Source organism: Kitasatospora sp. NPDC001261 (assembly GCF_042896795.1).
GTDB lineage: Bacteria > Actinomycetota > Actinomycetes > Streptomycetales > Streptomycetaceae > Kitasatospora.
The window spans coordinates 1-55,331 of the sequence record NZ_JBIAXP010000035.1 but is presented as its reverse complement, the minus strand read 5'-3'; the positions used below and the strand labels follow the sequence as shown (position 1 = coordinate 55,331).

Below are 55,331 nucleotides of genomic sequence, written 5' to 3'. Positions count from 1 at the left end.
AGATGTTCACGACCTTCCAGCACACGGCCTTCCGGCTGGAGACCCGCCGCCGCTACCGGTCGGACGAGGAGTCCGAGACCTACCGGCAGTTCGTGGCCGGACAGGCCCCCGCGTGGGACCTGGACCACCCCTGGTGCCGCACGCGCCGCGAGCAGACGGACCTGGGCAAGCGGTTCGAGCGGGTGCGCATCATGGACAACCCGCCCACCGTCGGGCAGCGGTACCTGCTCAACAACTCCGAGCGGAACGGCCTGGTCGGCGAGGACATCCGCTACCTCTGGCGCGCCGACGCCGAGCGGCTCGGCCTCCCGGCGGAGGACGCCTGGCTGTTCGACTCTCGCTACCTCGCCCTGCTGCACTTCGACGCCGAGGACGACATCACCGAGATCGAGGTGATCACCGACCCGGTGAAGGTGGCCCGCGCCTGCCAGGAGCGGGACGCCGCCTGGCACTACGCCACCCCGCACCGCGAGTTCGCCGCTGGGGTACCGTCCGGCATGTGAGCACCGACTTCCAGCACGCCAGAACCGCCCTCGGCCTGCGGCTCCGTGAGCTGCGCGCCGAGGGCGGTCTCACTGGTCGGCAACTGGCCGACCGGCTGGGCTGGACGCAGTCCAAGGTCAGCAAGCTGGAGACCGGCCGGCAGACGGCCACCCACGACGACCTCAAGGCGTGGGCCGAAGGCGTCGGGCAGCCCCGGGCGGCGGCCGAGCTGTCGGCGAGGCTGCGCGCCTTCGAGTCAGGAACCCGCTCCTGGCGGCGGCAGTTGGCCGCCGGGCACAAGCCGGTGCAGGACACGCTGACCGCCGAGCACGACCGCTCGACGGTCATGCGCGCATGGCAGAACTCCACGATCGTCGGCCTGCTCCAGACACCCGACTACGCCCGGCACGTCTTCAGCGCCTTCGTCGACCTCCACCGGTCACCGCGCGACGTCGAGGAAGCCGTACGCGCCCGCGTCCAGAGGCAGGAGAGCCTGTACCGGCCGGGCCGGAAGTACCACATCGTCATGTGGGAATCCGCGCTGCGCGGTCTGATCTGCCCCCCGGCCGTGATGGCCGCCCAACTCGACCGGCTCAGCGGCGTGATCGGGCTGGACACCGTCTCCCTGGGCATCGTCCCGTTCGAGGCCTCGCTCACCTTGCCGCCGGCCAACGGCTTCTGGATCCACGACGACCGGCTCGTCATCGTCGAGGACTGGCACGCCGAACTCTGGCTCGACCAGCCGGACAACGTGGCGCTGTACCGGCGCGTCTGGGACACGCTGGCCGGCTCCGCCGTCTACGGCGCCGACGCCCACCGGGTCATCGCGCGGTGCCGCCGGGCTCTCGGGGACGGGTGAGGAATCCCCGCGAACTCCGCTCCCAGCGGCTCGAATACCCGAGAATCACGCGCCCGCCCTCGCATCGGACACGCCTAACGTGCTCACTGACACCCGTGAGCGGCACGGGAGTCGACCGACAGCAAAAAGGGGAAGCGCATGCCCGAGTTCGACGGTGGCAAGCACGGTGGCGGCCAGGGCAACGGCCAGGGCGGCGGTCAGCAGGACGACTCCAGCAGCGGCAACAAGCACGGTGGCGGCGGCAGCGACGAGGGCGGGAACACCTCGGACGGCAGCGGCCCGACGTCCGGGCACTGACGCGTGAGCGACCGGCACGAAGCGGAGGCCGGCCGGGCCAGGCTGGCCTCCGCGCTCATCGCGAACGGGTCCCTCGCCCCCGACTGGCTGGCGTCGTACCACGCCGTTCCGCGCCACTGGTTCGTCCCTGACCTGATCTGGCCGGGCCGGGCGGACGGGGTGCGCCAGGGCGAGTCCGTGCACCGCTTCGCCGATCCGGACGGGTGGTTGGGCGCCGTCTACTCCGACGCGCCGCTCACCACGCAGTGGGACGACGGCGAGCACAGCGGGTTCGACCGGGGCACCGTGCCCACCTCGTCCAGTTCCATGCCGACCATGGTGTTCTCCATGCTCGCCGCCCTGGGCTTGGCGGACGGCGACCGGGTGCTGGAGATCGGCACCGGCACCGGGTGGAACGCCGCTCTGCTCTCCCACCGCGCGGGGGCCGGGAACGTCGTCTCGGTCGAGGTGGACGAGGACAGCGCGGCCGCCGCACGGCACCGGCTCGCCCGCGCCGGGTACCGGCCCCGGCTCGTGGTGGGCGACGGCTCGGAGGGCTTCGCCGACGGCCCGCCGTTCGACCGGGTGATCGCCACCTGTTCGGTCCACCGGATTCCGTACGCCTGGATCGAGCAGTCCCGGCCCGGCGCCGTGATCGTCGCCCCGTGGGCGCCCGAGTACGGCGGGGAGGCCGTCGTCCGGCTCACGGTCGGCGACGACGGCACGGCGAGCGGCCGGTTCGTCAGGTCGTCCGCCTTCATGCGGCTGCGCCGGCAGCGGACCGTTCGGCCCGGCAGCCTGGAGTACCTGTCCGGGCCGTGGCCGGCCGACGGGGCGGTCTCGTCGACGGCCCTCTCCCCCGACGCCGTCGGCGGGTGGCCGGCGATGTTCGCCATCGGCGTGCAGGTGCCCGGCGCGTTCCCGCTGACCGAGCGGTACGCCGACGGCACGTACACGCTGTGGCTCCACGACACGGCCGTCACGTCCTGGGCCACCGCCGACTGGGAGCCCGGCCGGACCGCCTACGAGGTGGTGCAGTCCGGACCCCGCGGCCTGTGGGACGAGGTGGAGGCGGCCTGGCGCTGGTGGCGTCGCCGGGGGCAGCCCGGCTTCGAGCGGTTCGGGCTCACCGCCACGCCCGAGGGGCAGACGGTGTGGCTGGACAGGCCGGACAACCCCGTGCCGGCGCCGCACTGACCGGAGTGGGAAGTCGGCCCGGCCGACTTCCCACTCCGCGCCCCCGCCCTCCCCCGGGCGGGGGGCGCGACCGGGCGGGGGCGCGACCGGGCGTACGTCTACACCGCTCCGCCGAGCCGCTGGTAGAGGACCTGCCGGGACTGCCGGGTGCGGCTCACGAGGCCGGCCCGGTGGAGGATCTGCAGGTGGTACGAGGCCGTGGCCGGGCTCAGGTACAGCCGCTGCGCGAGCTCCGTCGTGGAGCGCGGCTGGCTCAGCTCCGCCAGCAGCCTGCGCCGCATCGCGCCGATCAGCGGGTGGTCCCGCTCCGGTGCCAGGCAGTCCACCGGCCCGGCCGGGTAGACGATCAGCGGGGTGCGCGGGGCCGGCACGCCGGGCGGCTCGCCCGCGCAGAACAGCGCCCAGTCGACGAAGACGCTCGGCGTCAGGATCACCCCGTCCGCGTCCACCGTCAGCCGGTGGATGCTGCCCGTCCGCAGGTGCACGATCAGCTCGCCCTCGCGCCACTCCAGGTTCGGCGCCAGGTGGTTGAGCGCCTCGGCGAGCCCGGACCGGGCGATCTCCGACGCCCGCGCGGTGACGTCGGCCTCCAGCCTGGCCCGGATCCCCGGCCACGACGTCGCCAGTGCCCCGTGCCAGAACCGCGCCATCTCGTCGGCGAGGCGGCGCGCGACGTACTCCTCCCCCCGCTCCAGGGCCCGCAGCAGCTGCCGCGGCGGCGGGTGGCCTGAACCCCGGTCCCACGCGTGCCCGTTGACGGCCCCCGCCAGTTCGTAGTGGACCCGTTCCCGCGGGGTCGTCGCGATCTGGTGCAGCGCCGTGTCGATGTCGGTCAGGAACGCCGGGGGCTCCGGCCGGATGAAGTCCGGCGCGTACCCGAGCGGACCGCCGCCGCCGACCACGGCCAGCAGCCCCAGCCGGTTGCGGGACAGCGCCTCCGTCGCCCTGGCCCGCCACTGCGGGGTGAGTGTGCCCGGGCTGAAGCCGACGAGGCGCAGCAGGTCCTTCGCCGCGCCCACCGGTGAGACCGCGAACCTGACGCCCCCCAACCCCCGGGCCCCCAGGCGGATCCGGATCACGAGCGCTCCCCCTTCGCCAGCCCCTTCGAAAGAAATCGAATCATTCGATCGGTCGATCGGCTTGGCGTTTGCTGGATTCACCGCACAGTCCAGCCCCGAGAGGAACAGGACCCGTGATCGTTCACAAGAAGCTGGCCGCCGTCGCCGTCGCCACGGCGGCCCTCGTCGTCGGCGCCACGGGCGCGGCGTCCGCCCAGGGCGCCGGGTCCGCCGGTGGTACCGGTGGTGCCGGTCACGTGGCCTGGAGCCAGGGCCAGGCGCCCGGCACCCAGGCCGGCACCCAGGCGGGCACCCAGGCCGGCGCGCTCACCGCCGGCCTCTACGTCCGGATCTACAGCCTGTACCGGGGGACCACCGGCCAGTGCCTGGACGCCGACGCCACCAACGGCGGCAACGGCACCCGGGTGCAGGTGTGGGGGTGCAACGGCACCGCCCAGCAGGAGTGGTTCCTGTCCACCGACGGCAGCCTGGAGAACGTGCGGTTCCCGGGCATGTGCCTGGACGCCGACACCAACGGCGGCGGCGGCAACGGCACCCGGGTGCAGCTGTGGCAGTGCAACGGCACCACCCAGCAGAAGTGGTACCACCCGTCCGGGGACCTGGCCATCTACAACGTCCGCTACAACAACGGCAACAACACCGTGCTGGACCGCGACATCAACGTCGCCGGCAACGGCGCCCAGACCCAGCTGTGGGTCAAGAACTTCCAGTCCCAGCAGTGGTGGGACATCCGCACCGCGTGACGCCGACCCGGAGGAGACCACCCATGCCAACCAGTGGCCACAGCACAGCGGCCCGCCCCCGGACGAGGCTCGGCACGGGGACCCTCGGGCTCCTCGCCGCGCTCGCGTTCGCCGTCGGGGCGACGCCGGCCTCGGCGTCGGCGCCGACCACGACGGGGCAGGGCGGCGCGGCCTCGTCCCCCTCGGTCAGGGACGGGGAGATCGTGGAGCTCTGGAACTACAACAGCCAGCACTGCCTGTCGGTCGGGGCCGGGAGCACGGCGGGCGGGGCCGGGATCATCCAGTGGTCCTGCTACGGCGGCGCCGAGCAGTACTGGGGCCTCTACCCGATGCCGAACTCCGGTGGCGGCTACGAGATCGTGAACAAGAACAGCGGCAAGTGCCTGGCCGATCCGGCGAGTTCACCGAACGCCGGCGTCCAGCTGATCCAGTACGGCTGCGACAAGGGGCCGGAGCAGACCTGGTACTTCGGCTCGAACCCGGACACGGGCTTCGCGCAGATCAGCAACCGGGCGAGCGGCCTGTGCGCCGCGGTCGGCGGTTCGAGCACGACGCCGGGCGCCCCGGTCGTCCAGTGGCCCTGCACCGGCGGCTCCGAGCAGCGGTGGACGACGTCCGGTTGACGGCCGGACGACCGGACGGCCGCCGGTGACCGGGTCTCGCGGCTTCTCCCCCACGAAGCCGCGAGACCCTGCCCGACGCGGCCCGGACGGCCACCCGTCCGTTCGCCGTCAGAGGCGGTCGGCGTCCAGGACGGCCCGGGCGAAGGCCTCGGGTGCCTCCTGGGGGACGTTGTGGCCGGCCTCGGGCAGGGTGCGGTGGAGGTACGGCCCGGTGAAGAGGTCGCGGTAGGAGGCGCCGTCGCCGGGGGCGGTGAAGGGGTCGCGGCCGGGGTCGAGGGTGACGGTGGGTACGGCGATCCGGGGGCGGGCGGCGAGCCGGTGCTCCAGCTCGTCGTAGCGGCGCTCGCCGTCGGCCAGGCCCAGGCGCCAGCGGTAGTTGTGGATGACGACCGCCGCGTAGTCGGGGTTGTCGAAGGCGGCGGCGGTGCGCTCGAAGACGGCGTCGTCGAAGGCCCAGGTCGGCGAGACCTGCCGCCACACCAGGCGGCACAGCTCGCGGCGCCTGTCCCGGTCCTCCATGGCGAGGCGCCCGCGTTCGGTGGCGAAGTAGAACTGGTACCACCAGGTGTGCTCGGCGGCGGGTGCCAGCGGCTCCTTCTGCGCCTCGACGTCGGTGATCAGGTAGCCGCCGACCGAGACCAGGGCCCTGACCCGCTCGGGCCACAGCGCGGCGATGATGTCGGCGGTGCGCGAGCCCCAGTCGAAGCCGGCCAGCACGGCCCGCCGGATGCCCAGCGCGTCCATCAGGGCGAGCACGTCGAGGGCGACGGCGGACTGCTGGGCGTTGCGCACCGTGCGGTCGGACAGGAAGCGGGTGCTGCCGTGGCCGCGCAGGTAGGGGACGATCACGCGGTGGCCCCGGGCGGCGAGCAGCGGGGCGACGTCGATGTAGGGCCTGTCTTCAAACTCCCGTCGTTCGCCCGGAGGGCGGGCGGGGCGGCGATGGGGTGCGTGCATCGCAAGGCGGAGGAGGGAGCCACTGCGGAGCATTGGCGACCGACGACAACGCGGCGAGGTGCGTGCCCCGGCGTCGCCCCGCAGACGCGAGTTTGAAGACAGGCCCTAACTGTGGATGTCGTACGGCCAGCCGTGCAGGCAGATCACGGCGGGGCCGTCGGCCGGCCCGTCCTCGGCGTAGCCGACATCGAGCACGCCTGCCCGGACCCGGGCCAGGCGGGAGAAGCCGGTCCGGCCGGGCACGGGGGACCCGGCCGGACCAGCGGGGGCGGCAACCCCGGCGGCCCCGGCGGCCGGTGGCAGGGCGGCCAGGGACAGCGCGGTGGTGCCCGCGCCGAGTCCGACGGCCCTGGTGAAGGTGCGCCTGTCGATCATTCCGGTTCCTCCGCCTTTGCGAACATGCCGTCCGGGACCATGAACTGACGGTTCGCCAACGTACCGGACCGCCGCCGGGTGCCGTGGGCGGCGCCCGGGACGGCCGGGGCACGGGTGGCGCCCGGGGCCCCGCCGGAGCGGGCCGGACGGGACCGGGTGGGGGTGAGGGGGCCTGGGTTGCGGGTGGGGGCCGGGGTGGGAGGCAGGCGGCGGCGACGGCGCCCCGGCGGCGAGCCCCGGGCGCGGCCACGGCATGATGTGCCCATGGCCTTCGCACCCCTCCTCGGCGAGCGCCGCGCACGTGAACCCGCCGGACGGCCGTGAGCCGGCCGGTCGAGCCGGGATCGCCCGGCGCCGGATTCGCGTTCGTGGGACGTCAACCTGAACTGGACCGTCTCACCGACTCCATGCTCCGCCCGCCCGCCGTCGTCCTGATCGAGGGCGAGGCCGGCCTGGGCAAGTCCCGCCTGGTGGCCGAGGCCGCGGCCCGGGCCGCCGCCGCGGGCCGCCGGGTGCTGACCGGCTTCTGCCACCCGCTGCGCGAGCCGCTGCCCTTCGGCCCGGTGGTGGACGCGCTGCGCGGCGTCGGCCCGTTCCTGCCGCCTGCGGACCGCATCCCGGCCAGTGCCGGGGCGCTGCGCCCGCTGCTGCCGGACCTCGCCGACCGGCTCCCGCCCCCTCCCCCGGGCGCCCCCGGCGAGGGCCCGCCGGGGCTGCGGCTGCTGGTCCAGGCGGTGCGGGCGCTGCTGGGCGCGCTCGGCGAGACCGTCCTGGTCGTCGAGGACCTGCACTGGGTGGACGACGCGACCCGCGAGCTGCTCCTGCTGCTGGCCCGGGACGTGCCGCCCGGCCTGGCCCTGGTGCTCACCTACCGGGCCGAGGACCTTCCGCCGGACACCCCCGTGCTCGGCGCCGCCTACCGGCGCCCGGCCGGGGTGGGCGGCGCGCTGCTGCGGCTGTCCCCGCTCGCCGAGGCCGAGGTGCACGAACTGGCGCGGGCCGCGCTCGGCCCGCGCGCGACCGCGGCCCTCACCCGGGTGCTGTTCGAGCGCAGCGAGGGCCTGCCGCTGGTCGCCGAGGAGGACCTGATCACGCTGGGCGAGCGGCGCGGCGCCGACGCGCTGACCACCGCCGCGGACCTGGCCGCCGACCTGGAGCAGTCCGAGGTGCCGCGCGGCCTGCGCGACGCCGTCACCGAGCGGCTGGCCGTGCTGTCCCCGGACGCGGCCGCGATCGCCTGCGCGGCCGCGGTGCTCGGCGTGCCGGCCGGGGAGGAGCTGCTCGCCGCCGTGGCCGGCCTCGACGCACAGGCCGCGGCGGACGGCCTGACCGAGGCGCTGCGGGCGGCGGTGCTCAACGAGAAGCCGCTGGCCCGGTACGGCTTCCGGCACGTCCTGGCGCAGCAGGTGGCCTACCGGCGGCTGCCGGGGCCGCGGCGCGGCGCCCTGCACCGGCGCGCGGTGGCGGCGCTGGGCGCGCGCGAGCCGAGGCCGCTGGTGCAGATCGCCCATCACACCCTGGCGCTGGGCGATCGGGCGGCCTGGCAGGAGGTGGCGGAGGCCGCCGCCGACCAGGCGGTGGCGCTCGGGGACAGCGGCAGTGCCGGGCCTCTGCTGCGCCGGCTGCTGGACGAGCCGGACCTGGACCCGCGCCGGCGCGGGCGGGCGGCGCTGGCGCTGGCGCGGATCGCCGCCGACGGGGTGGACTCGCTGGCGAGCGCCGCGACGCTGACCGCGATCATCGCCGATCCGCGGCTGCCTGTGCCCGACCGGGGCGAGATCCGGCTGTCGCTGGGCTTCCTGATGGCCGTGCACGGCGGGGACCGGGCCGGTTTCGACCGGATCGAGGAGTCCCTGGAGGAGCTGGAGCAGCGCCCGGACCGGGCGGCCCGGGCGATGGTGGCGCTGGCCATGAACGAGCGCGACGGCGCCGGCGAGCGCGCCTGGCAGTGGCTGGAGCGGGCCGAGCGGGTCCTGGCGGCGAGCCCGGACGAGGAGGTGGCGGCGGCCGTACGGGCCACCCGGCTGACCTTCCTGGCCCGCGAGGGCGACCCGTCGGTGTGGGAGCGGCTGGAGGCGCTGCCGCGCAGCTCGGAGCGGCCGGAGATCGTCCGGCAGACCACCCGGGCGCTGTACAACGTGGGCGAGATCGCCGTCGAGCTGGGCCATGACCGGCGGGCCGCGCGGCTGTTGGAGGAGAGCCGGCGGCTGGCCCGGCAGGCGGCGATCCCGTACCTGGAGTGCTACAGCCGGATCGCGCTGGCGCGGCTGGACGGGCTGGCCGGGCGGTGGGAGGGGCTGGAGGAGCGGCTGGCGGCGCTGGGCGCCGAGTTCCCGGACCTCGCGATGGCCGGCATCGAGCAGGCGCTGCTGCTGGGCCGGCTGGCGGCGGCGCGCGGGCAGCTCGCGGTGGCGTACGCCCGGTTCGCGGAGGCGGAGCCGTACGGGGAGCGGGAGTCGCAGGTGACCGGGGCGCTGCGGGTGGCGGCCGGGCCGGCGGCGCTGCTGCTGGCGGAGGGCGACGTCGCGCGGGCGGCGGCGGTGGTCGCGCCGGCGCTGGACACCCTGCGCGCGGCGGGGGCCTGGCCGCGGGCGGCGGAGCTGCTGCCGGTGGCGGTGGAGGTGCTGCTGGCCGGGGGCGACCGGGCGGGCGCGGCGGAGCTGGCCGGGCAGGCGGGGGCGGGCCTGGAGGGCCGGGACGCGCCGGCCCCCCTGGCGGCGCTGGCCTTCGCCCGGGGCCTGCTGCTGGCCGACGGGGGCGACCCGGCGGGCGCGGGCGCGGAGTTCGTCCGCTGCGCCGGGCTGTGGCGGGAGATCGGGCGCCCGTACGAGGCGGCGCGGGCCCAGGAGCGGGCCGCCGCGGTGTCGGCGGGGGTCGACCGGGTGGCGGCCGGGGAGCTGATCGGCGCCGCCGAGCGGGCCTACCTGGCGCTGGGCGCGGCCTGGGACGCGGCCCGCTGCCAGCGGCTGCGGCGCGAGCTGGGCCTGGGGCGGGCGGCCTCGCCGGGGCGGCGCGGCTACGGCGAGCGGCTGTCGCCGCGCGAGCGGCAGGTCGCGGCGCTGGCGGCGCAGGGCGCGGCGAACCAGGACATCGCCCGGGCGCTGTTCCTGTCGACCCGTACGGTCGAGCACCACGTGGCGAGCGCGCTGCGCAAGCTGGGGGTGGGCCGGGCGGGGCTGGGCGAGGCGCTGGCCGCGGAGGACGGGGCCTCCTGAGGAAAAAGGGGGTCCCGCCCGCTCCCTCAAGAGGCGGGACCCTGTCCGTGGTGTCGGCCGTGCCGGTGGGTGGGTGGACGGTCGGCCGTGCCGGTGGTGGGTGGGTGGCCGGTCAGCCGTGCCGGTGGTGGCCGGCGCGCTCGACGAGTCGGGAGAGCCGGGCCAGGCGGGCCAGGCCCGGGCGGCGCAGGCCGCTGCCGCTGCGGCGGGCGGGCAGGACCAGTCCGGGGTCCGGGGCGGTGAAGTGCGCGTCGGCGTAGAGCCGCAGGCGTTCGCGACGGGTCATGGGGGCGACCTCCGGGGGGTGAGGGGTCGTCGGCTTGGGCGGGTTCCAGGAAACCGGCTGGGCCGGGGCGGGAACAATGCGTACCGCTACCCAATCCCCCGTACCGAATCCTGGGTACCCACCGCTCCCCCGGACCGGCGGACGGCACACCCCGGGCCGTCCGGCCACCGGTGCTGACCCGGGCGGGTGAAGAAACCACCCGTCAGGCTTCGATTCCCGCCGGCGCAGGTACGAGGTTCTGCTGTCCGTGTCGCCTCCCGACAGCGAGGTTCCCGTGTCACCTGTCCGACGGCTGCGGCCGCGTCCACCGCACGTCCTGTCCGCGCTGCTGGCGGTGGTGCTCGGTGCGGGCGCCGCGGCCCTGGCGCCGCCGCTCGCCGCGGGGGCGCCGCACACCGGGCACGCCCGGGCGGCCGCGAAACCGGCGGTCAAGGCCGCCGCGCCGAAGCCGCGCGGGGCCGGGACGCAGCGTCCGATCGGCCCGGACCCGGTGGTCGACCTGCTGGCGCACGGCAACCTCACGATGGCCTCCAACTCGGTGCTGACCTGCGACGACAGCGACGGCACGGTCTGCTCGGACACCGAGGGCTCGAACAACGGCCGGACCAAGTTCATCAAGGTCGACCCGAACGCCCCGGGCCCCAACGCCGCCTCCGCGCAGCTGCTGCTGCCGGCCGGGGCGAACGTGCTGTCCGCCCGGCTGTACTGGCAGTTCAACCCGACCAACACCAGCACCGCGGGCGGCACCTCCGGGGACATCAACAAGGGCAACCAGGTGTCCTGGAAGGTCCCGGGCGCGAGCGGCTACCAGCAGGTCACCGCGGACACCTACGACTGGTTCGACCAGAAGGTCGGCGGGAACCCGCCGGAGCCCCTGCTGGCCGGCGGGGCGGTCAAGGACGTGACGGCCGAGGTCCGGGCCGCCGGCCCGGGCAGCTACACCGTCGCCGACATCCAGGCGTGCGCCGGCCGCTCCTCCGCGCAGAACTACGGCGGCAACAACGTCGGCTGCTGGGGCGGCTGGTCGCTGGTCGTCGCGTACGAGGACCAGGCCGAGCCGCTGCGCTACCTCCAGGTCTGGGACGGCTACCAGCTGCTGCGCGACCCCGACAACTCGACCACGCTGACGCTCGGCGGCATCCGCACCCCCGCCACCACGGCCCCGCGGGCCACCATGGGGATCACCGTGGGCGACGGCGACGCGCCGATCGCCGGGGACACCCTGGCGGTCGGCTCCACGCCGGAGAACCTGACCCTCCTGCCGATGCCCGGCCCCAACGGGGTCGGCACCGACAACGCGTTCACCAGCCGGATCGACCACGTCGCCGCGGACGGCACCGGCACCAACATCACCACCCGCGACCCCGACCCGGTCAACAACTACGGCTACGACGCCCGGATGATCGACGTCACCGGCAAGATCCCGGCCGGCAGCGAGCAGGCCCTGGTCCGGATCAGCGGCGCCGGCGACGCCCTGGAGCCGCAGGCCGCCTGGCTCGCCCTCGACGCCCTCGAACCCGACCTGCGGATCACCAAGGCCAACACCCCGCCCGGCAGCCCCGACGACAACCCGCCCGGCCTGGTCGGCCCCGGCGAGACCATCACCTACACCTTCTCGGTGGCCAACCGCCGCCAGGACGGCAGCAGCACGGACCTCGACACCGCGACCGGCGTCACCCTGACCGACACGATCCCGGCGGGCACCACCTTCGTCCCCGCCTCCAACCCGGCCTGCCAGGCCAGTGGGCAGACCGTCACCTGCACCGTCCCCGACCTGCCCCCGGGCGCCGAGGCCAACGTCGCCTTCCAGGTGACCGTCGACGCCTCGACCGCCGTCGGCACCCACCTCGACGACACCGCCACCCTGCGCTTCGAGGGCAGCCAGACCCGGCGGGCCCAGGAGCGCACCAGCAACACCGTGCGCAACACCGTGGCCGCGGTGCCCGGCTACACCGTCCTCAAGACGGCCACCCCCACCACCGCCAAGCCCGGTGACACCGTCCGCTACCGGATCCAGGTCACCAACACCAGCCAGGTCGACGCCCCCGGCGTCACCCTCACCGACGACCTGTCGGGCGTGCTGAACTCCGCCGCCTACGACAACGACGCCGCCGCCGACCGCGGCCAGGTCCAGGTCTCCGGCACCACGCTGACCTGGAGCGGGGACCTGCCGGTCGGGGCCACCGCGACCATCACCTACTCCGTCACCGTGCGCTCCACGCTGACCGCCGACGCCGTGCTGCGCAACGCCGTCACCTCCACCACCTACGCGAACAACTGCGCGCAGGGCTCGACCGACGCGCGCTGCCGCACCGAGGTCCCGGTCACCGTGCCCAGCCCGAGCCCGTCGCCGAGCCCGTCGCCCAGCCCGAGCCCGACGTCCTCGCCGAGCCCCGGCCCGACGACCTCGCCGCAGCCGAGCCCGAGCCCGACCCACACTCCGCCGCCCGGCCACGGCGGCCAGCTGCCCGAGACCGGGAGCAACGCGGCCACGGTCCTGCCCTTCGTCGGCCTCGCCGCGCTCGGCGCCGTCGCGGCGGGCCTGCTCCTGCTGCGCAGGAGCCGCCGCACCCGCTGAGCCCCGCACCCGCACCCGCACCCGCACCCGCACGACCCCACGGCCGCGCCCACGCCCCCCGCGTGGGCGCGGCCCCGTGCTGTCGTCCGCCACCGGGCACGCCGCGGCCCCGCACCGCCGACGGGGGCGCTGCGGGGCCGGCGGTACGGGGCCGGGGCGCCGGTCAGCCGCGCGGGGCGGTGTCCAGGGCGCGGGCGTCGGCGGCGATCAGGCCGGCCCGGTCGGCGACGACGCCGCGGCCGGCCTGGTCCTCGGCCCAGGCGGCGAGCGGCCGGTACTGGCCCTGGCCGAGCATCGTGGTCAGGGTGGCGACGGCGTTGCGGTCGGCGCCGGAGGTCAGCACCAGGGCGGCCAGGCCGGTGGGGGTGGCGGCGACGGTGAACCCGGTGGTGGTCTCGGCGCGGCCGCCGGGGCCGGTGGCCTCGGCGCGCAGGGTGTGCCCGCCGAGCGGGAGGGCGGTGGCGTCCAGGGCGGTGCCGGGCGCCAGCTCCTTGCCGTCCAGGGTGAGGCGGACGGTGTCGGCGCCGGTGGACTGGACGGCGGTCACCGGCCGCGCGGCGCGGTCCAGGGTGGCGCCGGCGGCCGGGGAGGTGATCGCCACGGTGGGCGCGGCGGGCCGGACGGGGGCGCCGCCCTGGAGCCAGGCGCTGTTCCAACCGGCGAGCTCCGCCGGGCGGTTGGTGATGACGCCGTCGACGCCGGCGGCGTCCAGGGCCTTCCAGCGGGCGGCCGAGTCGACCGTCCAGACGTTGACCGCGACGCCGGCCGCGTGCAGGTCCTTCACCACGTTCGGGCGCGCGGCGAGGCCGGCGTCGGACGGGTTGTAGGCGGACAGGCCGAGGTCCCTGGCGACCGCCACCGGGTCGGCGTCGAAGTCGCCGCGCAGCAGGCCGAGCGGCAGCTCGGGGGCCAGCTCGCGGGTATAGCGCAGGGCGTCGACCTCGAAGCTCTGGACGAAGACCCGGCCGGTCATGCCGTGGTCGCGGACCTCCTTGACGATCCGGGCGACCTCGTCGCGGCTGTGCTGGCCCTTGATCTCCAGCAGCAGGTTGCCGCCGCGGGTGCGCAGGTCCTCCAGCTGGGCGGCCAGGGTGGGGACGCGGGCGCCGGCGTAGGCGGGGCCGAACCAGGAGCCGGCGTCCAGGGAGTCGATCTGGGCGGCGGTCAGGTCGCGGATGCGGCCCTTGCCGTTGGTGGTGCGGTCGACGGTGTCGTCGTGCAGGACGTAGGGGACGCCGTCCTTGCTGGGCTGGACGTCGTTCTCGATCCACTCGGCGCCGCCGCGGCGGGCGATCTCGTCGGAGAGCAGGGTGTTCTCGGGGGCGGCGGAGGAGGCGCCGCGGTGGGCGAAGACGGTCAGCGGCGCGCCGGCCGGGCGCAGCCAGCCGCCGGGGGCGAGCGCGGTGACCTTGAGGTCGTCGAAGGAGACCGTGGAGCCGTTGACCACCAGGGCCTGGCCGCCGTCGGCGCTGCGGGTGACCAGGGTGGTGCGCAGGGCCTCCTTGCCGTCGAATATCCAGAGGGCGGTGGTGCCGTGGACCTCGACGGCGATGCGCACGTCGCGGCCGGTGCCGGCGGCGGTGGGGGCCGCGGCGGTGTTGGTGACGTTCCAGACGTTGGCGGGGGTGCGCTGGGCGAATTCCAGGCCGTTGGCGGCGGTGGTGCCGGTGCGCATGGTGGCGATCGACCAGGGGGTGACGCCGGACGCGGGGACGTCCAGGCCGAGGGCGGTCCAGCGGGCGTTGTCCTGGACGCTCTCGAAGCGGGCGGTGGCCTCGATGCGGAAGTCGTCCAGGTGGCGGCCGAAGGTGATCCGGCTCTGCTGCCCGGAGTTGGCGGAGGTGCCGACCAGGCGGCCGCCCTCGACCTTCCAGTCGCCCTCGACGGCGGTGAAGCCGGCCGGCAGGGCGGGGCCGGAGAAGTGCTCGTCGAGGACGACCTCGCCGGGGGCCGGGGCGGCGCCGGCCGCGGCGGCCGCGGGGGCGGCTTCGGCGGAGACGGCGCTGGGGACGTTCAGGGCGACGGCGGTGAGGCCGAGCGAGGCGGCGACGGCGGCGGCGAGCAGGCCGGTGCGGCGGGCCGAGCGGGGGCGGTGACTCTGTGTCATGCGCCGCAGGTTAGGGGCGATTGCCGAACCGGGCGCCACGATTCCGGGAACCGTTCGTGGCCGTTGCACGTGCGGTGCGCGAAGATGGCGGATTCCGTGCGCCGGTTGGCCGGTTCGTTTCCGTACGAGCGCGGCGGGTGCGCGGCGGGGCCGGGTGCGCCGCAGCCGCCCGTCGGGTGGTGACCGGACGGGCGGCTGCGGGGAGGTCGGAGGGGCGGCTCGGAGGCGGGTCAGTAGCGCAGGACGGCGGCGATCCGGCCGGCGTCGGCGAGGGTGTCGTCGGGGACGAAGCCGACCTTTCCGCCGGTGTCCAGGGCGCGCTCGATCACCTCGTCGACGATGTCCTCGCGGGCCCCGCTCTCGCCGGCCTCGGCGGGCACGAGGTGCTCGCCGTCGTCGCGCACGGTGGCGCGGAAGTTCTCCTCGACCACCAGACGGGCGATCCGGCCCTGGCCGACGGCCTGCCAGACCTCGTCCAGTCCGGCCGCGAACTGCTGGGCGCCGCGGGCCTTGTCGAGCTGGGCGAGGTGCTCGGCGACCTCCTGGTCGGCGTGGGCGCGCACGGCGGGCTCGACCACCTTGCGGACGGTCTCCGCGTCGGCCTGGGCCAGGCCGCCGTGCGGCAGCTGGGCGGCGGCCTCCTTGGCGATCGGGCCGACGGCGTCCAGCAGGGCGAGCGCGGCGGCCTCGCCGACCACGTACAGCGGGCGGGGGGCGGCGGCCAGCAGCCTGCCCACCTCGGTGTCGGCCTGGCGCAGGAAGGTCTTGGTCGCCTCGTCGCGGAAGGTGCTGGGGGTGTCGCCGATCTGCTCCTGCCGCTCGGGGTCGGGGTTGTCGAAGACGCGCGTCAGCGGGAAGCCGTGCCCCTTGTCCTCGGTGACCCGCTCCTCGGTGCCGCCCCACAGCACCACCTTGTCGGCGGCGACCGCGAGCACCCAGTGCGGGCGCTCGGCGGCGTGCGAGGCGACCAGGTTGCGGGTGAGGAAGGTGTCGGACAGGACCACCCGGGCGGGGGCGGTGCGCCCGAGTGACCAGACCTGGTGCTCGCCGGGCGCGGCGAAGACCGCCAGGCCGTCCTCGGCGTGCACCAGGTCGACCTCCGTCAGGGCCCGGTCGAGCTGCTCCAGCACGTCGATCCGGTCGGCGCGGGAGACCTCCGGGTCGGCCTGGACGCGTTCCTTCGCCTCGGCCAGCAGGTTGCGCAGCCGGACCGGGTCCTGGGTGTTGTCCGGCTCGCGGCGGTGGGTGGGCATCAGGATCGACACCGCCGGGTAGGGCCGCGGCCGGCGCAGCTCGGCGAGGACGGCGGGGCTGAGGTCGGGGCGCATGGAGACCCTTTCCGAAGGCGGTCGGCCTTCTTGCGTGGACGCGCGGAGCCTTGGCACTGCTGCCAAATGTCGCCAATGTACCTATTTGCGGCTTCTGCGGCGCGCGAGCACGGACGGGGAGGGGCCTTCAGCACGGGGGGCGGGCGGCCCGCCGGCGCCGTCCGGGTTCGGGCGGCGGCGTCGGCGGGCACGCGACGGCCGGGGCCGTCGGGGCGGGCGGGGAGCGGTCAGAACTGGACGTCGGTGCAGGAGTAGAAGGCGTTGCCGGTGTCGGCGACGTCCCAGACGGCGACGACCACCTGGTGGCCGGTGCGGCCGGTGGGCAGGGTCGCGGTGTGGGTGGTGGTGGCGGCGGGCTGGCGGCCGTTGTAGGGGACGGTCAGGAACGGGGTCAGGTCCAGGGCGGCCCGGGTGATCGGCTGGCTGGCGTCGTAGCCGGGCTTGGTCAGGAAGTACCTGAAGCTGCTGGTGGAGTGCCGGGCCTCGATCTCCCAGGTGAAGGTGAGCTGCTGGCCCGCCGTCACCTTGGTGGTGGGCCAGCTGCCGCCCCGGGGGTTGTCCAGCGGGGCCCAGCGGGCGTCCGCGCCGGCGCAGATGGTGCCGTCCGCCGGGCCGCGGGTCGGGAAGCCCTTGGGGCCCTCGACGCTCTGCGGCTCCCACTGGATGTCGCCGCAGTCCCACGGGACGGCGTTGGCCCCGCAGAGCGCGGAGCGGCTCGGCGGCAGGTTGATGAAGCCGTGCGACTGGGCCGGCAGGGCCGCCGCGATCGGCAGGGCGATCGCGGCCGCGGCGGCGGCGATCAGGTGGCGCTTGCGCATGGTGCTCCTCCGTGGGGGTGGATGGAGTGTGCGCCCGGCGCGGGGCGTGCGCGTGCGCGTGGGGGTGCGCACGGCGGTCTGCCCGAGACATGGCATGCCCGCGCCAGACCGGTTGCCCGACACCGTAGGATCTGCCTTCCCCCCGCGTCAATGGTCTGAACCATTTGCGCCAAAGCCGCGTGATGACTGGGCTCCGACCGGCATCCCGCGGCCCCATCCGCTCCCGAACCGCGGGGGAGATTATTTGCACAAGCGCTATACAAGCTCTGGCCGATATTTCTGTTCATGGCTTATCCTGGACCCAGCCATACCCGGAAGGAGGGGCCCATGACCGCCACGGACCCCGCGCTCACCGCGCTCGCCAACGGCTGGGGCGCCCTGTCCCTCCTGCACGGCAGGATCGAGTCCCACATCGAACGCGCCCTGCAGGCGAAGCACGACCTGAGCGTGCGTGAGTACTCGTTGCTCGACGTGCTCAGCCGCCAGCACGACGACGAGGGCGGGCACCTGCAGATGAAGCAGGTCGCCGACGCGGTCGTGCTCAGCCAGAGCGCCACCACCCGCCTGGTCACCCGACTGGAGGACCGCGGGTTGCTGTCGCGCTACCTGTGTCCGACCGACCGCCGCGGCATCTACACCAACGTGAGCGAGGACGGCCTGAGGCTCCTGGAGCAGGCCCGGCCGACCAACGACGCCGCGCTGCGCGAGGCGCTCGACGAGGCCGCCCGCACCCCCGCGCTGGCCTCGCTGGTCCAGGCCGTCGAGGCCGTGGACGCCGCCGCGCCCACCCGCTGACCCCGGCCGGCCCCGCGCCGCCACGCCACTCCCCCGGGCCCGGCCCGTCCGAACCGCACACGCGGTCCGGACGGGCCGGGCCCGGCCGCGTTTCCGGCCTCCCGACCCCGACCCTATGGCGCGTGCCACCTATCCGCGTTTGCACTTATCGCGCGTCTGCAACTATTGTTAGGGCACGCAAGGCGCTAGCTCAAGCAATCACAGAAGGGTTCGGGCCCATGCCTCTCGCTCTCATCGCCCTGGCCATCGGCGCATTCGGGATCGGGACCACCGAGTTCGTGATCATGGGACTCCTGCCCCAGATCGCCGGCGACTACGGCGTCTCCATCCCCAACGCGGGCCTGCTGGTCACCGGCTACGCCCTCGGCGTCGTCATCGGCGCGCCGCTGATGACCGTCCTCGGCACCAGGATCAGCCGCAAGACCATGCTCATGCTGCTGATGGGCCTGTTCGTGGCCGGCAACCTGCTCTCCGCGTTCGCCCCGTCCTTCCCCGTGATGCTCGCCGGGCGCATCGTGACCTCCCTCGCCCACGGCGCCTTCTTCGGCATCGGCTCCGTCGTCGCCGCCGACCTCGTCGCCCCGCAGAAGAAGGCCGGCGCCATCGCCACCATGTTCGCCGGGCTGACCGTCGCCAACATCGTCGGCGTCCCGCTGGGCACCTACATCGGCCAGGCCGTCGGCTGGCGCACCACCTTCGCCGGCGTCGCCGCGCTCGGCGTGGTCGGCCTGCTCGGCATCGCCAAGCTCGTCCCCGCCATGCCCCGCGCCGAGGGCGCCCACCTGCGCCGCGAGCTGACCGCCTTCCGCAACCCCCAGGTGCTGCTCGCCATGGCGATGACCGTGCTCGGCTTCGGCGGGGTCTTCGCCGCGATCACCTACATCGCCCCGATGATGACCAACGTCGCCGGCTACGCCGACGGCTCCGTCACCTGGCTGCTGGTCCTGTTCGGCGTCGGCATGTTCCTCGGCAACCTGCTCGGCGGGCGCTACGCCGACCGCAAGCTGATGCCGATGCTCTACACCACCCTCGGCGGCCTCGCCGTGGTGCTCGCCCTGTTCACCCTCACCGCCCACAACAAGGTCGCCGCCGCCGTCACCGTCCTGCTGGTCGGCGCCCTCGGCTTCGCCACCGTCCCCCCGCTGCAGAAGCGGGTCCTGGACCAGGCCCACGGCGCCCCCACCCTGGCCTCCGCCGTCAACATCGGCGCCTTCAACCTCGGCAACGCGCTGGCCGCCTGGCTCGGCGGCATGGTGATCAGCGCCGGCCTCGGCTACACCGCCCCGAACTGGGTCGGCGCCGTCCTCGCCGCGGCCGCCCTGCTGCTGGCCTTCTGGTCCGCCGCCCTGGAGCGCCGCGACCGCACCCGGGAGGCCGCCACCACGAGCGCGGCTCCCCGCCACGCGGCCCTGCAGCACTGACCATCGACACCACCGGCCACCGACACACCACCGGCCACCGCCCCGACCGGAACCCACCCCACCCCCGGAGAAGCACCACCATGAGCACCACCACCGCAGTCGCCCCGCTGACCACCGCCGACGCCGAGCTCCTGGTCGACGCGGCCCGCAGCGCCGCCGAGGCCGCGGGCGTGCCGGTCAGCGTCACCGTCCTGGACGCCGGCGGCCACCTGCTCGCCTTCCGCCGCGACGACCGCGCCGTGCTGATCTCCGGCGAGACCAGCACCCGCAAGGCCTACACCGCCCTCCAGCTGAACGCCCCCACCGCCGACCTGGTCGACCTGGTCAAGCCCGACGGGCCGTTCCACACCCTGCCCACCGCGCTGGACCGCCCGCTGCTGTTCATCGCCGGCGGCATCCCCGTCCACCGCGACGGCCGGCTGGTCGGCGCCCTCGGCGTCGGCGGCGGCGCCCCGGCGCAGGACCACTCCTTCGCCGCCGCCGCCCTCGACCGGCTCGCCCGGCTCGCCCGGTGAGCACCCTCCGCCCCACCCCACCGACCACACCCTCCGAAGGAGACCAGCGCATGACCACCCCCACCGTCCCCACCGTGAAGCTGAACAACGGCGTCGAGATCCCCCAGCTCGGCTTCGGCGTCTTCCAGGTCCCCGACGACCAGACCACCGCCGCCGTCGCCGCCGCCCTGGAGGCCGGCTACCGCAGCATCGACACCGCCGCCATCTACGGCAACGAGACCGGCGTCGGCCGCGCCCTGGCCGCCTCCGGCGTGGCCCGCGAGGACCTGTTCGTCACCACCAAGCTGTGGAACGCCGACCAGGGCTACGACGCCACCCTGCGCGCCTTCGACGCCAGCCTCGCCAAGCTCGGCCTGGACCACGTCGACCTCTACCTCATCCACTGGCCCACCCCGGCCCGCGACCTCTACCTCGACACCTGGCGCGCCCTGGAGCGCCTCGTCGAGGAGGGCCGCATCCGCGCCGCCGGCGTGTCCAACTTCCAGCCCGCCCACCTCCAGCGCCTGCTGGACACCAGCGCGCTGGTGCCCGCCGTCAACCAGGTCGAGCTGCACCCCGGCCTCCAGCAGGCCGAGCTGCGCGCCTTCCACGCCGAGCACGGCATCGCCACCGAGGCCTGGAGCCCGCTCGCCCAGGGCGCCGTCCTGGACGACCCGGCGATCACCGCGATCGCCGCCCGCACCGGCAAGTCCCCCGCCCAGGTCGTCCTGCGCTGGCACCTGCAGCTCGGCAACATCGTCATCCCCAAGTCCGTCACCCCGGCCCGCATCCGCCAGAACCTCGACGTCTTCGACTTCGAGCTGACCGCGCAGGACATGGCCGCGATCGCCGCCGGCGACCGCGACCTGCGCACCGGCCCGCACCCGGACCAGTTCAACGCGAGCTGACCCCGCCCCACTCTCCCGTCCCGGGCGGTCGCACCGCCGCCCGGGACGGGATCTTTTGTGAAGGACCCGCCATGGCCCCGTCCCACCCCGCACTCGCCCGACTGGCCCCCGCCGACGGCCGGCTGACCATCGGCCTGGAACTGCCCCTGGACAACGACTGGGGCCAGGACCGCGGCCGGGCCGACCGCGCGGCCGGCCGCCCCTTCGGCGTCCCCGACCTCGCCGGGCACGCCCGCCTCGCCGCCCTCGCCGACCGCCTCGGCTTCGCCGCCCTGTGGGTGCGCGACGTCCCGCTCTACGACCCCGTCCGGTTCGGCGACGCCGGCAGCGTCTTCGAGACCTTCACCCACCTCGGCCACCTCGCCGCCCTCACCCGCGACGCGGTCCTCGCCACCGGCGCGGTCGTCCTGCCGCTGCGCGAGCCGCTGCTCGTCGCCAAGGCCGCCGCCACCGTCGACGTGCTCTCCGGCGGGCGCCTGCTGCTCGGCCTGGCCAGCGGCGACCGCCCCGTCGAGTACCCGCTGTTCGACCGCGACTTCCACGGCCGCGGCGCCGCCTTCCGCACCGGCGTCGAGACGCTGCGCGCCGCCTGGCGCCCCGGCCCGCTGGAACTGCCCGCCGCCGGCCTCGGCGCCGAGCAGCAGTTGGAGGTCCTGCCCCGGCCCGTCCACCCCGGGGGCATCCCGATCGCCGTCGCCGGCGGTGCCCAGCAGAGCCCCGAGTGGATCGCCGAGCACGCCGACGCCTCCCTCAACTACCCCCGCGACCCGGACGCGCTGCGCACGCGGCTGCGCCAGTGGCGCGACCTCGCCGGCGACAAGCCCTACCTGACGCCGATGGTCCTCACCCTCGCCGAGGACCCGGCCGCCGCGCCGCGCCCCATCCGGCTCGGCCTCAGCACCGGGCGCACCGCCCTGATCGAGCACCTGGAGCTGATGGCCGAACTCGGCGTCGCCCACGTCTCCTTCAACCTGCGCCCCAACGACCGCCCCGTCGACGAGCTGCTCCAGGAGCTCGCCGAGGAGGTCCTGCCCCGCTTCGCCGCCCCCGCCGCCGTCCCCTCCGCCGCGGCGGCCGGGCAGCGCGGCTGAGCCGGGGACGGGCCCCGCGCCGGCTCGCCCGTACCGGGCAATTTCCGCCGCGTCCCGCGGCCGGATGCGCCCGGGCGGCCGGCCGGTGTGGCAGGTAGGGGGACGAACCGCCGTTCGTCCCCCTACCGCCGAAACGGAGCCCCCATGCGCCGACGCCGCGGCGTCCTGCTGACCGCCGCCCTCCTGGCCCAGCTCGCCGCCGGACCCTCCCACGCCACGGCCGCCGCCCCCACCGGCCAGTGCGGGGTGGTGCGCAGCGGCGACACCCCGATGGGCGGCGCCGAGGTGACGCTCTACCAGGCCGGGGACGGCGCGGGCGCCGCGCCCCGGGTGCTGGCCCGCACCCGCAGCGCGCGGGACGGGCGCTTCGTCCTGGACTACCGCCGCCCCGAGGACCCGCGCGCCGTGCTGTACGTGCTGGCCGGCCTGCCCGGGCCCGGGGGTGCGCGCGGCGCCGGCGGGCCGGCGGTGCTCGCCGCCGTCCTGAGCGGGGCCGGGGCGCCGCCCGAACTCGTCGTCAACGAGCGCACCACCGTGGCCGTCGCCTACGCCCTGGCCCGCTTCACCGGCCCCGACGGCGTGGCCGGCCCCGACCCCGGGCTGCGCAACGCCGCCGCCGTCGCCCACAACCTGGCCGACACCGGCACCGGAGGCATCGCCGCCCCGCTCGCCGCCCCGCCCAACGGCGCGCTCACCTCGACCCTGGCCGAGTTCAACACCCTCGCCAACCTGCTCGCCGCCTGCGTCGACGGCGCCGGCGGCGGCGGCGTCAGCGGCGGCGGCGGCGCCACCGGCGACTCCTGCGACCGGCTGCTCGACCTGGCCCGGCGCCCCGGGCGCGAACGGCCCCGCGACACCCTGCGGGCCGCCGTGGACATCGCCCACGACCCGGGCCACAACGCCGCCGAGCTCTTCGCCCTCGCCGCCACCGCCCCCCGCTACCGGCCCGCCCTGCCCGCCGCCCCCGAGGCCTGGACCGTGGCCCTGCGCTACGACGGCAACGGCCACGAGCTCGACGGCCCCGGCAACATCGCCTTCGACGCCGACGGCAACGCCTGGGTCAGCAACAACTACCGCTACGGCGCCGACCCCACCGTGCCGGTCTGCGGCGGCGACACCGTCCTGAAGTTCACCCCGGACGGCCGGGACGCCCCCGGCGCCCCCTACCGGGGCGGCGGCCTGTACGGCGCCGGGTTCGGCGTCACCGTCGACGCCCGGGGCTCCGCCTGGGTCGCCAACTTCGGCTTCCAGGGCCATGGTTGCCCGATCGACCCGGCCCCGCTGGAGCGCAGCCTCTCGCAGTTCGCCCCGGACGGCACCCCGCTCTCCCCGCCCGAGGGCTGGCGCGCCGACGGCATCGTCCAGCCCCAGGGCCTGGCCGCCGACCGCTCCGGCACCGTATGGGCGGCCGGCTGCGGCGCGGACAGCGTGACCCGCGTCCCCGACGGCGACGCCACCCGCGCCCGGGAGGTCCCCACCCCCGCGCTGCACAAGCCCTTCGGCGCCGCCGTCGACCCGGCGGGGCGGCTGTGGGTCAGCGGCAACGGCAGCGACAGCGTGCAGGTCCTGGGCCCCGACGGCACCCTGGAGCGGACGGTGACCGGCGGCGGGCTGCGCCGCCCGCTCGGCATCGCCACCGACAGCCGGGGCAACGCCTGGGTCGCCAACAGCGGCATCCTGCCGGTGCCCTGCGACGACACCACCGCCGGGGACCTCGCGGACGCCGCCGTCGCGGGCGACACGGGCCCGCGCCCGGGCGCCTCCGTCACCCTGATCCGCTCCGACGGCACCCCGGCCCCCGAACCCTTCACCGGCGGCGGCCTGTTCCTGCCCTGGGGCGTCGCCGTCGACGGCGAGGACACCGTCTGGATCGCCAACTTCGGCGGCCACCGCGTCGCCCGGCTGTGCGGCGTCGACCTCGCCGCCTGCCCGCCCGGCTTCACCACCGGCCAGCCGCTGTCCCCGCCCGACACCGGCTACCCGAGCGACGGGCTGGAACGCAACACCGGCCTGCGGATCGACCCGTCCGGCAACGTCTGGCTCGCCAACAACTGGCGCACCCTGCCCCTGCAGACCAACCCCGGCGGCCACGAACTCGTCGTCCTGGTCGGCGCCGCCGCGCCCGTGCCGGCCCCGGGACTCGGCGGGGCCGCCGCCCGGCCCTGACCGGGGACCGGCCGCCCCTACGCCCGGCGGCGCGGGCCCACGGGCCGGTGCCGCCGGGGCCGTCGGCCCCGGGCCGCCGGGGCCGTCGGGGCGACTACCCGCCGGTACCGGTGGCGGGCCGCGGGCCGTCGGGGACACTGCGCCGAATCGGCGCACCGCCGTGCAGGAGACCCGGGAGCCTTCCATGCCGCCGTCCGCCCGCCCCGCCCCCTCGGCCGCCGCGCCACCGGCCCGGCGCTCGGCGCTGCGCCGCCTGGGCGAGTGGTGCGCGCGCCACTGGCTGACCGTCGTCCTGCTGTGGCTCGTCGCCCTGGCCGGCGTCCAGGCCGCCAACCGGGCCGTCGGCGGCTCCTACTCGGACGACTTCTCGCTGCCCGGCACCCAGGCGCAGCAGGGCCGGAGCGTGTTGCAGGCGCACGAGCCGGCCGCGGCGGGCACCAGTTCCCAGGTGGTGCTGCACGACGCGGCGCAGCTGACGGGCTTCCAGCCGCAGATCGCCGGGGCGGTGGCGGCGCTGCAGCAGCTGCCGCACGTGCTGTCGGTGCAGAGTCCGCTGCCGCCGCCGGGGCAGGGTCCGGTGCCGGGCGGGCCGCTGTCCGCCGACGGGCTGACCGGGTACCTGACCGTGCGGTTCGACACCAATCCGACGCTGCTGGGCAAGGACTACCTGCCGGGGGTGGACGCGGCGGTGGCGCCGCTGCGGGCGGCCGGGGTGCAGGTGGAGTACGGGGGTCCGCTGGGCGAGCTGGCCCGGCCGGCGGCGGACGACCGGTCCAGTGAGGTGATCGGTTTCGCGGTGGCGGTGGTGGTGCTGCTGGTGGGGTTCGGCAGTGCGATCGCGGCGGGGCTGCCACTGCTGACGGCGCTGGTCGCGGCGTTCATGGTCGGCAAGCACGAACAAACGTGGTAATCAAGATGGTGACTCCTTCCCCGGCTAAAGCTGGGACTTCTCGCTAACCCTTCCGGGCGTCGCGACGGACCAGCCCGGCCCGTAGAACGTTGATGGCTCCTACCGTGTCAGCGTGGGCCTCATGATCGCAGGCGACGCAGTGGAAGGCTTCCTGAGTGGGCCGGTTCTCCTTGGCGACATGTCCGCAGTGGGGGCATGTGCGAGAGGTGTTGCGGGGGTCCACAGCGATGACTTCCCGTCCGGCGCTCTCAGCCTTGGCGTGCAGGATCGTCAGGAACACCCCCCAACCGGCATCCGATATCGAGCGGTTGAGCCCTGCCTTCGCGGAAGCGCCGTTCGGAAGGAACGCGCCGGGCCGGTCGGGGTCGGGCTTGGGCGCAGGGGTGCGCACCATGGTGCGGATCGTCAGGTTCTCGTGGGCGATGACGTCGTGCGCCCTGATCAGGTCAAGGGCAGTCTTGTGGGCGTGGTCGAGTCGCCGGCGGCGAACTTTGCGGTGAAGGTCGGCCACCCGTTGGACGGCCTTTCGACGGCGGTTGCCACCTCGCTTGCAGCGGCTGAGGGCCTGCTGCGCGGCTTCCAACTTGGCGCCGGCCTTCCGGCCATGGCGAGGGTTGGGCACGAACCCGCCATTGGAGTCGGCAAGGAAGTTGGCTATGCCCATGTCGACGCCGACCATGCTGCCGGTCTTCGGCAACGGCTCAGGTGTGGTCTGTTCGACGGTCAGCACGACAAACCATCTACGGCCCTCGCGCTTCACCGAGACCGTCTTGACCTTGCCGGCTACCGGTCGGTGCCGGTTGACCTTGACGTGCCCCACGCCCTGGAACCGGACGCGAGTCACGGGGTCGTGCGGGGTGGAGTCCCAGCGGCAGCCGTCGCCGTCCTTGGGGAAGTCCACCGTGTCGAACCGGCCCACCCCGCGGAACCGCGGGTAGCCAGGCCTCTCACCGGACTTGACCCGCCGGAAGAAGCCTGCGAACGCCTTGTCCAACCGGCGAAGCGTCGCCTGCTGCGAGGAAAAGGACCAGCGGCCCTGACATTCCGGGTCGAACGACCGGATCTCCTTGAGCTGTGCGGACTGCTGCCCATATGTGACCGACGTCTTCGACACATGCCGGTAGGCGTCCCGGCGCTCCTGCAACGCCCCGTTGTACAGCGAGCAGTGATCCCGCAGCATCTCGGCCAGTGCCTGCGCCTGGCCTACGGTGGGCCGAATCAAGAACTTGTATGCACGGATCATCCGGCCCACCCTCCTCTCAGCATCGGCATCAACATGCCACATGCCACTGACAGCAGCACGCATGACGGGCAACGACGTGACCTCGGCTACTGCTGGTGCCGGCGGTGATGACGCTGCTGGGCTCGGCGGCCTGGTGGACGCCGCGGTTCCTGGACCGGGTGCTGCCGCACATCGACACCGAGGGCACCAACGCCTAACTCGCCGGGTGGCGCAGGGCGACGGCGGCGCGGACGGTGGCGGCCTGGTGGGCGGCCTGGCGGGCGACGGGAAGCCAGACGGGCTGGAAGGTCCGCTGGTACTGGGCGCACCAGTCGCGCAGCAGGTGGTCGAGGCGGGCGGCCTGGGGTGCGGCGGGGGCGCCGGCGACGCGGACGGCGCGGCGCAGCAGGGCGGCGGCGCGGACCGGGACGCGGTGGGCCCACAGGTCGATGCCGGTGAGGCGGGCGCGGGTGATCGGGGTCTGTAGGAGCTCCTGTCCGTGGCCGTCCGGGTCCCATGCGTCGGCGAGTTGACGCAGGGCGGTGAGCGGGGTGCGGGCGGCGCGCAGCAGGGGGGTGTCGGGGTTTCGTACGTAGGGCAGGGCGGCGTCGAGGAGTGCGGTGAGGAGTGTGCCGCGGTGGCGCAGGCGGTCGGCGCAGGTGCGCAGGTACAGGCGGACGGCGGTGGCGGGGCGGGTGTCGCCGAGGTGGGCGCTGGTGAAGGCGGGGACTTCGACGAGGACGGTCTGGCCGCCGTGGCGCTGGGGGGCGAACCAGGTGCCGGCGCGGGCTTCGTCGGCGCCGTGGTGGGGGGTGAGGACGCCGGTGGTGGTCTCCTGCCGGTCGATGTGGTGGGGGGTCATGAGGTAGACGCCGGGGCCGGATTCGTGCAGGCGGAAGGTGTCGAAGTTGCCGGTCTCGACGGGGATGCCGTGGTGGGCGGCGGAGCGGGCGAAGGGGTGGGCGAGGGCGGCGGGGTCGCTGGTGGCCTGGAGGAAGGTGCCGCCGACGTCGGTGCTGTGGAGGGAGAACTGGAGGGTGGGGCGCAGTTCGTCGATGAGGTCGAGGAGGGTGCGGCTCTCGGGGAGGTCGGCGCCGGCGGCGGGGGCCCATTCGGGCTGTTCCTCGGCGGCAGGGCGGTAGTAGTGGGCGAAGTAGTCGGGCAGGGTGCGGGCGTGGCGGCTGCCGTCGGCGAGGTGGGCGCCGTCGGGGTCGAGGCAGAGCAGGAAGTGCCAGGCGAGGTCGGGGTGTTGGGCCGTGAGGGCGTGGTGGGCGAGGTCGGCGACGGCGGCGCGGGCGGCGAACTCGTCGGCGTGGGCGCCGGCGACGACGAGGAGGTTGTGCGGGGCGCGGCCGGTTCCGTGCGGGGCGGGGCCGACGGTCAGCAGGGTCAGGGGGCGTCCGGCGCGGGAGGTGCCGACGGTGCGCACCCGGCAGCGGTCGGGCCGGTGGGCGGCCAACTGGTGGGCGGTGGCGGTGAGTTCGTCGAGGCTCGGGTAGCGGTCGTGGAGCTTGGCGGCCCGGTCGGCCGGGGTCGTCGTGTCGGTCACCTTCGGTTTCCTCCCCTGTGGTCGTGGCAGTAGTTCTACCTGGCACGCGGGGCCGCCGGTACGGGTCGGGCCCGCCCGGGCGCGGTGGCTCGGGCGGGCCCGGTAGGGCTGGAGGGGCCGGCGGGGTCAGTCGGTGACGGGGCGGGTGTCGAGGCGGATGTGGTCGACGGCCCAGTACCAGTTGTTGCCGGCGTCGTACATGCGGAACCTGAGGGTCACCGAGCGGGCTCCGGCGGGGACGGCGAGGCTGCGGGTGATCCGGGTGTTCTGGACGTCCTTGCCGGCGTTGTCGTTGCCGGTGGCGTCGGAGCTGTAGGCGAGCAGGCGGGTCTCGGTGCCGTTGTCGAAGACGGCGGTGACGGAGGCCTTCTGCGGGGCCTCCTGGCGGTAGTGGGAGTCGAAGGCGAGGTGGAGGGTGTCGGTGCCGGCCGGGATGGCGACGGCGGGCGAGACCAGGGTGGAGTCGAAGACGCCCTTGCGGGAGGGCGAGCCGGTGTCGTCCCAGTCGTCGGGGTCGGCGACGGCGACGACGCCCAGGGCGCGGGTGAAGTTGCCGCGGTCCTGGGCGCCGAGGGCGGCCCATTCGCGCTTGGTGTGGAAGGTCCAGCCCTGGAGGCGGACGGTGCCCTGGGGCATGGCGGGGGCGTTGACGACCGTCCAGCCCTTGGGGGCCTGGGCGGTCCAGCCGAGCAGGCCGGACTCCGGCTTGAGGGCGCCGGCGAGGGATTCGAAGTCCTCGTCGAGGAGGTGGCCGGTCATCGCCGGGGCGGGGCGGGCGGCGAGTTCGCCGTCGGCGAGGGCGAGGCGGCCGTCGGCCTGGGCGCGGGCGGTGACCAGCAGGCGGTGGGTGGCGCCGGCGGGCAGTTGGGCGGGCGGGGTGACCTGCCAGACGGCGGTGGCGGTGGCGCCGGCGGCGAGCTTGTCGGGTGCGGCGGTGACGGTGGTGGCCGTCCAGCCGGGCGGGAGCAGCGGCTGGGTCTCCAGGCGGGTGAGGGCGGTGGTGGCGGTGAGGGTGGCGGTGACGGTGGCGGGGCGGCCGGGCAGCAGGACGGGTTCGTCGATGGTGGTGGAGGCGGCGCCGAGGGCGAGGTCGACGGTGAGCGGGTCGGCCAGGCCGAGGGCGGGGTCGGTGACGGTGCGGTCGTCCCAGGGGAAGCGGCCGGCGATGCGGCGGCGGAAGGCGAGGTCGCCCTGGACGGCGACGGCGACGTCGTACCAGCCCTCGGGGCCGACCTTGAGGTTGACGGTGCGGTCGTCGCCGGCCGCGACCCGGACCTCGCGCAGGCCGTCGCCGTAGGCGAGGTCGCCGACGAGGAAGGTCTGGGCGGTGCGCGAGCGGTTGATGACGTCGACCTCCAGGACCTTGCCGCCGCCCTCCTCGGAGAGCGAGACCTCGTAGCCGGAGGCGGTGTCGCCGCGCAGGTGCCACAGGGCGCCGTCGGGGCCGTGGACGCGCAGGTCGTAGCCGGCCGGGCCGACCTTCCAGACGTCGGACAGGCGGCTCCGGGCGGCGACGGTGTAGTGCTTGGGGGCCTCGCCGGGGGCGGGGTAGACGGCGAAGACGGCGCCCTGGCGGCCCTGGTTGACGAAGTCGAGGGTGAGTTCGTCGCCCTTGAGGCGGGGCTTGACCAGCAGGTTGTAGGGGGCGGGGCGGGAGGAGCGGGTGCCGCGCTGCTGTTGGGGGAAGGTCTGCGGGCTGGGCACGGTGGGGGCGGGGAGCTTGCCGGTGTCGTCGACCTTGCGGCGGTTGCCGCTGGTGTCGGGCAGTTGCGGCCAGGCGGGGTTGCGGCCGGAGAAGTCGAAGACGTTGGTGAGGTCGCCGCAGACGGCGCGCCGCCAGGGGCTGATGTTGGGTTCCTGGACGCCGAAGCGCTGTTCCAGGAAGCGCAGGACGGAGGTGTGGTCGTAGACGGTGGAGTCGACGACGCCGCCGCGGGTCCACGGGGAGACGACGACCATCGGCACCCGGACGCCCAGGCCCATCGGGTAGGGGCCGGAGACCAGGGTCTCGCCGGCGGGGAGGGTGGCGGACCAGCCGAGGGTGCCGTCGGCGGCCTTGACCCGGTACTTCCCGTCCTGGCCGACCACCCGGTGGTAGGTGGAGCCGCCCTTGGCGACGCGGACGACGACCTCGCCGTCGACCGGGACGTTGGACTTGCCGCGGCCGTCGGCCAGCGGCGGGACGGGCGGCAGCTGGTGGTCGAAGAAGCCGCCGTGCTCGTCGTAGTTGAGGATGAAGACGGTCTTCTGGAACACCTCGGGCTTGGCGGCGAGCGCGGAGAGCAGCCGGGCGGTGAGGTGTTCGCCGTTCGGCGGCGCGTAGTTGGCGTGCTCGGACAGGGCGGCGGGGGCGACGATCCAGGAGACCTGCGGGAGGCGGTCGGCCTGGACGTCGGCGGTGAAGGCCTCGACGAGGGCGTCGCCCATGGCGAACGGGTCCTTCGCCTTGGCCGGGTCGCCGACGGCGCGCATGCCGCGCTCGTACAGCGGCTCGCCGGGCTTGGCCTTGACGAAGGGGGTGAACCAGGCGAGGGCGTTGTCGTCGAAGTTGTCGAGGGCCTGGTAGGTCCTCCAGCTGACGCCGGCCTTCTCCAGGCGCTCGGCGTAGGTGGTCCACTCGTAGCCGCCGGGGATCTCGGTGTTGTCGGTCACCGGGGTGTCCCGCACGGTGCCGCCGCTGGTGCCGGTCATCGCGTGGTCGCGGTTGGTGTTGGTGTTGCACTGCGTCGAGGAGTAGTAGGCGTCGCAGACCGTGAACACCGAGGCGAGGGCGTGGTAGAAGGGCATGTCGGCGGGCTCGTAGTAGCCCTGGCCGAGCCAGCCGGAGGAGCGGCGGGTGACGGAGCCGTCGGCGCGCCCGTCGTTCCAGGCGCTCATCGAGTCGCCGTAGCCGAAGGACGGCGCGCCCTGCTGGTAGGCGCTGGTGTGGGCGGCGTTCATCGCGAAGGGCAGCAGGTAGCCCTCCTTGCGGCCGGGGTCGGGCTGGTGGAACACCGAGCGGCCGTCGACGCCGCGTACGGCGGTGCGGTCGCCGAAGCCGCGCACGCCCGCCAGGGTGCCGAAGTAGTGGTCGAAGGCGCGGTTCTCCTGCATGAACACCACGACGTGCTGGATGTCCGCCAGCCGTCCGGGCCGGGCCGGTGCGGCGAGGGCCTGCTGGACGCTGATGGGGAGGGCGGACAGCACCGCGGCCGCCGCCGCGCCGCCGAGGACGCTGCGGCGCGACAGTTCGGGCTTCGGACTCATGGGGGTGGGGCTCCTTGCTGACGGACCGCGGGTCTTCGGTACGGGGGCCGGCCGCGCGGTTCGGACCGGACCCGTTATGTGTACGAGACCGAAGTGGACGCGGCCGTGGTGTCCGATGACCGGCCGATGACCGTCAGGAGGCTCCGAGCTGTACAGACAACTTGACGTCATTTGATCAAGGAAGGGGGCCGGTGCGGGGAAAACCCGCCGGACCGCCGCGCCGTCCGATGGATCATGGAACCCCTGATGTCCCGTCAACACGAGAGCGGTGCCCCCTGGTGATCCCCGCCGTGCCCGACCCGACCGTGCTGCACCCCTTCCCCGAACAGCCGCGGGTGGTGCTCCTCAAGCCGCTGCTCACCTCGCCGCTGATCGAGGTCGGCGAGTACTCGTACTACGACGACCCGGACGACCCGACGGCCTTCCAGACCCGCAACGTGCTCTACCACTACGGGCCGGAGAAGCTCGTCATCGGGAGGTTCTGCGCCTTCGCCACCGGGGTGCGGTTCGTCATGAACGGCGCCAACCACCGGATGGACGGGCCCTCCACCTTCCCCTTCCCCATCATGGGCGGCTCCTGGGCCGAGCACCTCGACCTGATCACCGGCCTGCCCGGGCGCGGCGACACCGTCGTCGGCCACGACGTGTGGCTCGGCTACCGCGTCACCGTCATGCCCGGGGTGCGCATCGGCCACGGCGCCGTCGTCGCCGCCGGATCCGTCGTCACCTCCGACATCCCCGACTACGCCGTCGCCGGCGGCAACCCGGCCAAGGTGATCCGGCTGCGGTACGACGAGGCCGACATCGCCCGCCTGCTGGACCTCGCCTGGTGGCACTGGCCCGCCGAGCACCTCACCCGCCACCTGCGCACCGTCATGTCCGGCACCGTCGACGAGCTGGCGGCCGCCGCCCCCGGCACGCCCGGCGCCTGATCCCGCGTACGGCGACGGGCCCGCGTCCGGGGCCGCTCCCCCGCCGCGGGCCCGTCGCCGTCCCCCGGCTGCGGCCGTCCCCGGGCCGCGGCCGTCCTCAGGCCGTGGCGGGGCGGTGGAGCCGGCGGGCGGCGGTGCGGATGGCGAGGGTGTACGGGGCGTCCAGGGCGCGGGTGCGGGCGTCGAGGTCGTGGAAGGGCACCAGGGCCCGGTGGGTGTCGTCGGTGGTCTGGGTCCAGGCCGTCCAGGCGTTGTGGACGTCCTCGTCGGTGACCTGCTCGCCCTTGGCCTGCAGCAGCACGGCGTAGAGGCGGAACAGGTCGTCGGCGCCCTCGGGGGGTCTGGCCTCCGTGGGCAGGCAGGAGCGGATCAGGTCGGCGATGGGGTCGAGGTGGCTCATACGGCCAGTGTGCCGCTGACGAGCGTGCCGGTGAGCAGGATCAGATGGGCCGCCGCGAATATCATCGGCACGAGCCGTTCCGTGGTGCCGAGTTCGGTGTAGTGCCGGTGGCGCCGGCCGGCCGCCGCGGTGTTCCTGAGGGCGTCCCACTCGTCGGTGTAGATCCGCGCGGACAGCTTCTCCTCCAGGCTGTTGATGACCTGGAACTTGGCGCCGTTGAGGTCCCGGTAGCTGCGCAGCTGCATCCACCAGGCGCCGGACAGGGTGATGCCGGCCAGCGCGACGGCGGTCGGCACCCACCACGGGGACTCGGACAACTTCGGTATGCCGAAGCCGATCAGGGTGACCAGCGCGGTCTGCACGGACAGGAAGAAGGTGTTGGCGCTGCCCCGGCGGGCCGAGACCCGGTCGGCCATCTCCACGGCGAGCAGGTACAGCTCCAGCAGTTCGGACCGACGGTTCGGCTCCGGCGGCGTGGTCATCGCGCATCCCCCTCGGGCAGGTGGTGTGCCGGCTTCGCCCGCTGCCCGGGCTTCCCCCGTTGTGTCCATCCTTCCCTTCGGGCGGGCCCGCCAGTGCTGCGCGGGGGCGGGGACACCGGCGGTGGGGAGGGTCAGCGCGGGTCCGGTCAGCGCGGGTAGGTCGACGGCCGCGCGTACGCCGGGCCGCCGGGCGCGGTGGCGTGCACGGCCGTGCCGGGCGCGACGGCGGCGGGCGGCGCGACGGCGGGCGCGACGGCGCCGGCCACGGCGGCGCCGCCGTCCGACAGCGCGCGCAGCGCGGCGCCCGCCTCCGCCTCGCCCTCCCCGTACTGGTGGGCGCGGGCGGTGCGCAGCGCGGCGCCGAGGTGGCGGGCGGCCTCCTCGGGGTGGCCGGTGGCGGCCAGGGCGCGGCCGTAGAGGGTCTGCAGGACCACCCGGCGGGTGACCGGGAAGGGCGGTTCGGCGACGGCCAGGCCGCGGGCGGCGTGCTGGGCGGCCTCCTCGTGGGCGCCGGCGGCCAGGCACTCGTGGGCCAGGTGCTGGCGGGCGAGGCCGACGAGGTCGGCGCGGCCGGCCCGTTCGGCCAGGGACAGGGCCTTCAGCAGCAGGCCGTGCACCCGGGCCCGGCCGGCGTGGTCGCCGTGGCGGGCGAGCGCGACGGCGTGGTTGACCAGGGCGACGGCCTGGGCGCAGCCGTCGCCGGCCCGGGCGGCGAGGTCGGGGGCGCGTTCCAGGTGGTCGAGGGCCTGGTCGGGGCGGCCCTCCTCCAGCAGGACCCAGCCGAGCAGGGCCCGGGCGCGGGACTGGGCGCCGGGGTCGCGGTCGGCCTCGGCGGCGGCCAGGCCGTGTTCGAGCAGCGGTGCCCAGCCGTCCCGGACCTGCCAGACGATCAGCGGCCACTGGAGCAGCACCAGGCGCCAGGCGCGGTCGTGCAGTCCGGCGGCGACGGCCGCCTCGACGGCGCCGCGCAGGGTGTCGCGTTCGGCGGCGTACCAGGCGAGGGCGCTCGCCCGGTCGGGGAAGGGGCGGACCTCGGCGGGGCGTCGGGTGCCGGGCGGCAGGGCGCAGCACGGTTCGCTGCCCGGTTCGGCGGCGGCGCAGGCGGTGAGGAGGGTGTTGAGCAGGTGGTCGAGCAGGCGGGGCAGCACCTGGGTGTCGGTGTCGCCGGGCAGGCTGCGGGCGTAGAGGCGGACCAGGTCGTGCAGGGTGTAGGCGTCCCGGCCGATCTGCACGATCAGGTGGGCGGTGGCCAGTTGGGCCAGGGCGGCGGCGGCCTCGTCGGGGCGGCAGCCGGCCAGGGCGGCGGCGGTGCGGCTGTCGAGGGTGGCGCCGGTGTGGGCGCCGAGGCTGCGGAACGTCCGGCGGGCGGGTTCGCCCAGGTGCTGGACGGTCAGGGCGAGCGCGGCGGCGACGCTGGTGTCCTCGACGTCGAGGAGGTCCAGGCGGTCCTGCTCGTCGGCGAGTTCGTCGGCGAGGGCGGCCAGCGCGCGGGCCGGGCCGGTGGCCAGGCGGGCGGCGGCCAGCCGCAGGGCCAGCGGCAGGCCGTCGCACAGGTCGGCCAGGCGGGCGGCGGCCTCGGGTTCGGCGGCGACCAGGTCGGGGCCGAGGGTCGCGGCGAGCAGGGTGACGGCCTGCGGGGAGGAGAGTTCGGCGAGCGGCACGGGGCGGGCGGCGTCGGAGGCGACCAGGCCGCCGAGCCGGTCGCGGCTGGTGACCAGGGTGACGCAGTCGTCGCCGTCGGGCAGCAGCGGGCGCACCTGGTCGGAGCGGCGGGCGTTGTCCAGGACGATCAGCATCCGGCGCCCGGCGGTCAGTTCGCGGTAGCGGGCGCCCATCGCCTCGGCGGTGGCGGGCATCCGCTCGACGGGCAGGCCCAGGGCGAGCAGCAGTTCGCGCAGGACGGCGGCGGTGTCGCGCTCGGGCAGCGGGCTGTGGCCGCACAGGTCGACGAAGAGCCGGCCGTCGGGGAAGTCCTGGTGGCGGCGGTGCGCCCAGGACAGGGCGAGGGTGGTCTTGCCGACGCCGGCGCCGCCGGTGAGCAGGGCGACGGCGCCGGGGGCGGCGGTGGCCCGGTCGAGCGCGGCCAGTTCGTCCTCCCGGCCAGCGAAGCCGCGCGGGCGGCGGGGGAAGGGCCAGGGGGTGTGCTGCGCGGCGGTGGCGGCGGGTGCTGCCGGGGGGCGGGCGGTGACCGGTGCGGGCGCGGGTACGGGTGCGGGTGCGGGTGCGGGCCGCTGGTCGGGGACGGAGGCCAGGCCGCCGACGGTGGGGACCCGCGTGGGCGGCACGGGGTCGAAGGCCTGCCGGTCGGACGCCAGGCGGTCCGGCGGTTCCTGGTCGCTCGGGTGGCGGGCGGGCGGCACCCGGTCGGGGCGGCCCGGCGGCAGGGCGGGGCGCGGGGCGGCGTCGGGGCGGCTCGGCGGGGTGTCGGTGCGCAGCAGGCGGGCGTAGGCGTCGGTGAGTTCCGGTCCGGGGTCGATGCCGAGTTCCTCGGCGAGGGCCCGGCGGGTGCGGTGGAACCAGTCGAGGGCCTCGGAGCGGCGCCCCGCGCGGCCGAGCGCGTGCATGAGGTGGGCGACCAGCGGTTCGCGCAGCGGGTCGGCGGTGGCCTCGGTGTGCAGCAGGCCGGCGGCCGCGCAGTGGTCGCCGAGCCGGCCGTGGGCGCGGGCCAGGTCCTCGACGGCGGCCAGCCGCCGTTCCTCCAGGGCCCGGGCGGCGGACTGCAGCGGCAGGCCGGCGGTGGTGCCGGCCAGGGCGGGGCCCCGCCACAGGGCGAGTGCCTCGCGCAGGTCGGCGGCGGCCCGGGCGGCGTCGTCCAGGGACCGGGCGCGGGCCACCAGGCGGTCGAACCGTACGGTGTCCACGGCCTGGTCGGGTGTCCGCAGCCGGTAGGCGCCGTTGTCGGTGACGAGTTCGACGCCGGCGGCGGGGGCGTCGTGGGCGGTGAGCAGGGAGCGCAGCCCGGAGACGTGGTTGTGGATGACGGTGCGCGAGTGCCGGGGCGGTTCCTCGTCCCAGAGGGTCTCGGTGAGCCGCTCGACCGTGACCGGTGCTCCGGGGTTCAGCAGGAGCATGGCCAGCAGGCTGCGGCGCTTGGCCGATCCGGCCGGAAGCTCGCGGCCGTCCGCGGCCACCACGGTCACCGAGCCCAGCAGTCGGAACTCCACGCACCCCCCTTGGATCAGATGTATATGACAAGCATATGACAGCACGCGATCCGTCGGTCGCGGAGCGTCGCCCACGAACGGGCGGGGCAGCGCACCGCGGGCGGCGGGGCGGCGGGCACCGGCCCCGCCGCCCCGCCTGGTCCGGGGACTACGAGGTGACGGCGTCGTCCATGGACTGCTGCCAGTAGCCCACCTTGAGCGAGTCGTCGATGTACAGACCCTTGGCGGGCAGCGAAGGGTTGCTTCCCGCGCCGACGCTCTCGTTGCCGGAGGGGCCGTGGAAGTAGACGGCCAGCGAGGTCTCGGTGCGGCCGTGGGCGCCGCTGCCGTCGGTGGCGGACAGGTTCACCGAGGCGTAGCCGGACTCGCCGGGCTTGAGCGTGACGACGGCCTGCGGCTTGGAGTCCTCGATGACCGGCGGCACCGACTGGGCCTCGCCGAAGCGCACGGCCGGGTAGCCGTAGAGGTAGCAGGGGGCGCTGCCGGTGTTGGTGACGGTCAGCAGCAGGTGGTTGACCGGGCGGGTCAGCGGGGCCGCGACGGTCTTGGTGACGGAACCCTCGCAGGTGACGGCCTTGCCGTCCGCGGGGCTCGGGGGCTTCGGGGCGGCGGGGGCCTTCGCGGAGGGCTTGGCGGAGGCGGGCGAGCCGGTCTGGGCCGGGGCGCCGGTCTGGGCGGGGGCTCCGGTGGCGGGTGCGGGGGCGGGGGCCGCTGGGGCGGGGGCGCTCGCGGCGGGCGGGGCGGTGGGCGCCGGGGAGTTCGCGGAGGTCCCCTTGCCGCCCGCGTCCCCCGCGTCGTCGTTGCACGCCGTCAGGGTGAGCGCGGCGAGCGCGGCGGTCGCGACGGCGGCCAGGAGGCGGGTGCGGGAGGTACGGGCGGTGCGGATGCCGAGCATGTGGGCGTGGCCTCTTCGAAGATCGTTCGGTGTGGTGCTTGGATGACCGGAGCCTGCCCGGTGGCCCGTCCCAGCCGCCACGGTCGACGGCCGGTCAGGGACGCTGGGACACTGGGAGGGGCCCTGAGCAGGGGGGATGCCGGGGCCCTGGAACACGGGGATGAGACATGGGGGTTGGACGATGGGAATGCCGCACGCGACGGGGAGCCCGGCGGCGGACGATCTCGCGGCACTGCTGGGGGAACTGAAGGAGCGTTCGGGGCTCAGCTACGGGACGCTGGCCAAACGCCTGCACCTGAGCACCTCGACGCTGCACCGCTACTGCATCGGCGCCGTGGTGCCGCCCGAGTTCGCGCCGCTGGACCGCCTGGCGCGGCTCTGCCGGGCGACGCCGCAGGAGCTGATGGAACTGCACCGGCGCTGGATCCTGGCCGACGGGGCGCGCCGGGCCCGGCCGGGGCAGGAGGCGGGGGCTTCCGCTCCCGCGGCCGCCGCCGCCGTACCTGCGGCCGTACCCGCTCCCGTCCCGGAGCCCGTACGGGAGGCGGACACCGGGCCGGCGCCGTCCGAACCGACGCCGGACGGGCCGCCGGACGGCGGGGGCGACGAGCCGGTCGCCGTCGGCGTGCCGTCCGGGGGCCCTGCGCCGGGGCGGGGCCGGCGCCGAGTGCTGCTGGCCGCCGTCACCGCGGCGGCCGTGCTGGGGGCGGTGGCCTTCAGCCTCGTCCCCTCCGGCGGGCACGGGAACGGGGCCCACGGTGGGAGCGCGGAGGCGGCCGCCGACCAGCGCCCGGCCGGCGCCGCCGAGGCGGCCGCCACCGACACCGGCCAGCCGGGCAGTGCCGAGCCCTCGACGCCGGGCGCCTCCGCGTCCACTCCCCCGGGCGGCGCGGGCCAGGCGCCCTCCGCATCCCCCTCGTCCTCCGACTCCGCTCCCGGCACCGCGGCCGGTTCCGGCCTCACCAGCTCCGACCCGGCCGGCGCCGCCACCGCCGACCCGGGCGGTTCCCCGGCCGGCGCCTCGCCCACCGCCACCGCCGACCCGGCGCCGCTGAGGATCGCGACCCGCCCCTACGTCTACGAGAACCCGTGCTACCAGCACTTCCTCGTCGACAGCCCGCCCCAGCAGGTCGGCCCGCCCGCCAACGAGCCGGAGGCACCGCGCTGGGCCGCCGCGTACGGCGCGGTCGCCTCCGGGGAGCAGCGGGTCGCGCTGACCGTCCAGGGCACCGGGAAGGACACCGTCGTCCTGGAGGCGCTGCACGTACGGGTCGTGACCAAGGGCGTGCCGCTCCCCTGGAACGACTACGCGATGGGGGTGGGCTGCGGCGGCGGGGTGGAGAGCGCCTCCTTCGACATCGACCTGGACAGCGGCAGTCCGACGGTCACCGCCCGGGGCGGGCAGCGCTCCTTCCCGCGCAAGGTCAGCGAGTCCGATCCCGAGGTCTTCTACGTCACCGCGCATACCCGGGCGCACGACGTGCGCTGGGAGCTGACCCTGGACTGGTCCAGCGGCGGGCGCAAGGGCACGGTGCGCGTCGCCGCGGGCAACACGCCGTTCCGTACCAGCGGGGCCACCGGGCGGCCGGGCTACGACTACCCGCTGGGCGGCAGCGAGTGGGAGCGCCGGCCGCGCTGAGCCCTCGGAAGCCGAGCCGGGCGGGCCGGGACCAAGCGGAGGAACCGACTCCGACGGCTGTTACCACACGTCCGCGCAGCTCACGCGCGGGCCGGGTGATCGCCGGGACGCCCGGCGGCCACCACAATGGTGCGGACAGTTCCTCGGAAGTACAGAGAAAGCGAAACACCATGGATCTCGGCGTGCGCTGGAAGCTGCACGGCGACGGGCGTACGCCCGCGCCGGGGGCGGTGGTCCGTCCCGACGAACGGCTCTCCTGGCCCCGCACGGTAGGCCTGGGCGCCCAGCACGTGGTGGCGATGTTCGGGGCGAGCTTCGTGGCGCCCGTGCTGATGGGGCTCGACCCGAACCTCGCGATCATGATGTCCGGCGTGGCGACCGTGATCTTCCTGCTGGCCACCAAGGGCCGGGTGCCCAGCTACCTGGGCTGCTCGCTGTCCTTCGTGGGCGTGGCGGCGGTGATCCGGGCGCAGGGCGGCACCAGCGCGACGGTGACCGGCGCGGTGTTCGTGGTGGGCGTGGTGCTGTTCCTGGTCGGGGTGGCGGTCCAGCGGTTCGGGGCGCGGATCATCCACGCCGCGATGCCGCCGATCGTCACCGGCGCGGTGGTCATGCTGATCGGCTTCAACCTCGCCCCGGTGACCGCCTCGACGTACTGGCCGCAGGACCAGTGGACGGCGCTGCTGGTGATGCTGTTCACCGGTCTGGCCGTGGTGTGCCTGCGCGGCTTCTGGTCGCGGGTGGCGATCTTCCTGGGACTGCTGTTCGGGTACGGGATCTCCTGGCTGTTCGACCAGGTCTTCGGGAAGATCCACTCGGTGGACGGCGGCGGGCACATGACCGACCACTGGCGCCTGGACCTGTCGGGCGTCGGCAAGGCGGACTGGATCGGCCTGCCGACCTTCCACGGCCCGTCCTTCCAGTGGTCGGCGATCCTGGTGGCGCTGCCCGTGGTGATCGCGCTGGTCGCCGAGAACGCCGGGCACGTCAAGGCGGTCGGCGAGATGACCGGCTCCAACCTGGACGACAAGCTGGGCACCGCGATCTCGGCGGACGGCGTCGGCTCCATGCTCTCCACCGCGGTCGGCGGCCCGCCGAACACCACGTACTCGGAGAACATCGGCGTCATGGCCGCCACCCGGGTCTACTCGACGGCCGCCTACTGGTGCGCCGCCGGCTTCGCCCTGCTGTTCGGCCTGTGCCCGAAGTTCGGCGCGATCGTCGCCGCGATCCCCGGCGGGGTGCTCGGCGGCATCACCGTGATCCTCTACGGCATGATCGGCCTGCTCGGCGCGCAGATCTGGACCAGGGCCCAGGTGGACCTGCGCAACCCGCTGAACCTGGTGCCGGCCGCGGCGGGCATCATCATCGGCATCGGCAACGTGTCGCTGAAGTTCACCGACACCTTCAGCATCAGCGGCATCGCGCTCGGCACGCTGGTCGTCATCACCGGCTACCACGCGCTGCGGGCGCTGGCGCCGGCGCACCTCAAGACGCAGGAGCCGCTGCTGGACGAGGGCACCTCCTCGTACGACGAGAACGCGGAAGGCACTGAGGGCGCCGGGGGCACCGGGGCACCGCGCACCCCGTAACGGACGGGAGCAGGGCCGGGTTCACCCCGGAGGACGGCCGGCGGAAGTGACCGAAAAGGACCTTCCGTCGGCCGTTTCGTCTGGTCGGGCGGGGCGGTTTGCTGGTCGAATCACTGCTCGCTCGTATCGGCCACTCATCCCCCCGGGAGAGGCATGTCCGTTCTGACGCACCGCCGCAAGGCCGCCGCCGCGGCCGCCGCCCTCGCCACGCTGGCGCTCACCTGCGGCCAGGCCTCCGCCAGCAGCCCCGCCGCCGACGCGGGCAAGGTCCTGTGGACGCCGAGCACCAGCACGGGCCCGTCCTCGTTCAAGGCCGTCCAGTGCGCGGCGAACAACTTCGGCGTGGTGAAGGACCCCGCCAAGGGCAGCGTGTGGCGGGCCTTCCAGGCCGCCGGCGAGGAGCGCTGCGAGACGCTCAGCCCGGACCTGAAGGAGGGCGACACCTTCTACCTGGGCTGGTCGTCCAAGGTGGACATCAAGGACACCAACAGCCGGTACGTCTTCCAGCTGAAGTGCTCGCCGAGCACCGACACCGCCAACCACCCGATCGAGATCGACATCGTCAACGGGCGCGTCCGCCTCCAGGAGTGGGACACCGCCCACGTGGCGCACTCCCTGTGGACCGCGCAGACCGCCAACAACACCTGGCACTCGTACGCGCTGAAGATCCGCCTGGGCCGGACGGACGGCACCATCGACTTCTGGTTCGACGGCGTGAAGCAGACGTTCACCACGGGCTCGGGCACGTTCAAGGGCACCACCTGGGACGGCGACCGGAACTACCTCAAGTGGGGCTCGTACCACCCCTCCACGGGCGACGCGACGAACACCTTCACCAGCCCGGTGATGGCCACCACCCTGGAGGCGGCCACCGCCGGCTCGTGAACAGCCGTGGGCCCGGACCGCGCCGGACGCGGTCCGGGCCCACTGTCCGGCGGAGTCGTGGCCACCTGCCCCGCAGGCGAGTTCGTGCACGTACCGGCGCGTTGCCCGCCCGGGCAACCTTTGCTGCCCGCCCGTACCTGGCACTGGTTCGCCCCCGCCCAGTATCAAGGAGGAGTCGACCGCCCCGCGCCCGTGGAGAGCCTTCCTTGCACGATCACGAGACCACCAGAGCCACCGAGACAGGCGGCCGTACCCCCGCCCGCAAGCCCAGCCCCGCCCCGCCCACGCGGCTGCTCGGCCTCCAGGCCACGGTCGGCAACGCCGCGGTCGTCCAGATGCTCCGCCAGACCGGCCGATCCCAGACCGGCCACTCCCAGGTCGGCCACTCCCAGGCCCGGCCCGAACAGCACCGACACACCGTCGGCCACGTCCCGGCCCGTCCTCCGGCCGCCGTCCAGCGCGCCGAAGGCGGATCGGACACCGACGCCGAATCCGAGTTCCGGCTGGGCGTCGCGGCCACGTTGGAACGGGTCATCAACGACGACGTCAAGGACCGGCTGGGTCTCAGCGGGCTGCACCTGAGCATCGGCGGCGGAGGCGGGGTGGCCGCGCTGAAGGCCGCACGGCCCGTCCAGGACCTCGATCTGCGGCTCCACATCGCCGACCCCGAGGGCCAGGACCCGGAGCTGCGCCGGCAGGTCGTCGCGTACCTCGAAGCCCTGCTGCAGGACGAAGCGGGCACGGACGCCAACGGCACGACGGTGAAGGGCACGTTCGGCGGGGCCGAGGTCAGCGTCACGCTGGGCAAAGTGCCCACGGAGACGCGGGACATGCAGGTGCACGAGAGCTCCGCCCGGGTCCCCCTGACGGTCGTGGCGCCGCTGCGCCTGTTCACGGACAAGGTGACCGCCTTCGCCATGCGCAAGGAGAAGGCGGGAGAGGTCCTGGCGGAGAAGCGGCAGAGGGACGCCCGTGACCTGCTGACCCTCCACTCGCAGATCACCGCCGAGGGGGAACTGGCGGACGTACTGACCGCGAACGCGGACAACGACGAGCTCATCCACCACGGCCTGAAGAAAGCGGCCCAGTTCACGCAGGAACTGGGCCGCTACCGGAAGGAACACACGGGCGATTTCGAGCCCGCGGAGTGGGAGCGCCTCCGGGAGATCGGACGGACCCTGGAGAGGGTTGCCAAGAACCTGCGCAAGCCCAACGCCGAGCCCCCGGCGCAGCCGGCGAGCCCCTCCGGCACCGCCCCGACGGCCGTCGACGCCCCCGCCGGCACGGACTCCGGCGCGATGACCAAAGCCGACCGCAAGGCCGCCAAGCAGGCCAGGCGGCAGCAGAAGCTGATCGAGCGGCCACCGACGGACTGAGGGACCCCGCCCCGGACCGCGGGCCCGGACCGCGATGGACGCGGTCCGGGCCTACGGCTTCACACGGCCGCGGGGGTCGGCCGGGTCCTGCGGCGGATCAGCAGTACTTGAAGGAGCTGATCTTGTCGTTGATCCACGACGGGAGGGAGGGCCACCGTTCCCAGGGGCCGATCCTGAACTCCGCGCCGCCGTAGTCGTTGTGCTCGTAGAAGCAGATGCTGCTCCCGGTGTTGTTCAGCACCGACGACGTGACGTCCTGCATCCCCGTCCACAGGCCGCCCTTCCGTTCCAGCTTGCCCATGTCGCTGATGTTCTGGTCCGAGGCGATCGCCGCGAACTTGCCGGTGGTGCCCGTGTTGCCGACGTAGCTGTTCTCGGTCCACAGGCAGACGTAGTTGGTGGGGCACGCGCCGGCGCCCTGCCCGATGCCGAGGATCGTGTTGGCGCTGGCGGAGCCCGACACGGTCACGACCAGTCCGACGGCGGCGGCCGCGCACAGGCCGAGCCTGGTCATCTTCTGGGAAATCTTCATGACGATCCGTTCAGGTCGAGGTGGGGAGTCGAGGTGGGGGTCGAGGCGATGAGGGGTCAGCAGTACTTGAAGGAGCTGATCTTGTCGTTGATCCACGACGGGATGTAGGGCCAGTGCTCCCCGGGCCCGATCTTGAACTCCAGGCCGGTGTACCAGTTGTTCTCGTAGAAGCAGATGCTGCTCCCGGTGTTGTTCAGCACCGACGAGGTGATGTCCTGCATGCCCTTGTCCCCACCGGAGCTGCGCTTCTGGAGCTTGCCCATGTCGCCGGTGTTCTGATTCGACGCGAAGGAGCCGAACTTCGCGTCGTTGATGGTCCCGCCCCGGATGAAGTTGGCCTCCGACCACAGGCAGACGTAGCCGTCGGGGCACGACCCGGCCCCGTGGCCGATGTCGTAGACGTTGGTGGCGCTCGCGGAGGTCGCCCCGGCCACGATCAGGCCGACGGCGGCGGCGGCGGACAGGCCCAGCTTGGCCAGGTTCCTGGAGAGCTTCATGACGATCCGTTCAGGTCGAGGAAAGGGGAAGGAGGGAAGGGGAAGGGGGGAAGGGAGGGGGCAGGTCAGCAGAACTTGAAGGAGCTGATCTTGTCGTTGATCCACGACGGGACGGAGGCCCACTTCTCCCGGGGGCCGATCTTGAACTCCAGGCCGCCGTAGTTGGTGTGCTCGTAGAAGCAGATGCTGCTCCCGGTGTTATTCACGACCGAGGAGGCCTCGTCCGTCATGCCCTTCCAGCGCCAGAGCTTGCTCTCGAACTTGAACTTCCCCATGTCCGCGATGTTCTCGTTCGCGCCCACGGCCCCGTAGTCGACCCCGCCCTTCGGGTTCCCCACGATGTAGTTGTTCTCGCTCCACAGGCACACCCAGTTGGCGGGGCACTTGCCGGGACCGGTCTCGATCGAGGTGAGGATGTCGGCGCTCGCCGTCGTCGTCGTGGCGGCGAGCACCCCGGCCACCGTGGCGGCACCCACCGCGAGCCTCGTCGCCAGTCGCCGCAGGTTCATCATGATGGTCTCCTCTGCTCTTCAACTGCCCAGGGGGCGCTCCGACGTTCGTTCGCGGAGCAGCACCACTGTGGCGGCGAGGGCAGAAAGGACGCATCGGTCATCCGACTGCATGGGGAACCGGCGCCGGTGACCCAGTCGGCGACCTAAGTCGGCGACCTGGCCGGACCGTAGGCGTCCGGGCACAGGTAGCGCGGCCCGCGGACGCCGACGGGGCCCGGACCGCGGTGGCTGCGGTCCGGGCCCCGGGCTTTCCGTTCCCCGGCTGCTTCGGCTACTTCAGCAGGAAGTCGTACACCGCCTGCCGCCCGGCCGGATTCGCCGCCCGGTTCTGCACCGAGTGCGCCGCACCCGGCACGATCACGATCTGCGGGTCGTGCGCCAACTTCGCCTGCTCGTAGAGCAGTTCGTACGGCGTGGCGATGTCGCGGTCGCCACCGAGCAGCAGCACCGGCACGTCCGGCAGCTTGCGGTGCGCCGGCGGGATCGGCGGCACCGGCTCGCGCGGCCAGTCCAGGCACACCAGGAGGCTGCCGAGTCCGGTCGCGGTGGCCGGGTCGTACGGCCAGGTCTGCTCGGCGGTCAGCCGCTGCCGGGTGCGCTCCAGCGCGGCCGCCCGGCCCTCGACGGGGGTGTCGGTGCTGCCCCACGGGAAGCGCGCGTCCGCGCAGACGGTGGCGGAGTGCAGGCCCTGGCTGAGGTCCTCGGCCGGGGCGGCGTCGACCACCTGGTGGACGAGGTCGAAGAGGTCCTGGAGCTTGGCGGGCTGCCCGGCGGCGGCCTCGTGCAGCGCCTCCGGGACCCCGCCGAAGTCCGGGTCGATGAACTCGTAGCCGGTGAGCGCGCTCAGGATCTGCACCCCGTTGCCGTAGCGGCGGACGGTGGCGGCGAGGTCGGCGGCCGGGTCGGTGGTGCAGCCGGTCGCCTGGCAGGCGGCCCGCAGCACCCGGGCGGTCGCGGGCATCGCCGCCAGGTCGAGGGGGTCGAAACCCCCTGGCGGCGCCACCGAGTCGAGCACCAGGCGGGCCACGCGGGACGGGTGGGCGAACGCGTACCGCTCGGCGACGATGGTGCCGTACGAGACACCGTCCAGGGTGAGGCGCCGGGCGCCGAGGGCACGGCGCAGCAGGTCGATGTCGGCGACGGTGTCGGCGGTGCTGTAGAAGCGGGCGTTCGGTCCGAGGGCGGCGGCGCAGTCGGCGATCGACTGCTTGCGTGGCACGGCGAGGTCGGAGGAGCCCATGTCCTCCTGGAGGCCGGGGCACTGGAGCGCGCCCCGGCCGGTGCCGCGCTGGTCGTACATCACCAGGCGGTAGTCCTTGAGGACGGGCTCCAGCTTGCCCGCCATCTGCCGCACCGTCGGGACGCTGGCCTGGCCGGGGCCGCCGGAGAGGAACAGCAGGTCGCCCTTGGGGGCCTTGGTGTTGCCGCCGACGGCCACCTGGAGGTCGAGGGCGCCGGGGACGGCGCCGCTGTGGTCCAGCGGGACGGTGAGGGTCCCGCAGGTGAACTCGGGCGCGTCCGGGCAGGGTGCCTGCCCGGTGATCCCGCCGCCTGGCCGGTCCGTGGCGGCTGCGGGGGTGGCGGGGGTGGCCAGGGTGGTGCCGGCGACCACCGCGACGGCGCCCAGCAGAGCGGCGATGCGGCCGCGCGTGCTCGTCATGTGAGTCCTTCCGCTCGCACCGCGCCCGTGCGACGCGGTCACGGAAGCAGCCTGCGCCCGGGACAGCGGCGAAGGCGAGCACCCGAGCGGGATTCGCCCGGGGAGCGAGCCGGAAAGCCCCGGACGGCCCCCTGTTGCCGATCAGCCCCGAACCGGGAACTCGCCCGCTTTGACCGCGTCGAGGAAGCTCTGGAACGCCGCCGGGGTGAACTCCAGGACAGGGCCACGCCGACACTGCTTCGTGTCGCGCACCGGGATGGCGCCGGCCGGGGTCCGGCCGACCTCGACGCAGTTGCCGTTCTCGCTGCTGCTGTAGCTCGACTTGGCCCAGCAGTAGCCGCCCTGGTCGAGGGCGGTGCCGTCACGCATGGTCATCCTCTTGGAGTTCGCCGAACTCGCCGCTGCGGACAGCGGCGACGAACGACACCCAGGCCTCGGCCGGGAAGATCAGGGCAGGGCCATGGGGGTCCTTGGAATCCCGGACAGGCATCAGTTCACGGAAGCCACGCGCGATCTCAAGGCAGTTGCCACCTTGCTGGCTGTACGTCGACTTGACCCAGGAAGCACCGGACAGATCTCGGCGGTCGGCCATGGCATTCCCCTCAAAGTACGTCGAACTCGCCGCTGCGGACCGCAACGACGAACCGTCACAGCTGAACGTCGAACTCACTACTGCGGACAGCGGCGACGAACGACGTCCAGGCCTCAGCCGGGAGGACAAGAGCCGGCCCCTCCGGATCCTTGGAGTCCCGGACCGGCATGACACCCGGGTAGCCGTCCGCCACCTCGACGCAGTCACCCCCGTTGTTGCTGTACGTGCTCTTCCGCCACCCAGCTCCGGTCAGGTCAAGTTCCATAGCCCTCATAGCCCTTCCGGAAACTCGCCCGCTTTGACCGCGTCGAGGAAGCCCTGGAACGCCACGGGGGCGAACTCCAGGACGGGGCCGCGCCAGTGCTGCTTGGTGTCGCGCACCGGGATGGCGCCGGACGGGGTTCGGCCGACCTCGATGCAGTTGCCGTTCTCACCAGCCGAGTAGCTGGACTTGGCCCAGCCGTAGCCGCCCTGGTCGAGGGTGATGCTGTCGTGCATCGTCATCCCCTCAAAGTACGTCGAACTCACCACTGCGGACAGCGGTAACGAACAACTCCCACTCCTTGACCGGAAAGACGAGAGCTGGCCCCTCCGGATCCTTGGAGTCCCGGACCGGCATGACACCCGGGTAGCCGTCCGCCACCTCGACGCAGCTGCCCCCGTTGTTGCTGTACGTGCTCTTCCGCCACCCGGCGCCGGCGAGGTTAAGTCCCATGACCCTCCCGTGCCCTCCCCCGCTCACGCAAAACGCTCGGCTGGGGAGGCCCCCAGCCGAGCGTTTGGCTGCCTGTTCGCGGCCTCGATCTGCACGACAACCAATCACGTGCTGCCAGGCAGGTGGCTCCTCTTCCAGGCTCCGGCTCAGACGTCGCCGAACTCACCACTGCGGACAGCCGCAACGAACGACACCCAGGCCTCGGCCGGGAAGACGAGGGCTGGGCCCTGGGGGTCCTTGGAATCTCGGACGGGCATCAATTCACGGGAGCCACGCGCAACCTCAAGGCAGTCGCCGCCTTGCTGACTGTACGTCGACTTCACCCACGAAGCGGTAGTCAAGTCGAAATCAGCCATGAGAGTCCTTCCGAGCATGGAGTATCAATTCGAGGGTCGCCGACTCGGCCAGCGCCCCTACCTGGAGGCGATCGTATCGCCTACGCCAGTCGCGGAGCCTGTCGTCATCTCGTTCGACGTGCCCTCGCCCCTCAGACTCAGAGTAGCCAAACAGGGAGCCATCGGGGAGTGTCAGCAGCCGCATGGGCAGGGCGAACGGCCTGTGCTCGCCCATGCTGAACGGCGCCACCTGAAGTACTACACGCCCCTGTTCGTATAGCTGTTCAAGTTGCTCAAGCTGTTCCCGCATGACTTTCGGGCCACCGATGATCCGTCGGAGGCAGCTCTCGTCCAGTACGGCATGGATGAACGGCGGGTCTCGTCGCGCCAGTACCTCCTGTCGCGCGAGTAGAAAGGTCAACCTCTCCTCTGCCTGCTTGGGGGTGATGTCCCTTCGGCGAACATCTGCCCTGGCAAGAGCCGCTGCGTAGGACTTCGTTTGAAGCAAGCCGGGGATGACGCCGAGTTCGAAGATCCGGATCTCACTGGCCCGCATCTCATTGGCTGCATACTCCGGAAAACCCTCCAGCAACGCCGAGTGCTTGGCCTGGAGCCACATCAGCAGCAGGGTTCCACCCGTCTCCAGCACCCGATCGGCATCACGTGCGAACGCCTCGCTTGGCGGGGTACGTCCAGGTGGAGCAAGTTCGGCATAGGAGACGTAGGAGGGATCGACCCCCACGCGCTTCGCCAGCTGGGCCTGTGTGAGGCCAGCAGCCTTGCGTGACCTGCGAAGTTGCACCCCGAAGGGCGCCCACGGGCCTGATGTTGGATCAAGTTCTTTGAGGTTCAATGATCTTCACCTACTTGCCGAGCATCAACTTCAAGACTCAGATTGAGTTCCGATCGTAGCGGGCGAGGCGCCACCATAGCTACACCCGGTGACCCCCCGGGCGCACAGAGCAACCTGTGGAGACCTCATGCATCCCGCGCGACATCTCGCCCATCTCCTCCAACTCCAGGAAGTCGTCATGGAGTTCAGAAAACCGGAGACCGGTGAGCCCCGCGAGAGAGTCTTCACGAAGGCCGTGCTTCGGCCTCCCTACCGCTGGCCCGTCGACGGGCAGCCACTGCCGCCAGCCACCAATTCCTCGTACCTGGAGCAGAGTTGAGCAGGACCCGCATCTTGACCAAGCCCCCCGCCCGCCGGTCGGGCCAGCAGGCCTTCATCCTGCGCGAGGATCCCGGCGGGTCGGGCGAACTCCTCGTCCTCCTGGTCGATCCCGTCTACCGGGACGGCCTCATCCTCCCCGGCGGCAGCGCCGAGCAGGACGAGCTCCCCCACCTCGCGGCCCGCCGGCACCTCGAAACGGAGACCGGGCTCGTCCTGCCCCTCCGCACGATCCTCACCGTCGACTACGTGCCCGCCAACGAGTTCCCCGAGGGCCTCGACCTCGTCTACGCGGGCGGGATGCTCACGCCCCAGCAGGCCGAACTCGTCCGCCACCACCAGCCCCCGGAGGAGATCCACGCCCTCCACTGGGTCCCCCGGTCCGAACTCCGCGACGCCATGGCCGACGACCAGTACCGCCGCGTCGAGGACGCCTGGGACGCCTGGGAGCACGGCGACGGCCTCCCCCTCCTCATCCAGGGCGTCCCGGTCCCGGTCGGCTGACCAAGGCGACACCCCCCAGGCCGGACCGCCATGGGCGCGGTCCGGGCCTTCAGCAACAGTCCCGCACGGCGCACTCCCCCCGCACGCACCCTCCCCCGAGGTACTTCGCCATGCTCAAAACCCGCCGCCCCCGCATGTTCGCCGCGCGCCTCGACTCCCGCATCGAGTCCACGCCCCTGGCGCGCTACCTCCTCCGCGCGTACCTCTCCGGCCTGCCCTCCGGCGACCGCTACGCCGACACCGCCGAACTCCTCATCGGCGAACTCTTCGCCAACGCCGTCCAGCACTCCGACGCGCCGGACGACCACCCCATCGAGATCCGCTTCACCCTCACCGGCTCCCGCCTGCGCCTCGAAGTCCACGACGCCGGCACCACCCACCCCACCCTCCGGACCGCCGCGCCGGACGCCGAGCACGGCCGCGGCCTGCTCCTCGTCAACGAACTCGCCGAACGCTGGGGCTGCTCCTCCCAGCCCGACGGCATCGGCAAGTACGTCTGGGCCCTCGTCGCCCCCACGCCCGCCCCCGCCCTCGTCACCGCCTGAAAGCCGTCACCCCCATGCACCTCACGACCCTGGCCCGGCACGCCCTCTCCCGTGGCCGGACCCCCGCCGAGACGTACGCCCTCCTCGCCCGCCGCACCCGCAAGCCGTTGCCCTCCGCCCGCGCCGTCTGCCTCGCCCTCACCATCCCCCACGCCGAAACCACCCGCCGCCTCAACGACTGCTACGACGCCCTCCTCGCCGACCCCACCCCCGACTCCGAGACCGACACCGGCGAACTCCTCGAAGCCCTCGGCGTCTTCGACATCCCCAAGTCCCTCACCGACACCGAACTCACCATCGTCGACCACCTCCTCACCGCCGTCGACGCCCACGGCAGCCTCCGCCCCGGCCACCACCACGGCCTCCAGCGCTGGTTCACCACCGGCAACCTCACCACCGCCTACCTCTCCCTCACCACCACCCACCCCATGCCCCACACCGGCAACCCCGCCCGCTACTGGACCACCCTCACCACCGCCGGCGAACTCCTCACCACCACCCCCCACTCCGACACCCGCATCAAGTACGCCCTCGCCCACTGCCGCACCCAAGCCACCCGAACCTGAGAACCCCACCACGCAGGAAGTCGGCGGGTCCGACTTCCTGCGCAGCGCAGTCCCCGGCCCGGATCAGCCGAGCGCGTCCAGCACCAAGCACACCGCCGTGGCTCGCCGGAAACCGGAAAGGCCGAAGGCCGCCCCAGGACCGTCCCCACCGCTGACCACGCACCCACGGCCGATTTCCCCGAGGTCATCAACTTCGTGTACGCGGGCGGGATGCCCACACCCCAGCAAGTCGAGACGGCAGCCCCCACAGGAGATCCGCGACGTCATAGCGGCTGGCCAACACAGCCGCGTCGAGAACGCCTGGGACGCCTGGGAGCACGGCGACGGCCTCCCCCGCCCCGTCCACGGAGTCCCTGCCCCGGTCGACTGGCCAAGGACTTCCACCCCCACGCCCCCAATGGCTCCGGCGTGCGCCCCAAGCCACGACGGAACGCTCTTGCCGCCAACCCCGCTATGGCAGAACCTGGTTGGCGCCCGAGCGGAGAGAGAACAGTCAGACGTTTCATCCGATCGAGAAGAAGGAGCCCGGCATGGTGCCCAGCACCGTCATGGATGAGCTGGCCGAGGTGACCCGCGAGTTGTTCGAGGGCGAGCCCGAGTACTACGTCGCCCCGACCACGGACCGCTACGCGTACAAGAAGAAGAGCGGGAGCAGCGACGCGCCGCAGACCTACGACTCGTTCGAGGTCTGAGCGCCGCGGGCCGAGGGCCGACCGCCCTTCCCCAGGGCGGTCGGCCCAACCTTGATGACACCTTGTGAGGGAAATCCATGCTCAAGCTGCGCATCCTTGCGGACGACATGCGCCATCCGTGGAAGTGGACCACCGGCCGATGGCTCAGCGGCAGTTCCTGGGTCGAACCCTTCTGCCACCCCATGACCGCCCAACACTTCTTGACGGACGGGAGACGTACGGCGCTCATCAACACGGCCTGCACCGTCGGGTCCCCTGAAGGCCTGACCCGCGTGCACGCTGCCAACGCCGCGCTGTACGACGAGGCCGTCGGCACGGTACTCGACCACAACGACGACTGGGTGATGGTCGAGACTTGCACGGACGGGCGAGTGCGCGTACTTACCGGCACGTCCGGTACTGCCCCGGTCTATCTCACCGCACGCCCCGACGCCCTCTACGGCTCCTGGGATCTGCTGGAGCTGCGCCGCCACAGCGTCAGCCTGGACGTCGTCGAGGTGGCACGGCGGATCTCGCTCTCGGCCCGCTACACGAACGCGACGTTCTGGTCGGATGTACATCTGCTCACCGAACGCGCCTGTGTTCTCTACACCCAAGGCAAGGTGTCCTTGCATCTACCCGAACCAGCCGAACATTCCAGGGCCCGGATACTCCGCGACGGAAGGTGCCCTGTCGACGCGTTCGATCAGTTGTTGAGCGGCACCATCAGACGGTCCCCCTGGAAAGCAGGCAGCACGGCCGTACAGCTCTCCGGCGGCATCGACTCCACGAACACCGCGCTCGCCCTCGGCAACGACGAACGCGGCTCCGGCCTCGTGGCAGCCGCCCTGATCCTGGACGGGGAGCGGGGAACGCAGCAGACTCGGCGGCGTCGGACCGTGATCGGCCATATCGATCGAGACTGGGCCGACGTAACCGTCCGTGCCGAGGACCACCTGCCCTACGCTCCCGGTTCGATTTTCGCGCAGCAGGTACCCGTGTCCCCCTATGGAGACCTCTACCTCGACGCCGTCGACGCCCTCCACACCCAACTGGAACAGCGAGGGGTGGAAGCGGTGTTCACGGGCATCGGCGGAGATGAGCTGATGGCGTTCACCAGTGCGGAGGCCCCACAGCGCTCTGTCCCCCTGTCACAGCTGCCGGCGTGGATCGGACCAGCGGCCCGTGAGGCGCTGCGCGATGTCGATGCGGGCATCACGCCCGCATCCGTCGTCCCCGAAACAGCGCTCATGGCAAAGGCCGGTGTGGCTCCTCCATTGCTCAAACGCGGCATGTGGCCAGTGCATCCGCTCACGGCTCCGGCCTTGGTCCGACTGTGCGAGTGGGCACCTGTTGACTGGCGCGAGGACAAACGGCTTCTCCGCACGCGCATCGACCGTCGCGGAATGGCGCCGGAGATCGCCCGACCACCGATCCCGGAGAACTTCGGCACCATCATGGCCCTCGCCATGAGCCAACACGGCGCCGGCCGCGTACGGCGGCTACTGGACGAGGGTTCCCCCCTGCTGGACGCCCGGCTTCTCGACCCGCAGGCCCTCCGTGCCGTCGCCGACCGCCTCGACAGCGGAGAGGCGCAACGCGCCGACCGGGAGGTGGTGTTCGCTCTGCTCGCTGATTCCGCAGTGACAATGCGTTGACCAGGACGAAGAACCATCACGCAGGAGAGGAGCCACCGGTGTTTCGGATGCGCGAGGCGATCGCGGCAGACGCTGCCGCGATCGCCGACATGATCCGCGAGCGTTCCCGCTGGTTGTCGGAGCGCGGGCTCGGCGAGTGCGAGGCGGCGGCCGACGAGTTCGGGGCCCAGGCTGCGAACCCCGCCATTCCCGTGTGGGTGCTGGAGCACCTGGAACGCGGTGTCGTCGGCTGCACGACGATCATGCGGGAGGACGCCCTACCCCCGTGGGGCTTCACGGACGAGGAACGTGCCGAGCCCAGCCTCTTCCTCACGACCAGCTTCACCCGGCCGAATCCCTACCGCCTCGGGCGCCTGCTCGCCTGGTGGGCCCTTGACCACGCTGCCGTGGACGGCATCCGCTGGGTGCGTCGCGGCACCGCCCAGGAGCAGTTGTCGCGCTACTACCAGCGGGGCCAGGGCTGGCAGCTGCTGCGCGTCGCCGATCTCCCCGAGGCGAAGGTCCACCTTCTCCAGCGCCGGGCCGAGCGCCTGCCGGAACTGCCGGGCCTCATGTCCGGGCGCGGACTGTAGGAGTCGACCCCAGGACGGCTGCTGACCGACACCACCGGCTGACGCCCGGGGCCCGGACCGCCATGCATGCGGTCCGGGCCTGGGCCTCGACCGTCCCGTGTCCCCACGTCTCTCCCCCGATCCGATGGGGGAGGGCGTCCTCCTGCTTCTTGTCGGGGCGTCCCGGTCCTGACCAGAACGTAGCTGAGGAGACTCCGACTTGGGGGCACACTCGGCTGGCTTCTGGCCGATGTCCTGGGTGACATCACGCTCTGCCGGAATGTCACACGCACCAACCCCTTGAGCAGAAAAAGGTATTCGGATGATGGCCATTGATGACTCGACGGTCCGCGATCCCGACGTGCTGCGTGCGGCCATGGTCCGCGCGCTGCGTGACCAGGACGGGATCAGGTCCGAGCCTGTCGCCGCCGCCTTCGCCACGGTGCCCCGCCACCTGTTCGCGCCGGACGCGCCGGTGGAGGTCGTCTACGACCTCCACCGCACCGTGCCGGTCAAGCAGGACGAGAACGGCCTGGAGCTCAGCGTCATGTCCGCGGCCCACCTGCAGGCCGTGATGCTGGAGCAGGCCGGCGTCGAGCCCGGAATGAGGGCACTGGAGATCGGATCCGGCGGCGTCAACGCCGCCTACCTGGCGGAACTCGTCGGGAAGCAGGGTGAGGTCATCACCGTCGACATCGACCGCGACGTGATCGACCGGGCCCGGCGGTGCCTGGACGACGCGGGATACCCGCAGGTTCGGACGGTCCTGGCCGACGGTGAGGGCGGCGTACCGGACAGCGCCCCGTACGACCTGATCATCGTGACGGCAGCCGCGTGGGACATCCCCCCGTCGTGGATTGACGGGCTGACGCCGACCGGCCGTCTCGTCGTTCCGCTGACGGTCTGCGGCACGACCCGTTCGATCGCCTTCGACCGCGACGGCGAGGGTCTGGTAAGCCGTTCCTACAGCCTGGCCCGGTTCGTGCCGATGCAGGGCGAAGGGGCGGCCAAGGAACGCAAGGTGATGCTGCGCGGGGGCGTCGCCGTGCAGAGCGACGACGCCCGGGTAACGCTCGACGCGCAGGCGCTGAACAGCGCGCTGGACACGCCCCGCCTGGACCGCTGGTCCGGGGAGGCGTACGACCAGCCCGACGAGCTGGAGCTCTACCTCACACTCAACCTGTCGAGCCCGGCCCGCCTGCACGCCGCCAACGACGTGGTCGAGCGCGGCCTCGTGGAGGCGTCCGCCCTGTTCGGAGTGCCCGCCCTGGTGAGCGAGGACAGCTTCGCCTACCGCACCCGCCGCGAGAACGCGGCCACCGGCGGCTTCGAGAGCGGCGTGGTCGCCCACGGACCCGACGCCCAAGCGCTCGCCGACGAGTACGTCACGCTGCTTCGCCGCTGGGCCCGCGACCACCGCCGCCGCGGCGCCGCGACGTTGCGCTACCTGCCCAACCCCGCGCCCGCCCCCCTGCCCCGGAACCCCGTCCTGCGCCGCCACGGCACCGTCACGGCGACCTGGCACTGAGACTCCCGGGCCCCGCACCGGGGCCCGGGTGCACCATCAACCCATCGTCATCCGCTGCAGCACCCGCCACTGATCGCCGATCCTCCGGCAGCTCACCGCCTGTTTCCCCAGGTGAGTGCTTGCCCTGTCACAGGAGGTTCAGCGCGTCCAGGGCAAGGTAGGCGGCGGCGGTGTCGGTCATCTCGCCGCCGCGCAGGACGCGGGTGCGAAACTCGTCCAGGTCGACGGTGACGACGTCGATGAACTCGTTGCGCTCCGGCCGCGGTTCGGCGACCTTGACGCAGTCGGTGGCGACGAAGGCGTAGCGGCGGACGTCGGAGTAGGCGTCCAGCCAGTACGAGCCGGCGGCGCGGACCTGGCCCCGGTAGCCGGTCTCCTCCAGCAGCTCGCGGGCGGCGGCGTCCACCGCCTGTTCGCCGGGGTCCACGAGGCCGCCGGGCAGTTCGTACAGCACGCGGTCGGGGCCGGGCCGGTACTGGCGGGCGAGGATGACGCGCCGGTCGGGGGTGAGGGCGAGCACCGCGCCGCCCGGGTTCTCGCGCTTGAGGTAGAAGTCCTCCGTCCTGCCGTCGGGCAGCTCGAACCCGACGCGGTCGACGGACCGCCCGAACTTGCTGAAGACGGTGGTGCGTTCACGTTCGCGCCACGACGCGGTGGTGTCGGTCATGACCGGGACTGTACGGGCCTGCCCGGAGGTCACCAGACCCGCCCACCGCGCCCCGGGATCTCGGGGCGCGGTGGCGTCGGCCTACCGCGCCGGGCACGGCACCGGACAGCCGACTCCCGGGGCCGGAGGGTCAGTTGTCGTTGTTGACCTTGGTGTACGCCGCGCTGTAGCCGGTCGGGCAGTAGAGGGTGTCGCTGCCGTTGCCCATGTGCCAGAGGCCGTTGACGGTCGCCTGGCTGCCCTTGACGTTGTCGTTGTTGCAGACCAGCACCAGCTGCCAGTGGTTCTTCGTGGCGGTGGTCTGGCAGCTCACCGAGCCCCAGTTCGTCCCCTGGGTGGTGCTGCAGTACGAGGTCGCCGAGGCGCTCGGCGCCGCCATCACACCGGCGGCCACCAGCAGTGCCGCACCCGCCCCCAGAGCCGCGATTCGACGCATGGCCTTCCATACCTTTCTTCGTGGGATCGTTCTGGTCATTCGTAAGATCAGGGCACCCAGGGATGCCGGGTGTGGCTGTCATGTCATTGCCGCGTCCGTG

The 55,331-nt window shown here is 73.6% G+C and carries 52 protein-coding genes and 2 pseudogenes (1 of these 54 running past the window's edge); 27 read left to right on the top strand and 27 right to left on the bottom strand.

Features of this window, described 5'->3' with window-relative positions; translation table 11 throughout:
* The 4 genes from ACFY4B_RS36145 to ACFY4B_RS36130 all read left to right on the top strand — a co-directional run.
* Positions 1–503: the 3' portion of a DUF6879 family protein gene (locus tag ACFY4B_RS36145; protein WP_387975049.1), read on the top strand. It extends 250 nt beyond the left edge of the window; only the last 503 of its 753 coding nucleotides appear in the window; its start codon lies beyond the left edge, outside the window; it ends in the stop codon at positions 501–503.
* Positions 500–1,342 carry a helix-turn-helix domain-containing protein gene (locus ACFY4B_RS36140; RefSeq protein ID WP_387975046.1) on the top strand — a complete coding sequence of 281 codons (843 nt, stop codon included), beginning with the start codon at positions 500–502 and terminating at the stop codon, positions 1,340–1,342. Before ACFY4B_RS36145 ends, ACFY4B_RS36140 begins: the two co-directional genes overlap by 4 nt.
* Before the next feature lie 138 nt (positions 1,343–1,480).
* A complete protein-coding gene (locus tag ACFY4B_RS36135; RefSeq protein ID WP_387821348.1) occupies positions 1,481–1,639 on the top strand; it encodes a hypothetical protein in 159 nt (52 codons plus the stop codon).
* Between the two features lie 3 nt (positions 1,640–1,642).
* Positions 1,643–2,815: a methyltransferase domain-containing protein gene (locus tag ACFY4B_RS36130; protein WP_387975043.1), complete on the top strand. Its 1,173-nt coding sequence runs from the start codon at positions 1,643–1,645 to the stop codon at positions 2,813–2,815.
* Positions 2,816–2,913: 98 nt separating this feature from the next.
* On the opposite strand, the gene ACFY4B_RS36125 is transcribed toward ACFY4B_RS36130, so the two are convergent.
* Entirely contained in the window at positions 2,914–3,894 is a 981-nt protein-coding gene (locus ACFY4B_RS36125) for a helix-turn-helix domain-containing protein (protein ID WP_387975040.1), read from the bottom strand.
* A gap of 113 nt (positions 3,895–4,007) precedes the next feature.
* On the opposite strand from ACFY4B_RS36125, the gene ACFY4B_RS36120 reads away from it, so the two are divergent.
* Together ACFY4B_RS36120 and ACFY4B_RS36115 are read left to right on the top strand one after the other, a co-directional pair.
* A complete protein-coding gene (locus ACFY4B_RS36120; RefSeq protein ID WP_387975038.1) occupies positions 4,008–4,637 on the top strand; it encodes an RICIN domain-containing protein in 630 nt (209 codons plus the stop codon).
* A gap of 23 nt (positions 4,638–4,660) precedes the next feature.
* Positions 4,661–5,260: an RICIN domain-containing protein gene (locus ACFY4B_RS36115; RefSeq protein ID WP_387975035.1), complete on the top strand. Its 600-nt coding sequence runs from the start codon at positions 4,661–4,663 to the stop codon at positions 5,258–5,260.
* Between the two features lie 108 nt (positions 5,261–5,368).
* On the opposite strand, the gene ACFY4B_RS36110 is transcribed toward ACFY4B_RS36115, so the two are convergent.
* Together ACFY4B_RS36110 and ACFY4B_RS36105 are read right to left on the bottom strand one after the other, a co-directional pair.
* Complete coding sequence (locus ACFY4B_RS36110; RefSeq protein WP_387975032.1) at positions 5,369–6,217, bottom strand: alpha/beta fold hydrolase; 849 nt, start codon at positions 6,215–6,217, stop codon at positions 5,369–5,371.
* Between the two features lie 108 nt (positions 6,218–6,325).
* A pseudogene (locus tag ACFY4B_RS36105) lies at positions 6,326–6,592 on the bottom strand (alpha/beta hydrolase); the annotation flags it as partial.
* Between the two features lie 368 nt (positions 6,593–6,960).
* On the opposite strand from ACFY4B_RS36105, the gene ACFY4B_RS36100 reads away from it, so the two are divergent.
* Positions 6,961–9,807 (top strand): ATP-binding protein, encoded by a 2,847-nt coding sequence (locus ACFY4B_RS36100; RefSeq protein ID WP_387975029.1) that lies wholly within the window; start codon positions 6,961–6,963, stop codon positions 9,805–9,807.
* Positions 9,808–9,919: 112 nt separating this feature from the next.
* Here ACFY4B_RS36100 and ACFY4B_RS36095 read toward each other — a convergent pair whose 3' ends face one another.
* Positions 9,920–10,093 (bottom strand): hypothetical protein, encoded by a 174-nt coding sequence (locus tag ACFY4B_RS36095; RefSeq protein ID WP_158077773.1) that lies wholly within the window; start codon positions 10,091–10,093, stop codon positions 9,920–9,922.
* Positions 10,094–10,367: 274 nt separating this feature from the next.
* Here ACFY4B_RS36095 and ACFY4B_RS36090 point away from each other — a divergent pair, with 274 nt between their 5' ends.
* Positions 10,368–12,671, top strand: a complete 2,304-nt coding sequence (locus ACFY4B_RS36090) for an LPXTG cell wall anchor domain-containing protein (protein WP_387975026.1) — start codon at positions 10,368–10,370, stop codon at positions 12,669–12,671.
* Positions 12,672–12,834: 163 nt separating this feature from the next.
* Here ACFY4B_RS36090 and ACFY4B_RS36085 read toward each other — a convergent pair whose 3' ends face one another.
* From ACFY4B_RS36085 to ACFY4B_RS36075, 3 genes are all read right to left on the bottom strand, one after another.
* Positions 12,835–14,778 carry a glycerophosphodiester phosphodiesterase gene (locus ACFY4B_RS36085; RefSeq protein ID WP_387975023.1) on the bottom strand — a complete coding sequence of 648 codons (1,944 nt, stop codon included), beginning with the start codon at positions 14,776–14,778 and terminating at the stop codon, positions 12,835–12,837.
* Between the two features lie 230 nt (positions 14,779–15,008).
* The gene (locus ACFY4B_RS36080) at positions 15,009–16,106 is read right to left on the bottom strand and encodes a hypothetical protein (RefSeq protein WP_049659082.1); all 1,098 of its coding nucleotides are present in this window, start codon (positions 16,104–16,106) and stop codon (positions 15,009–15,011) included.
* Between the two features lie 227 nt (positions 16,107–16,333).
* A complete protein-coding gene (locus ACFY4B_RS36075) occupies positions 16,334–16,924 on the bottom strand; it encodes a lytic polysaccharide monooxygenase (protein WP_117485023.1) in 591 nt (196 codons plus the stop codon).
* Between the two features lie 327 nt (positions 16,925–17,251).
* Between ACFY4B_RS36075 and ACFY4B_RS36070 the strand changes: the two genes are divergently transcribed.
* The 7 genes and pseudogenes from ACFY4B_RS36070 to ACFY4B_RS36040 all read left to right on the top strand — a co-directional run.
* Positions 17,252–17,719: a MarR family winged helix-turn-helix transcriptional regulator gene (locus ACFY4B_RS36070; RefSeq protein ID WP_049659084.1), complete on the top strand. Its 468-nt coding sequence runs from the start codon at positions 17,252–17,254 to the stop codon at positions 17,717–17,719.
* A gap of 218 nt (positions 17,720–17,937) precedes the next feature.
* Positions 17,938–19,140 carry an MFS transporter gene (locus ACFY4B_RS36065; RefSeq protein ID WP_387975020.1) on the top strand — a complete coding sequence of 401 codons (1,203 nt, stop codon included), beginning with the start codon at positions 17,938–17,940 and terminating at the stop codon, positions 19,138–19,140.
* A gap of 80 nt (positions 19,141–19,220) precedes the next feature.
* Positions 19,221–19,655 (top strand): heme-binding protein, encoded by a 435-nt coding sequence (locus ACFY4B_RS36060; protein WP_117485024.1) that lies wholly within the window; start codon positions 19,221–19,223, stop codon positions 19,653–19,655.
* Between the two features lie 50 nt (positions 19,656–19,705).
* Positions 19,706–20,542 (top strand): aldo/keto reductase, encoded by an 837-nt coding sequence (locus ACFY4B_RS36055; protein WP_049659329.1) that lies wholly within the window; start codon positions 19,706–19,708, stop codon positions 20,540–20,542.
* Between the two features lie 71 nt (positions 20,543–20,613).
* Positions 20,614–21,633, top strand: coding sequence for a TIGR03571 family LLM class oxidoreductase (locus ACFY4B_RS36050; RefSeq protein ID WP_387975017.1), 1,020 nt, complete (start codon positions 20,614–20,616; stop codon positions 21,631–21,633).
* Between the two features lie 144 nt (positions 21,634–21,777).
* Positions 21,778–23,799 carry an NHL repeat-containing protein gene (locus ACFY4B_RS36045; RefSeq protein ID WP_387975014.1) on the top strand — a complete coding sequence of 674 codons (2,022 nt, stop codon included), beginning with the start codon at positions 21,778–21,780 and terminating at the stop codon, positions 23,797–23,799.
* Positions 23,800–23,983: 184 nt separating this feature from the next.
* Positions 23,984–24,676 (top strand): annotated as a pseudogene (locus tag ACFY4B_RS36040) (MMPL family transporter); the annotation flags it as partial.
* Positions 24,677–24,752: 76 nt separating this feature from the next.
* Here ACFY4B_RS36040 and ACFY4B_RS36035 read toward each other — a convergent pair.
* From ACFY4B_RS36035 to ACFY4B_RS36025, 3 genes are all read right to left on the bottom strand, one after another.
* Positions 24,753–25,952 (bottom strand): RNA-guided endonuclease InsQ/TnpB family protein, encoded by a 1,200-nt coding sequence (locus ACFY4B_RS36035; protein WP_380781268.1) that lies wholly within the window; start codon positions 25,950–25,952, stop codon positions 24,753–24,755.
* 193 nt (positions 25,953–26,145) lie between these two features.
* Entirely contained in the window at positions 26,146–27,480 is a 1,335-nt protein-coding gene (locus ACFY4B_RS36030) for a M14 family zinc carboxypeptidase (protein WP_387975011.1), read from the bottom strand.
* 126 nt (positions 27,481–27,606) lie between these two features.
* Positions 27,607–30,726 (bottom strand): phosphocholine-specific phospholipase C, encoded by a 3,120-nt coding sequence (locus ACFY4B_RS36025; RefSeq protein WP_387975008.1) that lies wholly within the window; start codon positions 30,724–30,726, stop codon positions 27,607–27,609.
* 281 nt (positions 30,727–31,007) lie between these two features.
* Here ACFY4B_RS36025 and ACFY4B_RS36020 point away from each other — a divergent pair, with 281 nt between their 5' ends.
* A complete protein-coding gene (locus ACFY4B_RS36020) occupies positions 31,008–31,658 on the top strand; it encodes a CatB-related O-acetyltransferase (RefSeq protein ID WP_387975193.1) in 651 nt (216 codons plus the stop codon).
* 97 nt (positions 31,659–31,755) lie between these two features.
* On the opposite strand, the gene ACFY4B_RS36015 is transcribed toward ACFY4B_RS36020, so the two are convergent.
* From ACFY4B_RS36015 to ACFY4B_RS36000, 4 genes are all read right to left on the bottom strand, one after another.
* The gene (locus ACFY4B_RS36015) at positions 31,756–32,058 is read right to left on the bottom strand and encodes a hypothetical protein (protein ID WP_074005344.1); all 303 of its coding nucleotides are present in this window, start codon (positions 32,056–32,058) and stop codon (positions 31,756–31,758) included.
* The gene (locus ACFY4B_RS36010) at positions 32,055–32,540 is read right to left on the bottom strand and encodes a hypothetical protein (RefSeq protein ID WP_053112619.1); all 486 of its coding nucleotides are present in this window, start codon (positions 32,538–32,540) and stop codon (positions 32,055–32,057) included. Before ACFY4B_RS36010 ends, ACFY4B_RS36015 begins: the two co-directional genes overlap by 4 nt.
* A 146-nt stretch (positions 32,541–32,686) precedes the next feature.
* Positions 32,687–35,704, bottom strand: a complete 3,018-nt coding sequence (locus ACFY4B_RS36005) for a BTAD domain-containing putative transcriptional regulator (RefSeq protein ID WP_387975005.1) — start codon at positions 35,702–35,704, stop codon at positions 32,687–32,689.
* 148 nt (positions 35,705–35,852) lie between these two features.
* Positions 35,853–36,599, bottom strand: coding sequence for a DUF4232 domain-containing protein (locus tag ACFY4B_RS36000; RefSeq protein ID WP_387975002.1), 747 nt, complete (start codon positions 36,597–36,599; stop codon positions 35,853–35,855).
* 187 nt (positions 36,600–36,786) lie between these two features.
* Here ACFY4B_RS36000 and ACFY4B_RS35995 point away from each other — a divergent pair, with 187 nt between their 5' ends.
* The 4 genes from ACFY4B_RS35995 to ACFY4B_RS35980 all read left to right on the top strand — a co-directional run bounded on the left by ACFY4B_RS35995 (position 36,787) and on the right by ACFY4B_RS35980 (position 42,091).
* Entirely contained in the window at positions 36,787–38,238 is a 1,452-nt protein-coding gene (locus tag ACFY4B_RS35995) for a helix-turn-helix domain-containing protein (protein WP_387974999.1), read from the top strand.
* Between the two features lie 170 nt (positions 38,239–38,408).
* Positions 38,409–39,830 (top strand): uracil-xanthine permease family protein, encoded by a 1,422-nt coding sequence (locus ACFY4B_RS35990; protein WP_387974996.1) that lies wholly within the window; start codon positions 38,409–38,411, stop codon positions 39,828–39,830.
* Positions 39,831–39,983: 153 nt separating this feature from the next.
* Entirely contained in the window at positions 39,984–40,715 is a 732-nt protein-coding gene (locus tag ACFY4B_RS35985; RefSeq protein ID WP_387974993.1) for a hypothetical protein, read from the top strand.
* 206 nt (positions 40,716–40,921) lie between these two features.
* A complete protein-coding gene (locus tag ACFY4B_RS35980) occupies positions 40,922–42,091 on the top strand; it encodes a hypothetical protein (RefSeq protein WP_387974990.1) in 1,170 nt (389 codons plus the stop codon).
* Positions 42,092–42,188: 97 nt separating this feature from the next.
* Here the strand turns inward: ACFY4B_RS35980 and ACFY4B_RS35975 are convergent, their stop codons facing one another.
* The 11 genes from ACFY4B_RS35975 to ACFY4B_RS35925 form a co-directional block, all read right to left on the bottom strand.
* Complete coding sequence (locus tag ACFY4B_RS35975; protein ID WP_387974988.1) at positions 42,189–42,623, bottom strand: peptidase inhibitor family I36 protein; 435 nt, start codon at positions 42,621–42,623, stop codon at positions 42,189–42,191.
* A 56-nt stretch (positions 42,624–42,679) separates the two neighbouring features.
* The gene (locus ACFY4B_RS35970) at positions 42,680–43,120 is read right to left on the bottom strand and encodes a peptidase inhibitor family I36 protein (protein WP_387974986.1); all 441 of its coding nucleotides are present in this window, start codon (positions 43,118–43,120) and stop codon (positions 42,680–42,682) included.
* Positions 43,121–43,185: 65 nt separating this feature from the next.
* Entirely contained in the window at positions 43,186–43,632 is a 447-nt protein-coding gene (locus ACFY4B_RS35965; protein ID WP_387974984.1) for a peptidase inhibitor family I36 protein, read from the bottom strand.
* 271 nt (positions 43,633–43,903) lie between these two features.
* Positions 43,904–45,292, bottom strand: coding sequence for an alpha/beta fold hydrolase (locus tag ACFY4B_RS35960; RefSeq protein WP_387974981.1), 1,389 nt, complete (start codon positions 45,290–45,292; stop codon positions 43,904–43,906).
* A 141-nt stretch (positions 45,293–45,433) separates the two neighbouring features.
* Entirely contained in the window at positions 45,434–45,661 is a 228-nt protein-coding gene (locus tag ACFY4B_RS35955; RefSeq protein ID WP_387974978.1) for a DUF397 domain-containing protein, read from the bottom strand.
* Positions 45,654–45,884: a DUF397 domain-containing protein gene (locus ACFY4B_RS35950; protein WP_387974976.1), complete on the bottom strand. Its 231-nt coding sequence runs from the start codon at positions 45,882–45,884 to the stop codon at positions 45,654–45,656. Before ACFY4B_RS35950 ends, ACFY4B_RS35955 begins: the two co-directional genes overlap by 8 nt.
* A 55-nt stretch (positions 45,885–45,939) precedes the next feature.
* The gene (locus tag ACFY4B_RS35945; RefSeq protein ID WP_387974973.1) at positions 45,940–46,158 is read right to left on the bottom strand and encodes a DUF397 domain-containing protein; all 219 of its coding nucleotides are present in this window, start codon (positions 46,156–46,158) and stop codon (positions 45,940–45,942) included.
* Positions 46,155–46,388, bottom strand: coding sequence for a DUF397 domain-containing protein (locus ACFY4B_RS35940; protein WP_387974971.1), 234 nt, complete (start codon positions 46,386–46,388; stop codon positions 46,155–46,157). Before ACFY4B_RS35940 ends, ACFY4B_RS35945 begins: the two co-directional genes overlap by 4 nt.
* A 4-nt stretch (positions 46,389–46,392) precedes the next feature.
* On the bottom strand, positions 46,393–46,599 hold the full coding sequence (locus tag ACFY4B_RS35935) for a DUF397 domain-containing protein (RefSeq protein ID WP_387974968.1): 207 nt from the start codon (positions 46,597–46,599) through the stop codon (positions 46,393–46,395).
* Positions 46,600–46,745: 146 nt separating this feature from the next.
* Positions 46,746–46,955: a DUF397 domain-containing protein gene (locus ACFY4B_RS35930; RefSeq protein ID WP_387974966.1), complete on the bottom strand. Its 210-nt coding sequence runs from the start codon at positions 46,953–46,955 to the stop codon at positions 46,746–46,748.
* Positions 46,948–47,787: a helix-turn-helix domain-containing protein gene (locus ACFY4B_RS35925; RefSeq protein ID WP_387974964.1), complete on the bottom strand. Its 840-nt coding sequence runs from the start codon at positions 47,785–47,787 to the stop codon at positions 46,948–46,950. Before ACFY4B_RS35925 ends, ACFY4B_RS35930 begins: the two co-directional genes overlap by 8 nt.
* A gap of 333 nt (positions 47,788–48,120) precedes the next feature.
* Here ACFY4B_RS35925 and ACFY4B_RS35920 point away from each other — a divergent pair, with 333 nt between their 5' ends.
* From ACFY4B_RS35920 to fxlM, 7 genes are all read left to right on the top strand, one after another.
* Positions 48,121–48,609 (top strand): NUDIX domain-containing protein, encoded by a 489-nt coding sequence (locus ACFY4B_RS35920; protein WP_387974961.1) that lies wholly within the window; start codon positions 48,121–48,123, stop codon positions 48,607–48,609.
* Positions 48,610–48,719: 110 nt separating this feature from the next.
* Positions 48,720–49,154: an ATP-binding protein gene (locus tag ACFY4B_RS35915; protein WP_387974958.1), complete on the top strand. Its 435-nt coding sequence runs from the start codon at positions 48,720–48,722 to the stop codon at positions 49,152–49,154.
* 14 nt (positions 49,155–49,168) lie between these two features.
* Entirely contained in the window at positions 49,169–49,720 is a 552-nt protein-coding gene (locus ACFY4B_RS35910; protein WP_387974955.1) for a hypothetical protein, read from the top strand.
* Between the two features lie 530 nt (positions 49,721–50,250).
* Complete coding sequence (locus tag ACFY4B_RS35905; protein ID WP_387821257.1) at positions 50,251–50,412, top strand: hypothetical protein; 162 nt, start codon at positions 50,251–50,253, stop codon at positions 50,410–50,412.
* Positions 50,413–50,489: 77 nt separating this feature from the next.
* Positions 50,490–52,049, top strand: a complete 1,560-nt coding sequence (locus ACFY4B_RS35900; RefSeq protein WP_387821254.1) for an asparagine synthase-related protein — start codon at positions 50,490–50,492, stop codon at positions 52,047–52,049.
* A gap of 47 nt (positions 52,050–52,096) precedes the next feature.
* Positions 52,097–52,621, top strand: a complete 525-nt coding sequence (locus ACFY4B_RS35895; RefSeq protein ID WP_387821252.1) for a GNAT family N-acetyltransferase — start codon at positions 52,097–52,099, stop codon at positions 52,619–52,621.
* 301 nt (positions 52,622–52,922) lie between these two features.
* Positions 52,923–54,128, top strand: a complete 1,206-nt coding sequence (gene fxlM, locus ACFY4B_RS35890; RefSeq protein ID WP_387974952.1) for a methyltransferase, FxLD system — start codon at positions 52,923–52,925, stop codon at positions 54,126–54,128.
* Between the two features lie 127 nt (positions 54,129–54,255).
* On the opposite strand, the gene ACFY4B_RS35885 is transcribed toward fxlM, so the two are convergent.
* Both ACFY4B_RS35885 and ACFY4B_RS35880 read right to left on the bottom strand, forming a co-directional pair.
* Positions 54,256–54,795, bottom strand: coding sequence for an NUDIX hydrolase (locus tag ACFY4B_RS35885; protein WP_387974950.1), 540 nt, complete (start codon positions 54,793–54,795; stop codon positions 54,256–54,258).
* A gap of 130 nt (positions 54,796–54,925) precedes the next feature.
* Positions 54,926–55,231: a hypothetical protein gene (locus ACFY4B_RS35880; RefSeq protein ID WP_117485076.1), complete on the bottom strand. Its 306-nt coding sequence runs from the start codon at positions 55,229–55,231 to the stop codon at positions 54,926–54,928.
* Positions 55,232–55,331: the final 100 nt, after the last annotated feature.

Bases quoted from the DNA above. Each gene is read 5' to 3' on its own strand.
- ACFY4B_RS35955 (WP_387974978.1), bottom strand. From the start codon at position 45,661: ATGCGTGACGGCACCGCCCTCGACCAGGGCGGCTACTGCTGGGCCAAG.
- ACFY4B_RS36135 (WP_387821348.1), top strand. From the start codon at position 1,481: ATGCCCGAGTTCGACGGTGGCAAGCACGGTGGCGGCCAGGGCAACGGC.
- ACFY4B_RS36055 (WP_049659329.1), top strand. From the start codon at position 19,706: ATGACCACCCCCACCGTCCCCACCGTGAAGCTGAACAACGGCGTCGAG.
- ACFY4B_RS35930 (WP_387974966.1), bottom strand. From the start codon at position 46,955: ATGGCTGATTTCGACTTGACTACCGCTTCGTGGGTGAAGTCGACGTAC.
- ACFY4B_RS35990 (WP_387974996.1), top strand. From the start codon at position 38,409: ATGGATCTCGGCGTGCGCTGGAAGCTGCACGGCGACGGGCGTACGCCC.
- fxlM (WP_387974952.1), top strand. From the start codon at position 52,923: ATGATGGCCATTGATGACTCGACGGTCCGCGATCCCGACGTGCTGCGT.
- ACFY4B_RS35905 (WP_387821257.1), top strand. From the start codon at position 50,251: ATGGTGCCCAGCACCGTCATGGATGAGCTGGCCGAGGTGACCCGCGAG.
- ACFY4B_RS35885 (WP_387974950.1), bottom strand. From the start codon at position 54,795: ATGACCGACACCACCGCGTCGTGGCGCGAACGTGAACGCACCACCGTC.
- ACFY4B_RS36080 (WP_049659082.1), bottom strand. From the start codon at position 16,106: ATGCGCCCCGACCTCAGCCCCGCCGTCCTCGCCGAGCTGCGCCGGCCG.
- ACFY4B_RS36110 (WP_387975032.1), bottom strand. From the start codon at position 6,217: ATGCACGCACCCCATCGCCGCCCCGCCCGCCCTCCGGGCGAACGACGG.
- ACFY4B_RS35915 (WP_387974958.1), top strand. From the start codon at position 48,720: ATGCTCAAAACCCGCCGCCCCCGCATGTTCGCCGCGCGCCTCGACTCC.
- ACFY4B_RS35940 (WP_387974971.1), bottom strand. From the start codon at position 46,388: ATGACGATGCACGACAGCATCACCCTCGACCAGGGCGGCTACGGCTGG.
- ACFY4B_RS36060 (WP_117485024.1), top strand. From the start codon at position 19,221: ATGAGCACCACCACCGCAGTCGCCCCGCTGACCACCGCCGACGCCGAG.
- ACFY4B_RS35975 (WP_387974988.1), bottom strand. From the start codon at position 42,623: ATGAAGATTTCCCAGAAGATGACCAGGCTCGGCCTGTGCGCGGCCGCC.
- ACFY4B_RS35945 (WP_387974973.1), bottom strand. From the start codon at position 46,158: ATGAGGGCTATGGAACTTGACCTGACCGGAGCTGGGTGGCGGAAGAGC.
- ACFY4B_RS36095 (WP_158077773.1), bottom strand. From the start codon at position 10,093: ATGACCCGTCGCGAACGCCTGCGGCTCTACGCCGACGCGCACTTCACC.
- ACFY4B_RS36035 (WP_380781268.1), bottom strand. From the start codon at position 25,952: ATGATCCGTGCATACAAGTTCTTGATTCGGCCCACCGTAGGCCAGGCG.
- ACFY4B_RS35895 (WP_387821252.1), top strand. From the start codon at position 52,097: ATGCGCGAGGCGATCGCGGCAGACGCTGCCGCGATCGCCGACATGATC.
- ACFY4B_RS35935 (WP_387974968.1), bottom strand. From the start codon at position 46,599: ATGGGACTTAACCTCGCCGGCGCCGGGTGGCGGAAGAGCACGTACAGC.
- ACFY4B_RS36070 (WP_049659084.1), top strand. From the start codon at position 17,252: ATGACCGCCACGGACCCCGCGCTCACCGCGCTCGCCAACGGCTGGGGC.
- ACFY4B_RS35960 (WP_387974981.1), bottom strand. From the start codon at position 45,292: ATGACGAGCACGCGCGGCCGCATCGCCGCTCTGCTGGGCGCCGTCGCG.
- ACFY4B_RS36045 (WP_387975014.1), top strand. From the start codon at position 21,778: ATGCGCCGACGCCGCGGCGTCCTGCTGACCGCCGCCCTCCTGGCCCAG.
- ACFY4B_RS36000 (WP_387975002.1), bottom strand. From the start codon at position 36,599: ATGCTCGGCATCCGCACCGCCCGTACCTCCCGCACCCGCCTCCTGGCC.
- ACFY4B_RS36075 (WP_117485023.1), bottom strand. From the start codon at position 16,924: ATGCGCAAGCGCCACCTGATCGCCGCCGCCGCGGCCGCGATCGCCCTG.
- ACFY4B_RS36085 (WP_387975023.1), bottom strand. From the start codon at position 14,778: ATGACACAGAGTCACCGCCCCCGCTCGGCCCGCCGCACCGGCCTGCTC.
- ACFY4B_RS36115 (WP_387975035.1), top strand. From the start codon at position 4,661: ATGCCAACCAGTGGCCACAGCACAGCGGCCCGCCCCCGGACGAGGCTC.
- ACFY4B_RS36010 (WP_053112619.1), bottom strand. From the start codon at position 32,540: ATGACCACGCCGCCGGAGCCGAACCGTCGGTCCGAACTGCTGGAGCTG.
- ACFY4B_RS35985 (WP_387974993.1), top strand. From the start codon at position 39,984: ATGTCCGTTCTGACGCACCGCCGCAAGGCCGCCGCCGCGGCCGCCGCC.
- ACFY4B_RS35995 (WP_387974999.1), top strand. From the start codon at position 36,787: ATGCCGCACGCGACGGGGAGCCCGGCGGCGGACGATCTCGCGGCACTG.
- ACFY4B_RS36015 (WP_074005344.1), bottom strand. From the start codon at position 32,058: ATGAGCCACCTCGACCCCATCGCCGACCTGATCCGCTCCTGCCTGCCC.
- ACFY4B_RS35880 (WP_117485076.1), bottom strand. From the start codon at position 55,231: ATGCGTCGAATCGCGGCTCTGGGGGCGGGTGCGGCACTGCTGGTGGCC.
- ACFY4B_RS35900 (WP_387821254.1), top strand. From the start codon at position 50,490: ATGCTCAAGCTGCGCATCCTTGCGGACGACATGCGCCATCCGTGGAAG.
- ACFY4B_RS36050 (WP_387975017.1), top strand. From the start codon at position 20,614: ATGGCCCCGTCCCACCCCGCACTCGCCCGACTGGCCCCCGCCGACGGC.
- ACFY4B_RS36065 (WP_387975020.1), top strand. From the start codon at position 17,938: ATGCCTCTCGCTCTCATCGCCCTGGCCATCGGCGCATTCGGGATCGGG.
- ACFY4B_RS35950 (WP_387974976.1), bottom strand. From the start codon at position 45,884: ATGGCCGACCGCCGAGATCTGTCCGGTGCTTCCTGGGTCAAGTCGACG.
- ACFY4B_RS35965 (WP_387974984.1), bottom strand. From the start codon at position 43,632: ATGATGAACCTGCGGCGACTGGCGACGAGGCTCGCGGTGGGTGCCGCC.
- ACFY4B_RS36025 (WP_387975008.1), bottom strand. From the start codon at position 30,726: ATGAGTCCGAAGCCCGAACTGTCGCGCCGCAGCGTCCTCGGCGGCGCG.
- ACFY4B_RS35910 (WP_387974955.1), top strand. From the start codon at position 49,169: ATGCACCTCACGACCCTGGCCCGGCACGCCCTCTCCCGTGGCCGGACC.
- ACFY4B_RS35970 (WP_387974986.1), bottom strand. From the start codon at position 43,120: ATGAAGCTCTCCAGGAACCTGGCCAAGCTGGGCCTGTCCGCCGCCGCC.